Annotated in this window: 55 protein-coding genes (1 of these 55 only partly in view); 22 read left to right on the top strand and 33 right to left on the bottom strand. The window is 71.2% G+C overall.

Features of this window, described 5'->3' with window-relative positions:
• The 4 genes from IF29_RS0136580 to IF29_RS0136565 form a co-directional block, all read right to left on the bottom strand.
• Window positions 1-196, bottom strand: the 5' portion of a protein-coding gene (locus IF29_RS0136580; protein ID WP_232242763.1) for an alpha/beta hydrolase family protein. It extends 569 nt beyond the left edge of the window; only the first 196 of its 765 coding nucleotides appear in the window; its start codon is at window positions 194-196; the stop codon falls past the left edge of the window.
• Between the two features lie 72 nt (window positions 197-268).
• Window positions 269-1801, bottom strand: coding sequence for an FMN-binding glutamate synthase family protein (locus tag IF29_RS0136575; protein ID WP_030264957.1), 1533 nt, complete (start codon window positions 1799-1801; stop codon window positions 269-271).
• Between the two features lie 113 nt (window positions 1802-1914).
• A complete protein-coding gene (locus IF29_RS0136570) occupies window positions 1915-2421 on the bottom strand; it encodes a polyketide cyclase (RefSeq protein WP_030264955.1) in 507 nt (168 codons plus the stop codon).
• 80 nt (window positions 2422-2501) lie between these two features.
• Window positions 2502-3155 (bottom strand): class I SAM-dependent methyltransferase, encoded by a 654-nt coding sequence (locus tag IF29_RS0136565; protein ID WP_051726503.1) that lies wholly within the window; start codon window positions 3153-3155, stop codon window positions 2502-2504.
• A 128-nt stretch (window positions 3156-3283) separates the two neighbouring features.
• Here IF29_RS0136565 and IF29_RS0136560 point away from each other — a divergent pair, with 128 nt between their 5' ends.
• Entirely contained in the window at window positions 3284-4198 is a 915-nt protein-coding gene (locus IF29_RS0136560; protein WP_157624109.1) for a trypsin-like serine peptidase, read from the top strand.
• A gap of 19 nt (window positions 4199-4217) precedes the next feature.
• On the opposite strand, the gene IF29_RS0136555 is transcribed toward IF29_RS0136560, so the two are convergent.
• Complete coding sequence (locus tag IF29_RS0136555; RefSeq protein ID WP_198037657.1) at window positions 4218-4967, bottom strand: class I SAM-dependent methyltransferase; 750 nt, start codon at window positions 4965-4967, stop codon at window positions 4218-4220.
• A 94-nt stretch (window positions 4968-5061) separates the two neighbouring features.
• Window positions 5062-5901 carry an SDR family oxidoreductase gene (locus IF29_RS0136550; RefSeq protein ID WP_030264938.1) on the bottom strand — a complete coding sequence of 280 codons (840 nt, stop codon included), beginning with the start codon at window positions 5899-5901 and terminating at the stop codon, window positions 5062-5064.
• Window positions 5902-5992: 91 nt separating this feature from the next.
• On the opposite strand from IF29_RS0136550, the gene IF29_RS0136545 reads away from it, so the two are divergent.
• Complete coding sequence (locus IF29_RS0136545; RefSeq protein ID WP_030264934.1) at window positions 5993-6364, top strand: winged helix-turn-helix transcriptional regulator; 372 nt, start codon at window positions 5993-5995, stop codon at window positions 6362-6364.
• 132 nt (window positions 6365-6496) lie between these two features.
• On the top strand, window positions 6497-6745 hold the full coding sequence (locus IF29_RS46525) for a hypothetical protein (RefSeq protein ID WP_157624108.1): 249 nt from the start codon (window positions 6497-6499) through the stop codon (window positions 6743-6745).
• Between the two features lie 111 nt (window positions 6746-6856).
• On the opposite strand, the gene IF29_RS0136535 is transcribed toward IF29_RS46525, so the two are convergent.
• From IF29_RS0136535 to IF29_RS0136515, 5 genes are all read right to left on the bottom strand, one after another.
• On the bottom strand, window positions 6857-7705 hold the full coding sequence (locus IF29_RS0136535) for an alpha/beta fold hydrolase (protein ID WP_030264931.1): 849 nt from the start codon (window positions 7703-7705) through the stop codon (window positions 6857-6859).
• 173 nt (window positions 7706-7878) lie between these two features.
• Window positions 7879-9375 carry an MFS transporter gene (locus IF29_RS0136530; protein WP_030264928.1) on the bottom strand — a complete coding sequence of 499 codons (1497 nt, stop codon included), beginning with the start codon at window positions 9373-9375 and terminating at the stop codon, window positions 7879-7881.
• Window positions 9372-10181, bottom strand: a complete 810-nt coding sequence (locus IF29_RS0136525; RefSeq protein WP_232242762.1) for an alpha/beta fold hydrolase — start codon at window positions 10179-10181, stop codon at window positions 9372-9374. The genes IF29_RS0136530 and IF29_RS0136525 overlap by 4 nt, the downstream gene beginning before the upstream one ends.
• A gap of 47 nt (window positions 10182-10228) precedes the next feature.
• On the bottom strand, window positions 10229-10687 hold the full coding sequence (locus IF29_RS0136520) for a cupin domain-containing protein (protein ID WP_030264922.1): 459 nt from the start codon (window positions 10685-10687) through the stop codon (window positions 10229-10231).
• 129 nt (window positions 10688-10816) lie between these two features.
• Window positions 10817-13519, bottom strand: a complete 2703-nt coding sequence (locus tag IF29_RS0136515) for a helix-turn-helix transcriptional regulator (RefSeq protein ID WP_232242759.1) — start codon at window positions 13517-13519, stop codon at window positions 10817-10819.
• A 191-nt stretch (window positions 13520-13710) separates the two neighbouring features.
• Between IF29_RS0136515 and IF29_RS0136510 the strand changes: the two genes are divergently transcribed.
• Window positions 13711-14394, top strand: a complete 684-nt coding sequence (locus IF29_RS0136510) for an alpha/beta fold hydrolase (protein ID WP_030264917.1) — start codon at window positions 13711-13713, stop codon at window positions 14392-14394.
• A gap of 69 nt (window positions 14395-14463) precedes the next feature.
• Here IF29_RS0136510 and IF29_RS0136505 read toward each other — a convergent pair whose 3' ends face one another.
• The 3 genes from IF29_RS0136505 to IF29_RS0136495 form a co-directional block, all read right to left on the bottom strand.
• Complete coding sequence (locus IF29_RS0136505; RefSeq protein WP_037598018.1) at window positions 14464-15387, bottom strand: alpha/beta hydrolase; 924 nt, start codon at window positions 15385-15387, stop codon at window positions 14464-14466.
• A gap of 36 nt (window positions 15388-15423) precedes the next feature.
• A complete protein-coding gene (locus IF29_RS0136500; RefSeq protein ID WP_030264911.1) occupies window positions 15424-16458 on the bottom strand; it encodes an alcohol dehydrogenase catalytic domain-containing protein in 1035 nt (344 codons plus the stop codon).
• 98 nt (window positions 16459-16556) lie between these two features.
• Window positions 16557-16877 carry a carboxymuconolactone decarboxylase family protein gene (locus IF29_RS0136495; RefSeq protein WP_030264909.1) on the bottom strand — a complete coding sequence of 107 codons (321 nt, stop codon included), beginning with the start codon at window positions 16875-16877 and terminating at the stop codon, window positions 16557-16559.
• 218 nt (window positions 16878-17095) lie between these two features.
• Here IF29_RS0136495 and IF29_RS0136490 point away from each other — a divergent pair, with 218 nt between their 5' ends.
• Window positions 17096-18004, top strand: a complete 909-nt coding sequence (locus tag IF29_RS0136490; RefSeq protein ID WP_030264906.1) for a helix-turn-helix transcriptional regulator — start codon at window positions 17096-17098, stop codon at window positions 18002-18004.
• Between the two features lie 22 nt (window positions 18005-18026).
• Here IF29_RS0136490 and IF29_RS0136485 read toward each other — a convergent pair whose 3' ends face one another.
• The 3 genes from IF29_RS0136485 to IF29_RS0136475 form a co-directional block, all read right to left on the bottom strand.
• On the bottom strand, window positions 18027-21068 hold the full coding sequence (locus IF29_RS0136485) for an aminotransferase (protein WP_030264903.1): 3042 nt from the start codon (window positions 21066-21068) through the stop codon (window positions 18027-18029).
• Window positions 21069-21130: 62 nt separating this feature from the next.
• Window positions 21131-21571: an Lrp/AsnC family transcriptional regulator gene (locus IF29_RS0136480; RefSeq protein WP_030264901.1), complete on the bottom strand. Its 441-nt coding sequence runs from the start codon at window positions 21569-21571 to the stop codon at window positions 21131-21133.
• Between the two features lie 125 nt (window positions 21572-21696).
• Window positions 21697-22164 (bottom strand): DUF2000 domain-containing protein, encoded by a 468-nt coding sequence (locus IF29_RS0136475; RefSeq protein ID WP_030264898.1) that lies wholly within the window; start codon window positions 22162-22164, stop codon window positions 21697-21699.
• Between the two features lie 118 nt (window positions 22165-22282).
• Between IF29_RS0136475 and IF29_RS0136470 the strand changes: the two genes are divergently transcribed.
• From IF29_RS0136470 to IF29_RS0136455, 4 genes are all read left to right on the top strand, one after another.
• On the top strand, window positions 22283-22762 hold the full coding sequence (locus IF29_RS0136470; RefSeq protein ID WP_380525065.1) for an Lrp/AsnC family transcriptional regulator: 480 nt from the start codon (window positions 22283-22285) through the stop codon (window positions 22760-22762).
• Window positions 22763-22908: 146 nt separating this feature from the next.
• Window positions 22909-23757: an LLM class F420-dependent oxidoreductase gene (locus tag IF29_RS0136465; protein ID WP_030264895.1), complete on the top strand. Its 849-nt coding sequence runs from the start codon at window positions 22909-22911 to the stop codon at window positions 23755-23757.
• Window positions 23758-23825: 68 nt separating this feature from the next.
• Window positions 23826-24545: a TetR/AcrR family transcriptional regulator gene (locus tag IF29_RS0136460; protein WP_051726501.1), complete on the top strand. Its 720-nt coding sequence runs from the start codon at window positions 23826-23828 to the stop codon at window positions 24543-24545.
• The gene (locus IF29_RS0136455; RefSeq protein ID WP_084715435.1) at window positions 24529-26046 is read left to right on the top strand and encodes a glycosyltransferase family 39 protein; all 1518 of its coding nucleotides are present in this window, start codon (window positions 24529-24531) and stop codon (window positions 26044-26046) included. The genes IF29_RS0136460 and IF29_RS0136455 overlap by 17 nt, the downstream gene beginning before the upstream one ends.
• Before the next feature lie 65 nt (window positions 26047-26111).
• Here IF29_RS0136455 and IF29_RS0136450 read toward each other — a convergent pair whose 3' ends face one another.
• Window positions 26112-26864 carry a GNAT family N-acetyltransferase gene (locus tag IF29_RS0136450; protein WP_030264881.1) on the bottom strand — a complete coding sequence of 251 codons (753 nt, stop codon included), beginning with the start codon at window positions 26862-26864 and terminating at the stop codon, window positions 26112-26114.
• A gap of 356 nt (window positions 26865-27220) precedes the next feature.
• Between IF29_RS0136450 and IF29_RS0136445 the strand changes: the two genes are divergently transcribed.
• The 4 genes from IF29_RS0136445 to IF29_RS0136430 all read left to right on the top strand — a co-directional run bounded on the left by IF29_RS0136445 (window position 27221) and on the right by IF29_RS0136430 (window position 29845).
• Window positions 27221-27640, top strand: a complete 420-nt coding sequence (locus tag IF29_RS0136445; RefSeq protein WP_030264879.1) for a YciI family protein — start codon at window positions 27221-27223, stop codon at window positions 27638-27640.
• Complete coding sequence (locus IF29_RS0136440; protein ID WP_030264877.1) at window positions 27640-28959, top strand: RNA polymerase sigma factor; 1320 nt, start codon at window positions 27640-27642, stop codon at window positions 28957-28959. Before IF29_RS0136445 ends, IF29_RS0136440 begins: the two co-directional genes overlap by 1 nt.
• 84 nt (window positions 28960-29043) lie before the next feature.
• The gene (locus IF29_RS0136435) at window positions 29044-29421 is read left to right on the top strand and encodes a VOC family protein (protein WP_030264874.1); all 378 of its coding nucleotides are present in this window, start codon (window positions 29044-29046) and stop codon (window positions 29419-29421) included.
• Window positions 29422-29491: 70 nt separating this feature from the next.
• Window positions 29492-29845 carry a hypothetical protein gene (locus IF29_RS0136430; protein WP_030264871.1) on the top strand — a complete coding sequence of 118 codons (354 nt, stop codon included), beginning with the start codon at window positions 29492-29494 and terminating at the stop codon, window positions 29843-29845.
• 26 nt (window positions 29846-29871) lie between these two features.
• On the opposite strand, the gene IF29_RS0136425 is transcribed toward IF29_RS0136430, so the two are convergent.
• Complete coding sequence (locus IF29_RS0136425; protein ID WP_030264869.1) at window positions 29872-30456, bottom strand: mycothiol transferase; 585 nt, start codon at window positions 30454-30456, stop codon at window positions 29872-29874.
• 65 nt (window positions 30457-30521) lie between these two features.
• Between IF29_RS0136425 and IF29_RS0136420 the strand changes: the two genes are divergently transcribed.
• Window positions 30522-31514: a helix-turn-helix transcriptional regulator gene (locus IF29_RS0136420; RefSeq protein ID WP_030264866.1), complete on the top strand. Its 993-nt coding sequence runs from the start codon at window positions 30522-30524 to the stop codon at window positions 31512-31514.
• A 66-nt stretch (window positions 31515-31580) separates the two neighbouring features.
• Here IF29_RS0136420 and IF29_RS0136415 read toward each other — a convergent pair whose 3' ends face one another.
• Together IF29_RS0136415 and IF29_RS0136410 are read right to left on the bottom strand one after the other, a co-directional pair.
• The gene (locus IF29_RS0136415) at window positions 31581-32102 is read right to left on the bottom strand and encodes a DinB family protein (protein ID WP_030264863.1); all 522 of its coding nucleotides are present in this window, start codon (window positions 32100-32102) and stop codon (window positions 31581-31583) included.
• 44 nt (window positions 32103-32146) lie between these two features.
• Complete coding sequence (locus IF29_RS0136410) at window positions 32147-32434, bottom strand: hypothetical protein (protein ID WP_157624107.1); 288 nt, start codon at window positions 32432-32434, stop codon at window positions 32147-32149.
• Window positions 32435-32634: 200 nt separating this feature from the next.
• Here IF29_RS0136410 and IF29_RS0136405 point away from each other — a divergent pair, with 200 nt between their 5' ends.
• On the top strand, window positions 32635-33168 hold the full coding sequence (locus tag IF29_RS0136405; RefSeq protein ID WP_030264860.1) for an orotate phosphoribosyltransferase: 534 nt from the start codon (window positions 32635-32637) through the stop codon (window positions 33166-33168).
• 70 nt (window positions 33169-33238) lie between these two features.
• On the opposite strand, the gene IF29_RS0136400 is transcribed toward IF29_RS0136405, so the two are convergent.
• The 3 genes from IF29_RS0136400 to IF29_RS0136390 form a co-directional block, all read right to left on the bottom strand.
• Complete coding sequence (locus IF29_RS0136400) at window positions 33239-33844, bottom strand: dihydrofolate reductase family protein (protein ID WP_030264858.1); 606 nt, start codon at window positions 33842-33844, stop codon at window positions 33239-33241.
• A 122-nt stretch (window positions 33845-33966) separates the two neighbouring features.
• The gene (locus IF29_RS0136395) at window positions 33967-34842 is read right to left on the bottom strand and encodes an aldo/keto reductase (protein ID WP_030264856.1); all 876 of its coding nucleotides are present in this window, start codon (window positions 34840-34842) and stop codon (window positions 33967-33969) included.
• Between the two features lie 46 nt (window positions 34843-34888).
• A complete protein-coding gene (locus tag IF29_RS0136390) occupies window positions 34889-35863 on the bottom strand; it encodes an aldo/keto reductase (RefSeq protein WP_030264853.1) in 975 nt (324 codons plus the stop codon).
• A 271-nt stretch (window positions 35864-36134) separates the two neighbouring features.
• Between IF29_RS0136390 and IF29_RS0136385 the strand changes: the two genes are divergently transcribed.
• Together IF29_RS0136385 and IF29_RS0136380 are read left to right on the top strand one after the other, a co-directional pair.
• Window positions 36135-37019, top strand: coding sequence for a helix-turn-helix transcriptional regulator (locus tag IF29_RS0136385; RefSeq protein WP_030264849.1), 885 nt, complete (start codon window positions 36135-36137; stop codon window positions 37017-37019).
• 111 nt (window positions 37020-37130) lie between these two features.
• Entirely contained in the window at window positions 37131-38213 is a 1083-nt protein-coding gene (locus IF29_RS0136380; RefSeq protein WP_030264847.1) for a BUD32 family EKC/KEOPS complex subunit, read from the top strand.
• A 21-nt stretch (window positions 38214-38234) separates the two neighbouring features.
• Here IF29_RS0136380 and IF29_RS0136375 read toward each other — a convergent pair whose 3' ends face one another.
• Both IF29_RS0136375 and IF29_RS0136370 read right to left on the bottom strand, forming a co-directional pair.
• On the bottom strand, window positions 38235-38468 hold the full coding sequence (locus IF29_RS0136375; protein ID WP_030264844.1) for an arginase family protein: 234 nt from the start codon (window positions 38466-38468) through the stop codon (window positions 38235-38237).
• Window positions 38469-38519: 51 nt separating this feature from the next.
• Complete coding sequence (locus tag IF29_RS0136370) at window positions 38520-39071, bottom strand: GNAT family N-acetyltransferase (RefSeq protein ID WP_030264842.1); 552 nt, start codon at window positions 39069-39071, stop codon at window positions 38520-38522.
• Window positions 39072-39122: 51 nt separating this feature from the next.
• On the opposite strand from IF29_RS0136370, the gene IF29_RS0136365 reads away from it, so the two are divergent.
• Window positions 39123-39740, top strand: a complete 618-nt coding sequence (locus IF29_RS0136365; RefSeq protein WP_030264839.1) for a TetR/AcrR family transcriptional regulator — start codon at window positions 39123-39125, stop codon at window positions 39738-39740.
• Between the two features lie 25 nt (window positions 39741-39765).
• On the opposite strand, the gene IF29_RS0136360 is transcribed toward IF29_RS0136365, so the two are convergent.
• Window positions 39766-40170, bottom strand: coding sequence for a nuclear transport factor 2-like protein (locus IF29_RS0136360; protein WP_030264837.1), 405 nt, complete (start codon window positions 40168-40170; stop codon window positions 39766-39768).
• Window positions 40171-40223: 53 nt separating this feature from the next.
• Window positions 40224-41195, bottom strand: a complete 972-nt coding sequence (locus IF29_RS0136355; protein WP_030264834.1) for an alpha/beta hydrolase — start codon at window positions 41193-41195, stop codon at window positions 40224-40226.
• A 196-nt stretch (window positions 41196-41391) separates the two neighbouring features.
• Here IF29_RS0136355 and IF29_RS0136350 point away from each other — a divergent pair, with 196 nt between their 5' ends.
• Window positions 41392-41937 (top strand): hypothetical protein, encoded by a 546-nt coding sequence (locus IF29_RS0136350; protein ID WP_157624106.1) that lies wholly within the window; start codon window positions 41392-41394, stop codon window positions 41935-41937.
• An 86-nt stretch (window positions 41938-42023) separates the two neighbouring features.
• Here IF29_RS0136350 and IF29_RS0136345 read toward each other — a convergent pair whose 3' ends face one another.
• The gene (locus IF29_RS0136345; RefSeq protein ID WP_030264827.1) at window positions 42024-42488 is read right to left on the bottom strand and encodes a DUF1877 family protein; all 465 of its coding nucleotides are present in this window, start codon (window positions 42486-42488) and stop codon (window positions 42024-42026) included.
• A gap of 124 nt (window positions 42489-42612) precedes the next feature.
• On the opposite strand from IF29_RS0136345, the gene IF29_RS0136340 reads away from it, so the two are divergent.
• Window positions 42613-43053: a hypothetical protein gene (locus IF29_RS0136340; protein ID WP_030264824.1), complete on the top strand. Its 441-nt coding sequence runs from the start codon at window positions 42613-42615 to the stop codon at window positions 43051-43053.
• Between the two features lie 29 nt (window positions 43054-43082).
• Here the strand turns inward: IF29_RS0136340 and IF29_RS0136335 are convergent, their stop codons facing one another.
• Window positions 43083-43601 (bottom strand): pyridoxamine 5'-phosphate oxidase family protein, encoded by a 519-nt coding sequence (locus tag IF29_RS0136335; protein WP_030264821.1) that lies wholly within the window; start codon window positions 43599-43601, stop codon window positions 43083-43085.
• A 735-nt stretch (window positions 43602-44336) separates the two neighbouring features.
• Here IF29_RS0136335 and IF29_RS0136330 point away from each other — a divergent pair.
• Window positions 44337-44744, top strand: a complete 408-nt coding sequence (locus tag IF29_RS0136330; RefSeq protein ID WP_030264820.1) for an SHOCT domain-containing protein — start codon at window positions 44337-44339, stop codon at window positions 44742-44744.
• A gap of 29 nt (window positions 44745-44773) precedes the next feature.
• On the opposite strand, the gene IF29_RS0136325 is transcribed toward IF29_RS0136330, so the two are convergent.
• Window positions 44774-45736, bottom strand: a complete 963-nt coding sequence (locus IF29_RS0136325; RefSeq protein WP_051726499.1) for a helix-turn-helix domain-containing protein — start codon at window positions 45734-45736, stop codon at window positions 44774-44776.
• A gap of 219 nt (window positions 45737-45955) precedes the next feature.
• Between IF29_RS0136325 and IF29_RS44115 the strand changes: the two genes are divergently transcribed.
• Window positions 45956-49912, top strand: coding sequence for a S53 family peptidase (locus IF29_RS44115; RefSeq protein ID WP_051726498.1), 3957 nt, complete (start codon window positions 45956-45958; stop codon window positions 49910-49912).
• Between the two features lie 97 nt (window positions 49913-50009).
• On the opposite strand, the gene IF29_RS48675 is transcribed toward IF29_RS44115, so the two are convergent.
• Both IF29_RS48675 and IF29_RS48670 read right to left on the bottom strand, forming a co-directional pair.
• The gene (locus IF29_RS48675; RefSeq protein ID WP_269665094.1) at window positions 50010-50141 is read right to left on the bottom strand and encodes a hypothetical protein; all 132 of its coding nucleotides are present in this window, start codon (window positions 50139-50141) and stop codon (window positions 50010-50012) included.
• Between the two features lie 126 nt (window positions 50142-50267).
• Complete coding sequence (locus IF29_RS48670) at window positions 50268-55058, bottom strand: DUF5979 domain-containing protein (protein ID WP_037598009.1); 4791 nt, start codon at window positions 55056-55058, stop codon at window positions 50268-50270.
• Between the last annotated feature and the right edge of the window lie 295 nt (window positions 55059-55353).

The following is a 55353-nucleotide window of genomic DNA, read 5'->3' as shown; positions in this document are numbered from 1 at the left end:
AGTCGCCGATCCCGAGGTTGTCGTAGCGCAGCATGCCGATCCCCTCGCGGGCCAGCTGCTTGCTGACCCGCGAGGCGGCCGGGGAGTTCCGGCCGAGGGTGAATCCGTGCACGAAGAGGCCCCAGCCCCGGACCTCGCCCTCGGGAAGGTCGATCGAACCGGCCAGTTCGGGTCCGACGACGCTCTTGAATCTCACTTCTTCGGGCACGTTGTGATCACTCCGGCAGAACGGTGTCGGTGGGCTGGGGGCGGACGGGCCGAGGGCGGGTCACCGGCGCGGATCGGCGGCGGCGAGCAGCGCGGTGAGCTCGTCGGCCAGCTGCGGGCCGAGCTCGCCCCAGCCGTCCTTGTAACCGTAGACGCCGGCCAGGGTGCGGGCCTCGTAGTCGCCGTTGAGGATCTCGATGTCGTCGGCGGTGATGAAGCCGGGGTGGGCGACGCCGACCGCGCCGGAGACCTTCAGCAGCTCCTTGCGCAGGGTGCGCAGGTAGGCGGCGGTCCGGGTGGACTTTGAGGCCGGGTCCAGGCCGCGGGTCAGCCACGGGTTCTGGGTGGCGATGCCGGTGGGGCACTTGTCGGTGTGGCACTTCTGCGACTGGATGCAGCCGATCGACAGCATCGCCTCGCGGGCCACGTTGATCATGTCGGCGCCCAGGGCGAAGGCGACCGCGGCGTTCTCGGGCAGGCCGAGTTTGCCGGAGCCGATGAAGGTCAGCTGGTCGGTCAGCCCAAGCTCGGCGAAGGTGCCGTAGACCCGGGAGAAGCCCATCCGGAACGGCAGCGACACCGAGTCGGCGAAGATCCGCGGCGCAGCGCCGGTGCCGCCCTCGCTGCCGTCGACGGTGACGAAGTCGACGCCGCGGTCGCCGCGCTCCATCAGGGTGGCCAGCTCCTGCCAGAAGCCCATCTCCCCGACCGCGCTCTTGACCCCGACCGGCAGACCGGTCTCGGCGGCGAGCAGTTCGATGAAGTCGAGCATCGAGTCGACGTCGCCGAAGGCGCTGTGCCGCGAGGGGGAGGCGCAGTCCTTGCCGGCCGGGATGCCGCGGATCGCCGCGATCTCCGAGGTCACCTTGGCGCCCGGGAGCATCCCGCCCAGCCCCGGCTTGGCGCCCTGGGAGAGCTTGATCTCGATCGCCCTGACCGGGGCGCTCGCCACCACGTCCTTGAGCCTGTCCAGGTTGAAGCTGCCGTCCTCGTTGCGGCAGCCGAAGTAGCCGGTGCCGATCTGCAGGACGATGTCGCCGCCGTTGCGGTGGTACGGCGACAGGCCGCCCTCGCCGGTGTTGTGCATGGTGCCCGCCAGCGCCGCCCCCTTGTTCAGGGCGGTGATGGCGGCGCCGGACAGCGATCCGAAGCTCATCGCCGATATGTTCACCGCGCTGGCCGGCCGGAACGCCTTGGCGCGCCCGCGCGGACCGCCCAGCACCTTGGCCGACGGCAGCGGCGCCTGCGGGTCGTGCGCGTCCGGCAGGGCGCCGGCGGCGAAGGTGCGCTGCTTGATGTAAGCGTGACCCTGCACATGCTCGACGTCGACCTCGGTGCCGAAGCCGAAGTAGTTGTTCTCCTCCTTCGCCGACGCGTAGATCCAGCTGCGCTGGTCACGGCTGAAGGGGCGCTCCTCCTCGTTGGAGGTCACGATGTACTGCCGCAGTTCAGGGCCGATGGTCTCCAGCGCGTACCGGGCGTGCCCGATCACCGGGAAGTTCCGGAGCAGCGCGTGCCTCTTCTGAACGAGGTCGCGGGCTGCCACCACTGCCACTGCTGCCGCGGCGACCGCGCCGATCCTCCGGACGTGCATGAACGTTCCTCCTTGGGGCACGGCTGCGTCGCCATGGTGCGAGAGGAATCGTAGGAGGTCACGTGGACGGGCCCGCGCTCAGGGTGCTGTCCGCCGTGTTGCGGCGGCGGCCGCTACCGGGGGGCTTCGGGGAGATCGGCGAGCCGCTTCAGATTCAGCAGCTGGCGGCGGGCCATGACCAGGTCGCCCAGCGACAGCCCGACCGCCACCAGCGGGTTGACCTGCATGACGACCTTGAGCAGCAGCCGCGTCCGATCCGGCGACTCCGGGACCAGCACGTAGGACAGGTAGCCGCCCATGATCCGTCCCGTCAGCTGCACTCCCTGCTCGACCGCCATGATGCGGCCCCGCTTCCGGCCGGCGGCCGTCGTGAACGCCTCCCCGACCTGCGGCTCCGACAGCTCCACCAGCCTCTGCGGCGACCGCCGGAAGCCGTTGTCGATCCAGTCGTAGGCGTACGGAGCGACTCTGATCTGCGTGACCCACGGCCACACCCGCTCAGCCGGCGCCTCGATCGTCACCCCACGCCACGCACGCAGTGCCGGCCGATCCACGAACCGGTCGCACGGGTACTCCCGCGCGACCTCCTCCTCGCGGACGCCCCATCGGTCACCGATCACCTGGCCATCCTCCCCCCCCGGCTCAGCCGCACCGACAGACCCCCGGCCTCAACCCGCAGGAGGCGATCCGGACTTCGCGCTCAGCCAGGTGCGTCGGGCGAGTCCTGCGCCTGGAGTACCAGAGAACTCCACCGGACCCCGTCCCGGCCGTGGAGATCGGAACGCTCGCTGCTCAGGACCGTCCGCAGGCCGTGTGCTGCACCCAGTTCGACCGTCTCGGCAGCGGACACCTCGAACATGTGGCGACCATCGGGGACCGGGCCGTGGCGGAGGTTGACGAAGAACCGGCCGCCGGGCACCAGCAAGGCGGCGATCCTGGCCATCGCCTGCCCGCGTTCCTCCGCGTCCAGATGCATCCACACCGCAGTGGCGAAGACCGCGTCGAAGCGCCCCGGGCACTGGCGAAGCGTCAGGGCGGGAAGAACGTCGTCAACCCATTCGATCGCGGCGCCGGAATGGATGCGATGTCCGTGCACCCGCAGTTCCGCCGTCGGCTCGACCGCCACGACGTTGTGGCCCAGGGCCGCCAACGCGGCCGCATCGCGCCCCGTGCCCGCGCCGACGTCGAGGATCCGCGCGGGCCCGGTGGGCACCAGGCTCAGCACGTCGCGGTGGACCTCGCCGAAAGTGACCTCCTCGTACTGGACCGCCAGCAGGTCCGCCGCCCGGGCGTACCCGGCGGTTCCCCGGGCCCGGACGGTGCCGGCCGCGCCGGCGCTCAATCGATCACTCATGGCCGAAGACTACCGACCTGCGGATTACTGGTCCCTGATGCACGTTCGGTTGGGCCGTGCGGGTGGCGCTCGGTCGACATGTCGGTTTTGACTGGGGCGCTGACACGACGGACTGCTTGTGTTGGGCGATGTCGATGTTCCACCTGCCCGGACGGGCGAGGCTCCGACGCGGGACGCTCGCCGCGGCTGTCGTCGCGGCTGCCGCCGCCCTTCTCGCTGCTGCTCCCGTGCCGGACTGCGGTGCTGCCCAACCGGTGTCCGTCACCGCCGATGCGCAGGCGCCCGTCGGCGGGCCCTCGTCGGTGCCCCACCTGCGTCCGGCCGGGAAGCCGTTCCGAGTGGCGGGGCGGGCCCCGGCGCTGCACGACGCGGTGTCCAGCGGAGCGCAGGCGGGGCCCGACCCCAGGATCGGCCTGCTGTACTACAAGGACTCGGACGGCGACGAGTCGATCTGTACCGCGACCACCGTGCCCAGCCGCCGTCACAACCTGATCGTCACCGCGGGCCACTGCCTGATGGACCGTGGCTCGTTGCGGTACTTCACCGGCTTCGTGTTCATCCCCGCCTACCGCAAGGGCCAGAAGTTCGCCTACGGCGCCTTCAAGGGCCGCCGGGCCTGGGTCAACCACGGCTGGGGGGAGAGCGGGGACTACCGGGACGACTTCGGGTTCGTGGAGCTGGACCCCGACGCGCACGGACACCAGGTCGGCAACGTGGTGGGGGAGTACGGCATGGAGGCCAACCAGGGTTACCTCAACCCGCGAACCGTATGGGGCTACGAGGGTCTCAACGGTCCGGACGAGTGCTTCGGCGACACCCGGCTCTTCCTCCCGCCGCCCGACGACCGCATCCGCATGGACTGCCGGGGCTACATCAAGGGGTCCAGCGGCGGCCCGTGGTTCGACGAGTACAGCCGGTCCGTGCCCAAGGGCTGGGTCGACGGAGTGATCAGCACGTGGCCCAGCCCGAAGGACCACAACGGCATCCTCTCGCCCTACTTCGGCGACTCGATCGTGACCCTGTACGAGTACGTCGACCAGTGAGGGCGCGCCGTCCGCGGGCTCAGGCCAGGCGGGGGATGCGGAAGGAGTGGGTCAGGTAGGCCATCTCCACCTGGTCGCGGTCGGCCAGGTCGGGGTGGTTCGCCAGCAGGGTGCGGACCTCGGCCAGCAGAGCGGTGCGCTCCGGCTCCGGCAGGACGATCACGTAGCTGCGGGACTCGACCAGTTCGACGACCTGAGCCGGGGTCATGGCGACGGTCCACTCGTGGGTGCGGCGCTCGACCGGTCCGAACAGGTCGGGACGGGCGGCGAAGCCGTCCACGCCGACGCCGGTGGTGGGTACGCCACCGGCCGAGTCCAGCAGCCGACCCAGCTCGGCGACCCAGGGGCGGCGCTCGTCGCGGTCGTTCCACACCAGGCCGACCGTCCCGCCCGGGCGCAGCACCCGGGCGGCCTCGGGGACGGCCCGGTCGGTGTCGACCCAGTGCCACGCCTGGGCCACCAGCAGCGCGTCCGCACTCGCGTCCGGCAGCGGCAGCGACTCCGCCGAGCCGGCCAGCGCGCGGGCCTGGGGCACCGCGTGGACCAACTGCTCACGCATGCCCTCCGAGGGCTCCACCGCGGTGACCTCGAAGCCGCGCCCGACCAGTGCACGGGTGAGCTTGCCGGTGCCCGCGCCCAGGTCGACGACATGCTCGGGCGCGTCGGGCAGCAGCCAGGAAAGAGCCTCCGCCGGATACTCCGGCCGACTCCGTTCGTAGGCGGCGGCTGCGGCACCGAAGGACGCGGCGTGGGCGGTACGGTCGATCAAGGCGGACTCCGTTCACCAAGGGCTCGGCAGACGCGGCGCAGTCAGGAGCGCCAGGCCCTCGCACACCTTACCCATGGGGGCGGGCTGGCCGGTCTCAGCGGAATGCGGCGGTGTTGCGGGCGGCCCAGGCGGCGAACGGGTGCGGGGCGCGGCCGAGGATCCGTTGGACGTCCGGGCTGATGCGCAGCTCGGCGGGGTTCGGGGAGCCGAGGATGGTCAAGGTGTCCTCGGCGAGTTCGGCCGGCATGCTGCGGGCCATGGCGGCCTTGGCTTCGTCGCGGGTGAGGTCGTGGAACTGCACCGGCGAGCCCAGTGCGGCGCTGATGGCCTCTGCCTGCTGGCGCGGTGTGATCACCTGAGGGCCGGTCAGCTCGTATGTGCCGCCTGCGTGCCGGTCCTCCAGCAGGCACGCCGCCGCGGCCTCGGCGATGTCCACCGGGTCGATGATCGGCACCCCGACATCGCCGAAGGGCGCGGCGACGAGACGCTGGGTGCGGACGGACTCGGCCCACCACAGTGCGTTGGAGGCGAAGCCGCCGGGCCGCAGGATGGCCCATTCCAGGCTGGACTCCCGCAGCGCGTCCTCCACGGCGCGCACCGCGATCCGGGTTGCGCCGAACGGCCTGGTTGCCACGCCCTGCGTGGAGAGCAGGACGACCCGGCGGACCCCGGCGGCCTCGGCCTGGCCGATGATGTCGGCCGGGCGGGCCGTAGCGGCGTGCAGGTCGCCGGACAGCAGCAGGAACAGCGCCTTCGCCCCGGCCAACGCGGGCTCCAGGCCGGTCGGCACGGTCAGGTCGGCCGCCATGTGCCGGACTCCGTCGGGCAGTTGGGCCGCATGGCGTGACACCGCCGTCACCTGCTGACCCCCTTCGGCCAGCGCCAGCGTCAACGGCCGGCCGACATTCCCGGTAGCCCCGGTCACCACGATCATGAGCAGCTCCTTGTCTCAGGTCCTCTGTGGTCCTCACGCTAGGAGCCGGGCTTACTTCCAGTAAGGACGTACCCAGAGGTAAGCTCCTCACATGTCGGGAGGCGTGCAGCCCACACGGGCCGAGGTGGACAAGCGGTATGACGTGTTTCACACCGACTGCCCGGCCCGCGATGTGGTCGACCATGTCACCAGCAGATGGGGCGTCTGGGTGTTGATCTCCTTGCGGAGCAACAGTCTTCGGTTCTACGAGCTGCGCGAGAGCATCCAGGGGATCAGCGAGAAGATGCTCGCCCAGACCCTGCGCGCGCTGGTCCAGGACGGCCTGGTCTGGCGCCAGGTCGAACCGACGACCCCGCCCCAGGTCACCTACGGGCTGACCGAGTTCGGTGGGGACGTGGGCGAGCCGCTGTCGGAGCTGTTCGACCGCATCACGCGGCGCCTGGCGCCGAGCGATACGGGGTGACGGCGGCCGTGGGCATCGCCGGCGCGGTCGGGAACCTCCCCGCAGGGCGCCGAACTGTCCACGAGGAAACCACCATCGGCTTAGGCGAAAACCTGCCTTGCCCCGGGGCCGGCGCGAGCACAACCTGGGCCCATGGGGGACACCAGTGAGGCACCCTGGGACGCCCGACCCTGCGAGCGGACCTGCCAGGGCTGCCGTGCCACCGGACCGGACGTCCGACGACCCCGCTTCCCGGACGCTCCGATGCGCCTGTGCCGAGCCTGCCTGGAGCAGCTGCCGCCGCAGCCGCCACGCGAGTTCGGCGATCCCAACCGGATCGACTGGGCACAGGTGCTGCGATTGCTCCGGGCCGGCGCGGGCTACGCCCGACTGGCCGAGTAGCTCCGTCAGTCGCTGGTCGCACGCGGCTACGTGCCTCTGATCCGGAAGTCCGGTCCCGGCCGGGGGAGTGCCCCGGTCCGTGCTGCTGGACCGGGGCGCCTGTCGCTGGTGTCAGCTGACCGCCTCGGCGGCGTCCACGATGAGGCCGGCGACGGTCTTGGGGTGGCTGAGCATGGCGACGTGGGACGAGGTCGGTACTTCGACGATCTTGCGCGCGTTGGCGCGGGCGTACATCCAGCGTTCGCAGGCCGGCGGGATGGCTTTGTCGCGGCCGGCGACCAGTCCCCACACCGGGATGGTCTTCCAGGCGGCGGCGGTGGTGGGGTAGGTGAAGGAGGCGGCGTCGAAGGGGCGTTGGGTGGCCTGGAGGACCTGGAAGGCGGTGGTGGAGATGTCGGCGGCGAAGGCCGCCTGGCCGTCCTTGCTGAGGTACAGGTCGGTGCCGGTGGTGCCGTCGGCCTTGGTGTAGGGGACCGGGACGCTGACCGGCAGGACCTCGCTGCCGGGGAACTTGTTGATGAGGTCCCCTTGGGTCTCGCCGACGTCGGGCACGAACGCCGAGATGTAGACCAGTGCTTTGACGTTGGCCTTGCCGGCGGCGGCGTTGGTGGTGACCGTGCCGCCCATGGAGTGGGCGACCAGCACGACCGGTCCGCTGATGGAGTTCAGCAGGCTGGCGATGTAGGGGGCGTCGGTCGGAATGCCGCGCAGCGGGTTGGAGCCGCAGATCGTGGTGTAGCCCTTGCACTGCAGTTCCGCGATGGTGGCGTTCCAGCAGGACGAGTCGGCGTAGCCGCCGTGCACCAACACGATCGTGGGCTTCACCTTGGACTCTCCCTTGCCGCTACCGGTCGGGGCCGCGGCGGCGGCCGTTCCCCCGGAGCCGGCCACCAGTGCCGCCGACCCGGCCAGCGCCGCTCCGGCGGCCAGTACCTGACGACGGGAAACTTCTGTACTCATGGGGCTCCTCGCGCATGGTGGGTAAGAGAAGGCCGGACGGAGAGTGCGCCGATCGTGAACGGCCCGGCTCGATCCGTCTGGCGTGCCACCGATAGTAGGAGCAGCACTTTTGCAGCGGCTTCAGTAATTTGACCTAGACTCCGCGGCCCGCGGTGGGGATCCTTGACGGGCCGTCAGGCTGCCGCGGCGCCCCGTACACCGGGCGTGCTGGGGGCGCTGACCGCCGGGGGGACGGGATCGGTCGGGAAGCGGGTGGCGACCCGGGTGGCGGTGGCGGTGGCGCGGCGGGTGGTGATCGCCAGGCCCGTCGCTGCGATCAGCAGTCCGCTGGCGGCCAGGATCCACCAGCCCGGGTGGCTGGCGGCGGCGAGCCCCGCGTGGCCCGCACCCGCGGTGCGGGCGGCGACGATCGAGCCCAGGACGGCCACGCCGAGGTTGTTGCCGACCTGGCGGCCGGTGGTGGTGATCGCGGCGGACACCCCGGCCTGGGCGCGGGGCATGCCGGCCACGGCGGAGCTGGTGATCGGGGCGTTGACCAGGCCGAAGCCGATGCCCAGCAGGACGTAGGCGGTGAGCAGGACCGCCCACGGCGTGGTTGCGGTGAGCCCGGTCAGAGTGAGCGTGGCGGCGGTGATCAGCAGGCCTGCGGCCACCAGCGGCAGCCGTGGCCCGCGGGTGGCGGTCAGGCGCCCGGACAGCGGGGAGGCGAGCGCGATGCCGGCCGCCATGGGGACGGTCAGCAGGCCCGCGTGCAGGGCGCTGCAGCCTCGTACCTGCTGCAGGTACAGGGTGTTGAGGAACAGGAAGCCGGACAGCACGACGAATGCGGTGACGGCGACGAGGAAGGAGCCGGTGAACGGGACCGAGCGGAAGAACGCCGGGTCGATCAGCGGCTGTTCGCGCCGGCGTTCGTAGCCGGGCAGCGCTGTGGCGGCGACCCCGGCCAGGAGGAACAGGCCGATGATGGGGGCGCTGCCGTAGCCTTGGCGCGAGCCCTCGATGATCGCGAAGATCAGCGAACCCAGGACGGTGACGACCAGCAACTGGCCGACCGGGTCCGGACGTCGTGGCGCTGCGGCTCGGGATTCGGGGACGATCACGGCGGCGAGTGCCAGGGCGGCCAGGCCGATCGGGATGTTGATCCAGAAGATCGAGCGCCAGCCGGCTGAGGCGACCAGCAGGCCGCCGACCACCGGTCCTGCGGCCAGGGACAGGCCGACGGTGGTGCCCCAGAGTCCGATGGCTCGGGCGCGTTCGCGGGGATCGGGGAAGGCGTGGGTGATGATCGACAGGGCGACGGGGTTGAGCATGCTGGCGCCCAGGCCCTGGACGATGCGGAAGGCGATCAGCCAGCCCAGGGAGGGGGCCAGGGAGCAGGCCAGCGAGCCGGTGGTGAACAGGGCCAGTCCGGTCTGGAAGACCCGGCGCCGTCCGATCCGGTCGGCGGTGGATCCGGCGAGGAGCATGAAGGCGGCTACCGCGAGGGTGTAGCCGTCGACGGTCCACTGCAGCCCGCTGACGGGGGCGCGCAGGTCGCGGCCGACGGCTGGGAGGGCGACGTTGACGGCGGTGGTGTCCAGGGCGGTGATCAGCAGGCTCAGGCAGCACACTGCCAGGACGAACTCCGCCCGCCGACGGTCGCCGTCGTTCGGGCTCGGGTGGGTGGTCATCGGCCGGCGAGGACGGAGGCGTCGGTACCGGCGCTGTCCCGGATCGCGTGGATGACCTGGTCGGGGGTCTCCAGCTGCGGGGAGTGGCCGGTCTCGGGGAGGAGCTGGAACCGGGCCGTGGGGATCGCGGCGGCGTAGGCGTGCCCGTAGTGGGTGTCGACGATTCCGTCGCTCTCGCCCCACAGCACCAGGGTGGGGATCTCCAGGGATGCGAGGCGCCCGGCGAGGGTGGGGTCGGTCATGGCGGTGCCCGCGTAGGCGGCGATGGCGGCCCGGTTGCCCGCGGCGACGGCCTGCGCGGCGGGGGGCAGGGTGGTGGGGTCGATGCGGAACGGCGCTGGGTTGTGGAAGCTGAGCTGGAAGACCTGATCCATGGTCAGGGAGAAGAAGTCGGCGACGGGGTGGCCGGGGACCTCGATGCCGACGGCGTCGATCAGGACGATGCCGCTGACCCGCGGCGACTTCAGCAGTGCGATCTCGGCGGTGATCCAGCCGCCGATCGAGTTGCCGATGACGGTGACATCGGCCAGGTCCAGCTGGTCGAGCAGCGCGCCGTAGAGTGCGGCCAGGCCGGCGACGGAGTCCAGGGCCTCGGGCCGCTCGGTACCGCCGAAGCCGGGGTGGGTCGGGACGAGTACGCGCACGCCGTGGGCGGCGGCGAACTTCTCGGCGAAGCCGGTGACCGACTGCGGGCCGGCGCCGCCGTGCAGCAGCAGGAACGGCTGCCCGGACCCGAAGTCGGCGACGGACACCTCGACCGGGTCGGTGCCGGCGAGCGGGACGGTGTACAGCGTGGTGGTGTTCACGATGTTCTCCTCGGTCATTGCTGCGGGCGGTCTGGAGGTACGTGCGGTCAGGCGAAGTCGGTGGCCGGCTCGGTGGCGTAGCGGCTCATCGCCTCGACGGTCGACTCGGGGGTGAGCGGTCGGCCGCCGGCGATCATGTCGCCCAGGTCCCGGAAGTAGTTGACGTACAGGTCCGGGGTGAAGGTGTTGAGCAGCACCGTGACGCCGTCGGTCGGGTTGGCGAAGGTGTGCGGGGCGCCGGGCGGGATCATGACCAGCGTTCCGGCGGGGGCGTCGTAGTCGGTCTCGCCGACGGTGAACCGGGCCGCGCCGGAGACGACGTAGAAGCCCTCGTCGTGCCGTGCGTGCCGGTGCTGCGGCGGTCCGTCGGTGTGCGGGGCGAGAGTGATCTCCCCGATGCCCAGGCGGTGGTTGGTGGTGCTGCCGTCCTCCAGGATCCGCATCACGGTCGGGCCGAGCTGGATCGACTCACCGGCGTCCGGGCCGGTCACGGATACGTCTGTCATGTGAACCTCCAGAAGAGAGAGCCACCGTTGTGAGGGTTGGCTCTCATGAATATAGGCGGCCCACCACCTTCATGCAAGCCGACTCTCATAACGAGAAGACGTATTCCTTGACTGGCGCTAGGAGCAGACTCAGGCTCTCGTCGGGGGTGGCAACTCGCCGAGCGCGTCCCGGAGTGCCGCTCGCGAACTGATGCCGAGCTTGGGGAACAGGTGGTACAGGTGGGAGCTCACCGTGCGGGGGGAGAGGTACAGCCGTTCGCCGATCTGCTTGTTCGTCAGGCCGGCGGCGGCCAGCGCGGCGATCTCGCGCTCCTGCGGGGTCAGCGGGGCGGCCGGCCCGGAGGCCGGGTGGGCGGCGGGTGCCCCGCTCGCGCGGAGCTCGGCGCGCACCCGCGCCGCCCAAGGGGAGGCGCCGAGTCGCTCGAAGGTGTCGAGGGCGATCGTCAGCTGGTGCCGGGCCGCTGAGGCGGACTTGGCCCGGCGAAGTCGTTCGGCGTAGGCAAGTCGGATCCGCGCCTGTGCGAACGGCCAACGGCTCGCTCCCGGGATCGCCAGCGCGGTGTCGAACGCCTCGCGGAACGAGGCGGCGGACGCGGTCATCCCGGTCGCACCGGCCGCGATCAGGGCGAGCCGGGGTGAGAGGTCGGCGACTCCTGACCGATGGATGTCGGCGACATGCGCTCGCGCCTCCGCCATCCGCCCGGCTCTGACGGCCGCCTCGACGAGGTCGAGCAGGACCCACAGTGCCGCGGGCTTGTAGCCGGGCACTGTCACGGGCGAGCAGATCTCGACCGCGTGACGGTAGGCGGTCTCGAACTCCCCGCTGCTCAGCGCGTCGACGGCCTTCGCATGGGCGGCCAGTTGGAGCACGAAGCCGATGCGGTTCGGCGCCCCCCAGGCCACCAGGCCGTCGGCAAGACGACGGACGGTCTCGCGATCACCGCGGGCGGCAGCGACCATCGCCCGGTCGTACTGCAGGAATCCGCCGAGCAGTCGGTAGTCGTGCCGGATCGTGAAGGTGAGCCCCTCGTCGACCAGTTGGAGCACACCGTCCCAGTCGCCGCTGAGTACACCGTCGAACCCCAGGAGCGCGAACGCCTTGATCGCCGACGCGACCGCGCCGCCGCTGCGGCCGTGCTCGATCACCCGCCACAGCGCGCTGCGGCATCCGGCGATCCGGTCCACGTACATCGCCGCGATGCCCAGCCGCACGGCGTGGGCGTGATCGGCCTGCTCGCCGATGCCGGCGATGGCCTCGTCGAGCGGTCGGAGCGAGGGCCCCGCCCGTCGCGCGGGCTCCAGGAACGTGTTGCCGAGCAGGGCCAGGGCCTCCGGGAGCTCGAGATCGAGCCGATCGAGGGCGGCCCAGTAGTCGTCCACCAACTCGGTGCGGGACCCGAAGGAGCAGTTCGCCTGCAGGACGTAGACGATCTCGCTGAGCGGTGCGTCCCACGCCGCGTTCGACCGGCCGACCTTGCGCAGCGCGCCGAGCAGCAGCCGGTGGATGGTGTCGATGTCACCCCCGCTGTTCACCATGTAGGCCGCGGCGGCGACGGCGGTGGCCACCGAAGGGCCCTGCCCGCCGCTTTCGGCGACGAGCGCCCGCGGGTCGGTGAGATCCCCGGTGACATCGGCGCCGAGGTAGGTCGCGAACATGGCGCGGCGGTGATGGTCGTCGGGTTCAGGGCTCAGCTCGGCCGCGCGAAGCAGTAGGCCGATGGCACCGACCGGGTCGCCGCGCCCCTTCGTCCTCAGCGCGGCCTCCTCCAGCAGCTGCGCGATCCGCTCGTCCGGCCCAGAGGCAGCCTCCGCGAGATGCCAGGCCCGCCGCTCGGAGCCGTCCGGATGCCGTCCGGCCAGCTGCCGATGGGCCTCGCGCCGTTCCTCCTCGGTCGACAGCTCGACGACCGCGGAACGGGTGAGCGGATGCCGGAACTGGACACCGCGGGTGACCGGATGAATGCGTATCAGCCGGGCACGCTCGGCCGGTTCCAGCTCACCGGCGAAGATCGACGGGAACAGCTCGCCGGTCCCGTCGAGCGCCGCGAGCAGCAGTTGGGTACGCGTCTCGGCCGGGAGCGCGTCGATCCGCCGGGCGAAGGTCAGCTTCAGCCGTCGGCCGACCGGCGTGCGGCCCAGCGGAGGCTCGGCGGCGGGGCCGACGTGCGCCGGAAGCTCGATCAGCGCCAGCGGGTTGCCCTGGGCCTCGGTGAGCACCTGTCGGGCGGCCCGGGGCGGCAGCTCGGGGAACGCCTCGGTGAGGAGTACCGCTGCGGCGTCGTCGTCCAGCGGTCCGATGGCGATCTCGGCGAGTCCGGCGTCCTCGAACACACTGCCCTCACCGGTGCGCACGACTCCGAGCAGGCCGATGGTCGTGGCGCCGAGCCGCCGAGCGAGGATGCCGAACAGGGTGGCGCTCGCCCGGTCGAGCCACTGCAGGTCGTCGACCACCAGCAACAGCGCGGCCCGGTCGGCGGCGGCGGAGAGCAGAGAGAGCAGCGCGTTGGTCAGCGCGAGCCGGTCGGGCGCGGGCCCCTCCGCGAGGCCCACGGCGACGCCGATCGCGCGTCGGGAGTCGGGCGGGAGCACGGCCAGCTCGGCGGCCAGCGGAGCGACCAGCTGGTGGAGCCCCGCGAAGCTCACCTCGGCCTCGAACTCGACGCCGGACGCACGCAGGACCCGTATGCCGAGTTCCGCGGCGTGGGAGGTCGCGGCGTCGAGGAGCGACGTCTTGCCCATGCCCGCCTCGCCGACGACGAGCAGTGAGCCGCCGTCCGCCTCCACGGTGTCGATGAAGCCGTGCAGCACGCCCAGCTCGCGCGCACGCCCCACGAGACCTCTGTTCGACACACTCGACCCCCGACCCGGCACGCTCAGACTCTACTGGGCCGGGCGGCCGTCGACTCCGGCGCGAAGGACCTGCTTCGGACCAGCGGCCCACCGAGGACAGTCATCTGACGGATTCGCCGCGTCCAGCACGTCCGTAGGTTCGCTCTCGTCCACCAGATCTGGAAGGAGACGCCATGAGCGCAACCATCGTTCTCGTCCACGGCGGTTTTGTCGACGGTGCCGGATGGCGCGGAGTCTACGACGCGCTGACGACCGACGGCTTCGACGTGCGGATCGTGCAGAACCCGACGAAGTCGCTCGCCGACGATGTCGCCGTCACCCGTGACGTGCTCGACGGTGCCACCGGCCCGGTCGTGCTCGTCGGCCACTCGTACGGGGGCGCAGTGATCACCGAGGCCGGCAACCACGACAAGGTCGGGGCGCTCGTCTACGTCACGGCGTTCGCCCCCGACCAGGGCGAGTCGGTCAACACGCTTCTGGGCATGTTCCCGACCGACGGGCCGCAGCCGCCCATCCTGCCGCCGGTCAACGGCTACCTCTTCCTGGACCGCGCCAGGTTCTCCGACTCGTTCGCCGCCGACGTCCCCGCGCAGGAGGCGGCGTTCATGGCCGACTCGCAGGTGCCGTGGGGGTTGGACGCGCTCGGCGGCACGGTGACCAAGGCCGCCTGGCACGCGAAGCCCAGCTGGTACCTGCACGTCACCGACGACCGGATGATCCCGCCCGCCGCGCAGGAGTCGATGGCGCAGCGCATCGGCGCCACCGTCGCCGAGACACCCGGTAGCCATGCGATCTACGTGTCGCAGCCGGGAGTCGTCGCCGACCTGATCAAGAAGGCTGCGGCCACGCTCGCATGACCGCGGGTGCCGCCCGGACACCCCGGGCGGCACTCCACCGCACGCCGCCACCGTCTGCCGCCGGGTGGTTCAGAGGTGCTTGGCGAAGAACTCGGTGAGCTTGGCGGCGACCTGCGGGACGTACTCCGGGTTCCAGTACAGGTCGATGTGGGAGGCGCCGTCGAGGACGTGGAGTTCCTTGGGCTCCTTCGCCTTCGCGACCGCGTCCTGGCTGTAGTACAGGGTGTCGGCCTCGGAGCCGGCGATCAGCAGCAGCGGGCGCGGGGAGATCAGCTCGATCCCCTCGAAGGGGAAGAACGCCATCTGCTGGCTGAGGCTGGACAGGGCGAACGTGCCCATGAAGCGGGGGTTCGGGTCGATCTCCGAGTAGTACCTGTAGCCCTCCTGGTACATCATCGGGATCGTCGACAGGTCGTTCATGTCGAACCGGGGGTTGTCGGCGATCAGGGAGAACATCTCGACCTCGCCGCCGGCCGCTTCCCGGGTGCGGGCCGCGCCCGAGCGCTCCAGCAGGCTGGTGCGGTACTCCGCGGTCTGCGCCCCCAGCGGGCCGACGCCGTCACGGCGCGCGGCACCGATGTTGAAGGTGCTCACGCCCGCCACGGCCTTGATCCGCAGTTCGGTCTGCGACACATTGACCGTGTAGCCGCCGCCCGCGCAGATGCCCAGGGCGCCGATGCGCTCGGGGTCCACGTCCGGGTGGTTGCTCAGGAAGTCCACCGCGCGGCGGATGTCCTCCGTGCGCGCCGAGGGGAACTCGGAGAAGTGCGGCTCGCCGCCGCTCTCACCCTGGTACGAGGCGTCGAACACCAGGGTGACGAAGCCCTGCGCGGACAGCAGCTTCGCGTAGGTGGTGGAGACCTGCTCCTTGACCGCACCGAACGGGTGCGTGATCACGATCGCCGGGTACCGGGTGCCCTGCTCGAAGCCGTCCGGCTGGAACAGGTCGCCGACAACCGTGTTGCCCTTGTTCTGGAAGGTGATGCGTTCCATTGTCTTTCCTTGCCGTGCGGAGTGTGAAGTGCGGGGTCAGGGGCGGATGAGGACCTTGAGGGCCTCGCGGTCGTTCATCAGCCGGTAGCCCTCGGCGGCGTCGTCCAGGGCCACGGTGCGGTCGAAGACCCGGCCGGGGTGGATCTCGCCGTTCAGGATGTGCGGCAGCAGTTCGTCGATGTAGGCGCGGGCGGGCGCTACGCCGCCGGTGAGGGTGATGTTGCGCATGAACTCGGGGAAACCGAACGGCACCTCGGGGTACTGCGGGGCGCCGACCCGGCTGATGGTGCCGCCGTCGCGGACCACGCCGGCCGACTGGACCAGGGCCTCCTTGAGGCCGACGCACTCCAGCACCCGCTCGGTGCCGGTGCCCCCGGTCAGCTCGCGCACGGCGGCGACGCCGTCCTGGCCGCGTGCGGCGACCACGTCGGTGGCGCCGAACTCCCGCCCGAGGTCGGTGCGCTGGGTGTGACGGCCCATCAGGATGATGCGTTCGGCGCCGAGCAGCTTGGAGGCGATGACCGCGGACAGGCCCACCGCGCCGTCGCCGATGACGGTGACGCTGTCGCCGGCCGTCACCCCGGCGGTGCGGGCGGCGTGGTAGCCGGTGCACAGCACGTCGGAGAGGGTGAGCAGGTCGGGCAGCAGTTCGGAGTCCTCGCCGACGGGGAGCTTGACCAGGGTGCCGTCGGCCCACGGGATGCGGGCGGCTTCGCCCTGGCCGCCGTCGACTCCGCCGACGCCCCACTGGCCCGCGTGGACGCAGGAGGTGGTCAGGCCGCGGCGGCAGTTCTCGCAGGTGCCGTCCGAGTAGGTGAACGGGACCACGACCAGGTCGCCCGCCTTGACGGTCCGCACCTCGGCGCCGGTGTCCTCGACCACGCCGATGAACTCGTGGCCCATGTGGCGGGGGTTGTCGGTCAGCGGCGCGGACTTGTAGGGCCACAGGTCGCTGCCGCAGACGCAGCCGGCGACGATGCGGATGACCGCGTCGGTGGGCTGCTGGATCTTGGGGTCTGCGACGTCCTCGACGCGGACGTCGCCGGCCTGGTAGAGCAGTGTTGCGCGCATGGTGCCTGTCCTCGGGTGGGTTCTGGGTGGTCGGCGGGTGGGGGCTCGGGGTGCCGGTGGCGTGTCGCCGACGGATCTGCTCGGCGGCGGTGGCCGCCTCACTCCTCGGTGATGGCCTTCAGCTGGGTCATCGCGGACATCGCGTTGGGCCATCCGGCGTAGAAGGCCAGCTGTGTGATCGCGGCCACCAGCTCGTCCTTGCCCAGGCCGTTGGACAGGGCCAGGCGCAGGTGGGAGTTGAGCTGTTCGGGGCGGTGCAGCGCGGTCAGGGCGGCGACCGTGACCAGGCTGCGGTCCCGCGGTGACAGGCCGGGGTCGGCCCAGACCTGGCCGAAGAGCACCTCGTCGGTCAGCCGCACCAGCTCGGGCGCGGTGTCGCCGAGCAGTTGCCGGGCGCGGGTCGGGGCTTGGTCGCTCATGGGTCGGTGCCTTCGTCTCGGGGTGGTGACCGTCGAAGGGCACGGGCCTTCGCGCGGTGCCGGACGGTGGAGCGGATCGGTGATCTGCTCCTTGTCTAAACCGTGCCCGCCGCGGCGGCCACGCGGCAGGGCGGGCTTTTCCCGGGAGCGCCAAGGGGGGTCTGCTACGGCCCCCCTGGCCTGCGGCGCGGAGCTCGCGCGCGGGCGACACTGGTGGCATGGCACCCGAACGGCAGCAGCACGAGAGCAGCGGCACGGAACTGGGCCGGTTCCTGCGCGCCCGGCGCACCCAGGTCACCCCGGCCGAGGTCGGCTTCACTCCCGGAGCGGGGGTGCGACGCACCCCGGGGCTGCGCCGCGAGGAGGTGGCGGCGCTGGCCGGGGTGAGCATCGACTACTACACCCGGCTGGAACGCGGCCGGGAGACCCGCCCCAGCCTGGCCGTCGTCGAGGCCCTGGGCCGCGCTCTCAAGCTGGACGAGGACGAGCAGAGCCATCTGCGTACCCTGGCGATCCGTGCCGCCCACCACCCGCCGGTGCCCCCGGCCGCCCCCAGCCGCACCGTGAGCCCCAAGGTCAAGCTGCTGCTGGAGAGCCTTCGCCCCAGCCCGGCCTACGTCACCAGCCGCACCCTGGACCTGCTCGCCGCCAACCCGGGCGCGCTCGCGCTGTACACCGGCATCGAGAAGTGGCCGGTCCGCCAGCGCAACCTGGCCCGCTACCTGTTCCTGCACCCCCAGGCCCGCGACCTGTACGCCGACTGGTCCACCCAGATCCGCGGCTGCGTCGCGCGGCTCCGGGCGCTGGCCGGCACCGATCCCGACGCCCCCGACCTGGCCGGACTCATCGGCGAACTGCTGCTCAAGAGCCCTGACTTCGCCAAGCTCTGGGACCGCTACGACGTGGCCCGCGCGAGCCACGCGCAGAAGCCGAAGACCTTCCACCACCCGCAGGTCGGTGAGATCACCCTCGCCTTCCAGGGCATGCAACTCGAAGGCACCCCCGGCCAGCGCCTGGGCGTCTACGTCGCCCAGCCCGGCACCCCGGACCACGACGCCATGATCCTGCTCGACCTGACCGCCCCCCACCCCAGCCCGGACCACACCACCGGCCGGGCCCGCGCCTAGGCCCAGCGCAGGAGCGCTCTCCTCAGTGACCCAGTTCGGTCAGGGCGCGGTCCAGGGTGGCGGTGAAGAAGGTGACGGCGGCCGCGTCGATGCACAGGGGTGGCTTGATCTTGAGGATGTTGAGGTGGTCGCCGGTGGGCTGCACCACGACTCCGAGTTCGAGCATCCGGTCGCACAGTTCGGCCGTCTCCTCGGTGGCCGGTTCCAGCGACTGCCGGTCGCGGACCAGTTCCAGTCCCAGGTAGAGGCCGGACCCGTGGACCGTGCCGACGACGGGGTGCCGTTCGCCGAGGGCCTGCAGGCCGGATTTGAGCAGGGCTCCGCTGCGCAGGGCGTTTCCCTGCAGGTCCTCGTCGCGGAGGATGTCGAGGACGGTGAGGCCGACGGTGCTGGAGACCGGGCTGCCGCCGGTGGAGGAGAAGAAGTAGCCCTGGTCGCGGTAGCGCTCGGCGATCGCCCTGGAGGTGACCACCGCGCCGAGCGGGTGGCCGTTGCCGATGGCCTTGGCCACGCAGACGATGTCGGGCACCACCTGCTGCTGCTCGAACCCCCAGAACCAGTTGCCGAGCCGGCCGTAGCCGACCTGGATCTCGTCCGCGACGGCCAGACCGCCGTGGCGTCGTACCTCGGCGTAGACCTCGGCGAGATAGCCGGTGGGCAGTGGGACCCCGCCCGCGTTGCCGTAGTAGGACTCGGCGAGGAAGGCGCCCGGCGGTCGACCGGATGCGGCCAGCTCCGCGATGGCGTGCACCGCTTCGGGCGCGTAGCGGGAGGCATGCGGGCCGCGGTGGCGGCCCCGGTAGGAGTTGGGGGAGTCCAGGGTGTGGACCCAGTCCGGTCGGCTGGTGAGCGCGTTGGGGTTGTCCGCGATGGAGGTCGAGACGGCGTCGGAGGCGTAGGTCCAGCCGTGGTAGGCCTCGCGCAGAGCGACGACGTCGTGCTGCCCGGTCGCGCCGATGGCCAGCCGCAGTGCCAGATCGACCGCCTCGGAGCCGGAGTTGACCAGGAACACGGTGTCCAGCGGGTCGGGCAGCAGTCCGGCCAGGCGCTCGGAGAACTCCACCACTGAGGAGTAGTGGAAGCGGGAGTTGGTGTTCAGCCTCCGCAGCTGCCGGGTGACCGCCTCCTCGATGCGGGGGTGGGCGTGGCCGACGGCGGCGACGTTGTTGACGATGTCCAGGTACGACCTGCCCTCGGTGGAGGCCAGGTGGTGGCGCCAGCCCCGTTCGATCCTGGGCGGGGCGGAGTAGTAGTGCCCCTGGACCGTGGCGAACGAGCTTTCCCGTCGTTCCAACAGGCGTTGTTCCGACTGGCGTTGTTCGGGCAGTGCTTCCGGTGCGGCCGTGGGTCGGAGCCCGAGCAGGGGAGTGGGGTCCGTGGTGAGCGCCAGCCAGCCGGCCGCGTATTCGGGGCGTACCCGGGCGGGGACGGGCGGTGCGTCGGCCTGGCGGAGCGTCAGGTGGATGCGGGTGCCGGCCGGAAGGGTCGTCAGCTCGTCGCCGGCACGCAGCGGCGTTCCGGGGCGGGGGAACGGGAGCGGGAGTTGGGGTTCGGGCAGATCGGCGGACCAGGAGAGGTCCAGCAGGTGGGATCGGAATCTGAGGGTGGCCTGGCCCGGGGCCGCGAGCAGCAGGGTTCCGTCGCAGGGGGCGTGCAGGGTGACGGGTGGTCCTGCCGGCGCAGTCCTGAGGTCGATGCCGGTGGGGACGGTGGCCGGTGAGGTGTCGGCCAGGACGGGTGTGCCGGCCAGCCGGGGCTGGGCGTAGCGGGTGGCGAGGGCCGTGGCGCCGCGGGCGAACAGGGCTGCCGCGAGGCGCTCTTCGGCGTCCGGGGCGAGCCAGGCGCCGCGGTCCATGGCGTCGGCCTCGCAGGAGAGGTCGAGGGGGTCGATGTCCCCCGGGTCCACCTGCGGCACCAGGGGGTGTGCCGGGGTGAAGGCGGGGAGCGTTGCCCGGCGGTCCAGGTCCAGGTCCGGGTCCCGGTCCAGGTGTGGGTCCAGTGCGTCGGCGATCAGGCCGGTCATGACGACCGAAGGAACGCTGGTGGCCTGCTCGAAGATCTTCCACTCGCGGTCGAGCGCTCCCTGGGCATAGGCGTTGTCCCCGTCCACGGCGGCCTGCTGGCGTCCGCTCGCCACCAGGGTGGCGGCGCGGAGCACGACCAGCGGCCACAGCGCCGATACCTCCTCCGGCGTCAGCGGGCGAAGCCGGTGGAAGGCGCGGACGGCGGGCAGCAGGTGGTGCGGCTCCATGCCGTCGTGGTGCAGCAGCGAGGAGAGACAGATGGCGAGTTCGCTGACGGCCCAGCTGTCGGTCAGATCACCGAAGTCGATGACGCCGTCCGGCATGGGGAGGCGGCTGTCCACCGCCTGGACCAGGTTGTCGTCGGTCAGGTCCAGATGCACGGCCTGGCGGGGGAGCCGGTCGGACACCGCGGTGACCTGTGACCAGGCCTCAGCGGTCGCGGCGAGCACTGCGCTGTTGCGAGTCGGCTCAAGGATGTAGGGGCTCAGCAGGGCGACTACGCGGTCGGCGTGGCGCAGGTCCCACTGCAGCACGCGGTCGATGCCCGGGTGCCGGAAGTCGCGCAGTGCGACGCTGACGCTGCCTGCGATCCGGCCCATCGCCGCTACTGCCGGGGGCGAGAGATGGCGGGGGCCGGAGAGGGTTCCGCCGGACAGGTAGCGGAGCAGTCGGGCGACTGCCTCGCCCTCCTCGGTGGCGACCGTCGCCGTCCGCCGAGCGCCGTCGGGGCCGCGCAGCACGGTGGCTGCCCGCAGTCCCGGCTCGGCCGCCCGGGCGGCGACCCGGTCGGCGGCCTCGTCCTGCGCCTCCGTCTCGGTCCTGCTGAACGCCGGATTGGCGATCTTCAGCACCGCGGCAGGGGTTCCGTCCTCGTGGCGGAGCAGGAAGTTGGCGTCCTGCTGGCTGCCCAGCGACTCGGCGCTGACGGTCAGTCCGAAGGAGGAGGCGGCGATCAGTCGGGCCTGATCCTCGGTCACCCGGGGTACGGGGAGCGCCTGGCGGGCGAAGAAGTCGACGTTGGTGGGGGCGTCGGGGGACATGCCGTGGTCCTTGGTGTGCGTGGGGGAGCGGGGCGGAGGGATCGGTGTGCCTGAGGTGGTGCTCAGTTCACTTCCCAGAGGAATCGGTGGGTGTGGATCCCGAAGTACGGGAAGCTCTCCACCGCCGTGACCCCCTCCACGGGCCGGACCACGTCGTTGATGAAGGCCAGCAGCTCCTGCGGCCGTGCGCAGACCACCTCGGTGAACAGGTCGAAGGAGCCGGCGGTCAGTACGGAGTAGACGACTTCCCGGTGCCGCGCCAGCTCGTCCGCCACCGCCCGGGGGTCGCCGTCGACGCGCAGGCCGAGCAGGGCCATCGACTGGCCGCCCATGGCCATCGGGTCGGTGACGCCGATGACCTGGACGGCCTTGGTGTCGATCAGCCGCTGCAGCCGCTGACGCGCGGCCGACGGCGACAGGCCCACCTTGGGTCCGAGCTCCGCGTAGGGGATGCGGCCGTCCGTCTGCAGTTCCCGCAGGATGGCGCGGTCGATGTCGTCCATGGTCATGGCGCTTGCTTCCTCCGATGACGAGAGGAACGACTCTACCGTCGATTATGCGGCGGATCCAGATGTCCAAGCTCGAATCGAGCGTCTCGGCACGTGAAACAGTCGTCGGAAGGTGTGGGTCAGCGGAGCAGGGGGAGTCTGCGGACCAGCTTGTCGATCTTGTTCCGGGGGCCGACGAGGCTGATCGCGCAGTAGGTCAGGTCCTCGGTCTTGCTCCCGGCGAGCTGGTCGAGGTACTCGTCGTAGACGCGTGAGGTCTGCGCCAGATCGGGCATGTCGACGATCAGCACCTCGTCCCCCTTGGCCACGGCTTCGGTCCGCAGGGTGCCGAGGGTGTCCGCGTCGGCGGCCAGGATCGAGCAGCCCGCCCAAGGCAGGCCGGGGTGGGGCACGCCGGAGGCGTCGTCGCCGTCGCGCCCGACAAGGTCGGGCAGGGCCTTGCCGACGGCCGCGGCCATGCAGGCGGCGGCATTCACCAGCCGTCCGGCGGCCAGCGACTGGTCGACGACGATGACCCACTTGAGCTTCGCCTTCCGGGTCGACAGGTCGGTACGGATGTCCTCGCTGGACAACTGCGGAGTGGACATGGAAGGGGCTCCGTTCTTCTGCGCATCCATGACCCGATACGCTAGACAGACATCCGGGCTGGTTCATCAATCACCGAACTTTGTGCGGATGATCGGAGGAATGATGGAACTTGATTCAGTGGACCGCGCCATTCTGCGGGAACTGCAGCACGATGCACGGCAGACCAACCGCGATCTGGCCGCCAAGGCAGGGGTCTCTCCCTCCACCTCGCTGGAGCGGGTCAGGCTGCTGCGCGAGCACGGCATCATCACCGGCTATCACGCGGCCCTGGACCTCGAAGCCGCCGGGCGCCCCGTCCAGGCGCTGATCTCGGTCCGGATCCGGCCGCCGGCCCGTCCGATCATCGAGGGCTTCCGCGAATGGGCAGCCCAACTGCCGGAAACCATCGGCCTGTTCGTCACCTCCGGGGCTCATGACTTCCTGATCCACATCGCCGTCCCGGACGTCAACGGGGTGTACGCCTTCGTCATCGACCGGCTCACCGACCGCCGCGAGGTCGCGGACGTGCAGACCACACTGGCCTTCGAACACGTCCAGTCCCACCGGATCGAACCCGCCGGCGCCGACCGCCCCCGCCCGCTGCGCACCCCCCGCTGAACCCGGCGGGGCCGGACGGCCACCGTCCCGGATCGCGGCATCCATAACCATCGGTTGTCACAACTGCTCTTGGACAGCCGGGAGGATCCCGCCGAACATTGGCCCCACTGAGGCCGCTGGGCAGGGAACGACGGAAGCAGGGGATCGTGGAACTGGGTGTGTACGGCCTGAGTGCCAAGGCGACGCTGGGGCCCACCGACACGGTCCGGCTGGCGCGCCGGGCGGAGGAGTTGGGCTACCGCTCCTGGTGGGTGGGGGACCATGTGGTGCTGCCCAGCCCGCGGGTGCCCGACTCGCCGATGGCACCCACCGACCCGATCCTCGACCCGCTGGTGCACCTGTCCTACGTCGCGGCGGTGACCGAGCGGATGGAGCTGGGCACCGGGATCCTCATCCTGCCGCAACGCAATCCGGTGGTGCTGGCCAAGCAGGCCGCAACCCTGGACGTGCTGTCAGGGGGCCGGCTGCTCCTCGGCGTCGCGCCCGGCTATCTGGAGCCGGAGATGGCGGCGGTGGGCGTGCGGCTCTCCGAGCGCGGCGGCCGCACCGACGAGTACCTGGACGCGATGCGGCAGCTGTGGAATGAGCCGGAACCGGCCTTCCACGGACGGTATGCGGACTTCCAGCGGGTGGACGCGCATCCGCGCCCGGTGCAGCCGGGCGGTCCGCGGATCGTCATCGGCGGGCACAGTCCGGCCGCGTACCGGCGGGCCGTCGCCAAGGGGCACGGCTGGATCGGCAACGGCAGTTCCCCGCAGGACCTGGTCACCCACCTCGACGGGCTGCGCAAGGCCGCGGCGGAGGTGTCCCGGCCGGCGTGGCTGGGCCGGCTGGAGATCAACTTCATGCAGATCAACCCGGTCGAGGTGGATGTGGACAATGCACGACGCTACGCGGAACTCGGCGTGGACCGGCTGCTGGTCTACCCGCTGCCGCTGGAGGACCCGGCCGAGGTCGACATGTTCCTGGAGAGCCACGCCGCTCTGCCGCACTGACCGGCCCCGGGCCCCTGCCCGGCCCCGCGACCATTGATTGACTGACTGAGTCAGTCTATCATCGGCCCATGCGCGGACGAGTGCCGATACGGCCGTTGGAGGAGATCGCCGACGCGGCGGTGGGGGTGTTCCTGGAACGGGGGTTCCGCCCTGCGGGCATCTCCGATGTCGCGGCCGCGCTCGGGCTCAGCCACGGCGCGGTCTACACCTATGTGAAGAGCAAGCAGGCCCTGCTGCACCTGGCACTGGTGCGGTCGCTGCGGCCGGACGCGGTGGCCGGGATGGCGGTGCCGGTGCCGACCCCGACTGCCGAAGAAGTCGTCGCGCTGGTCGAGTCCTGGGCGGGCGAACAGGCCGCACTGCCGCTGCTGGCCAGGGCTTCGTCCGGGCCGTCCGGGCTGTCGCCCGCGGCGGAGCTGGGCGCCGTGGTCGACGAGCTGTACGCCTTCGTCGAGCAGAACCGGACCGCACTGCAACTGGTCGAGGGCTGCGCCGAGCAGCTGCCCGAACTGGCCCAGTGGTACTTCGTGCAGCGCCGGCGCGCCATGGTCGAACAGATCGGCACCTACCTGACCGACCGGATCTCGGCCGGCCTGCTGCGCCCGGTGCCCGATGTGCAGGTCGCCGCCCGGTTCATCGTCGAGACCGTCGCCTGGTTCGCCATGCACCGGCACGGCGACCCGGACTCGCGGATGCTGACCGACGACGACTGCCGCCGAACCGTGCACCACCTGCTGGTCGCCGCCTTCCCCCCGCCCACCGAGGAAAGCCATGACAGAGATCGCTGAATCCGCGTTACCCGCGATACCCGCGCCCTCGACACCTGGCCGCGAGCCGACGGCGTGGCGCCCGGTGCTGCTGGTCGCCGCAGCCATGGCGGCGGTGCACCTGGCGGTCGCCACCCGGTACGGCTGGCACCGCGACGAGTTCTACTACGTGATCAGCGGCCGCCACCTGGCCTGGGGCTACGCCGACCAGCCGCCGCTGACCCCGCTGCTCGCCCGCCTCGCCGCAGCCCTTCCCGGCGGCGTGCTGCCACTGCGGCTGCTGGCGGTGGCCATGCAGGTCGGCTGCGTCCTGCTCGCGCCGATGCTGGCGGCCGAGTTCGGCGGCCGGCGCCGCGCGCAGATCATCACCGCGGCTGCGATCGGGGCCTGCCCGGTGTTCGTGGCCGCCTCGCTGCTGTTCGGCACGACGGTGGTGGACCAGGTGGCCTGGGTGGCCGTGCTGGTCCTGGTCGCCCGGGCCCTGCGGCTGCGCACCACCTGGTCCTGGCTGGCCGCCGGAGCGGTCGCAGGCGTCGGCCTGGAGAACAAGGACACGCTGGGGGTGCTGCTGCTCGGCATCCTGGTCGGCCTGGCGCTGCTGCGGCGCGAGGCGCTGCGCACCGCGGGGCCGTGGCTCGCCGGGCTCCTCGCCGTGGCGCTGGCCGCCCCGAACCTGGTCTGGGACGCCGCGCACGGCTGGCCGAACCTGCGGATGGCCCGGTCGCTCGCCGCCGAACAGGGCGGCCAACTCGGCTCCCTGGCCCAACTGCCGCTGCTGGTCGTGCTGGCCGGCCCGCCCATCGTGACGCTGGCGGTCCTCGGTGTGCGCCGGCTGGCGTCGGCGGCCGGCCGCGAGCACCGCTGGGTGCTGGTGGCCGCGGTGGTCACGGTGGTGGTGTCCACCGCTGGCGGAGGGAAGGTGTACTACCCGGCACCCGCGCTGGCCGCGCTCTTCGCGGCGGGCGCGGTGCGGGTCGAGTCGACGCAGTGGCGGCAGGACCCGTCCCGGGGATGGGGGAGGGCGGCCAGGCCGCTGGTGGCCTCCGCAGTGATCGCGGTGCTGATCGGGCTGCCGGTCCTGCCCGTGGGCGCGGCCGACGCCATCCGGGCGGTCAACCCGACGGCGCTGGAGACGTACGGCTGGCCCGGCTTGGTCGACCAGGTGCGGCAGGCCGCCGCAGCGCTGCCGCCCGGAACCCCGATCTTCACCGGCAACTACGGCGAGGCGGGCGCCCTGACGATCCTCGGCCCGGCGCAGGGCCTGCGCCGGCCGGTCGTCAGCGCGCAGAACGGCTACGCGATCTGGGGCCCGCCACCGGGGCGCCCGGACGTCGCACTGTGCGTGGGCGAGTTCACCCCCGACCAGCTGCACCAGGCCTGGGCCGAGGTCACCGAGGTCGCCCCGATCCGGATGAACGGGGTGCACAACCAGGAGGCCACCCACCACGCGGCGATCTACGTCTGCCGCCGGCCGCGCGGCACCTGGGCGCAACTGTGGCCCGCCCTCGTCCACTTCGACTGAGGCCGCTGCAGGGGTTGACGCAGCCTCAGGGCGGGCCGAGGTGTCCTCCGACCCGCCCCGCCGGCCTACCGCAGGGAGATGTTGAGCTTCTCGCCGACGGTTCGATAGCCGATCCGGCCGTAGATCCGCTCGATGCCCGGCTCACCCGGCTCCAGCCACACCGTTCGGCAGCCGCGCTCCAGGATCGCGGCGGTCAGGTGCGCGGAGAGCACCGCGGCGACACCGCGCCGCCGGAAACCCGCAGCGACCGCCAGGCCGGCCAACTCGCTCAAGCCCTCCAGCGGCGGCGAGCAGGCACCCACTCCGACCGCGGTGCCGTCGCCGACGCGGGCCAGGGCGACCACACCGCCGCCCTCCATGGTGTCGCGCAGCCAGGCGGTCTCGCCGGTGGTCGGCTCACCCGGCTGACCGTATCCGGTGTGCTGAACTCTCGCGGCGGCAAGGAGCCCGGCGTCATCGGTCGGTTCGGTGACGGTGACGCCGGGTGTCGCTGCGGGGGTGCTCAGCGACTCGGCAGAACAGGCCATGATCGCGGCGCGGTTCTCAGCCGTGAACCCTGCCGCGAGCAGGGCCGGCTCGACCCGCGGTGCGCAGGTGGGCAGGTACTCCAGCCGCGGCACCCGATCGAGCGCGCGGAACGTGCTGACCAGGTCGCCGACCTGGCCGGCGGTCGGTGCGGCCCCGTCGTCCGGGATCGCGTAGTTGGCGAACGGACTGGGCCAGTCCCGGGCGTAGCGGACCAGGAACGGGCCGCTCCGCACATGGCCGTCGGAACGCAGGGCACGCAGGCGCGCATGGTTCTGGACGTCGAAGTCCACAAGAAGATCCCTCTGAAGGCATGGAGAAAATCGGACATGCCGCCGATATCACCCGGGCCTGCGAAAACGGGGCACTCCGGGTGGTGCGTTCGGTGCATCGGCGGCTCAGGTAGCGAACTCGCCCGCATCCAATTGGCTTCAGCTCCAGCTCTGTCAGTGCCTGCAGTCAGCGGTGATCCTGGCATGCGCGCGGTGCGCCGGACAAGCGGCCGGTTCCCGTGTCGCGATCGGGTACACGGTGCCGCGCGCGGGGCCGGCGCTAAATTCTTTCGGGGTGACGTGTCGATCCCCGGCAGCCCCGTTCGACCTGGGAGTGAGAGGGCCAAGAGGCCACCGCGGTAGCAAGGAGAGCGAAGATGTCGAAGTACATGCTGATCATGCGCGGCACGGACGAGTCCATGGCGAAGATGATGGAGACGCCGTTCGAGCAGATGCTCGAGACGGTGGGCCGCTTCAACGAGGAACTCATCCGCGCGGGCGTGCTCGTCGCCGCCGAAGGGCTGGACGACCCGGGCCAGGGCGTGGTGGTCGACTTCGGCGGCGAGACGCCGGTGGTCACCGACGGTCCGTACGGCGAGACCAAGGAGCTGTTCGGCGGCTTCTACCTGATCGACGTCGCCTCCAAGGAGGAGGCGGTCGAGTGGGCCAAGCGGCTGCCCGCGATCGCCGGCTCCAAGTGCGAGGTGCGCCGGGTGCCGGGGATCGACGAGTTCCCGCAGGACAACGAATGGATCGTCAAGGAGCGCGCCTGGCGCGAGCGGACCGGCCAGCTCTGATGCCCTCGGCCACCGACGGCCCGCCCACCGACGGCCCGCCCACCTCCGAGGCGGCACGGCGGGCCGTCGAGGCCGTCTGGCGGATCGAGTCCGCGCGCATCGTCGGAGCGCTGGCCCGCTACACCGGGGACTTCGGGCTCGCCGAGGACGTCGCGCAGCAGGCCGTCGCGGAGGCGCTGGTCACCTGGTCGCGCGACGGCGTTCCGGCGAGCCCGGTGGGCTGGCTGCTCGCGACCGCGCGCCGGCGCGCCATCGACACCTTCCGCCGCCGGTCGGCACTGGACGAGCGCTATGCGGTGCTCGCCGGTCCGCTCGCCGAGGGTGAGGCGAGTTCGGGCGCGGCGCTCCCGCCGGACCGGTCGCAGGATCTGCCCTGGGATCCCGACCGGATCGACGACGACGTCCTCGCGCTGATGTTCATCGCCTGCCACCCGGTACTCTCGCCCGAAGCCCGGGTGGCGCTGACCCTGCGCGCCGTCGCCGGTCTGGCCAGTGAGGAGATCGCACGCGCGTTCCTGGTGCCCGTGCCCACGGTGCAGGCGCGGATCACCCGGGCCAAGAAGACGATCGCCGCAGCCCGGGTGCCGTTCGAGCTGCCGCCGTCCGAGCAGCGGCGCGAGCGGCTCGGCGGTGTGCTGAGCGTGCTGTACGTGATCTTCACCGAGGGTTCGACCGCGACCAGCGGCGACCAGCTGCTACGGGTCGACCTCGCCTACGAGGCGATCCGGCTCGCCCGGACGCTGACCGCGCTGCTGCCCGAGGAGCCGGAGGTGCACGGACTGCTCGCCCTGTTCGAGCTCACCGCCGCGCGCTTCCCCGCCCGCACCGGACCCGACGGGGAGGCGGTGCTCCTGGAGGACCAGGACCGGCGCCGGTGGGACCGCTCGGCGATCCGCCGCGGACTGGCCGCACTGACCCGGACCTCAGCGCTCGGACGCGGCCTCGGGCCCTACGGGCTGCAGGCCGCGATCGCCGCCTGCCACGCGTCGGCCGCCTCGCTGCAGGAGACCGACTGGGAGAGCATCGTGCTGCTGTACGAGGCGCTGGGGCGAGTGGCCCCTTCCCCCGTCGTCGAACTCAACCGGGCCGTCGCCGTCGCCATGGCCCATGGACCGCAGCAGGCGCTGGCCATGGTCGACGAACTGGTCGCCGCCGACCGGCTGCCGGGCTCGCACCTGCTGCCCAGCGTGCGCGGCGAACTGCTCACCCGGCTCGGCCGCACCGCCGAGGCCCGGGCCGAACTGGAACTGGCCGCACGGCTGTGCCGCAACGCCCGCGAGCGCTCGGTGCTGCTGCGCAAGGCGGCTGAACTGGCGTGAGATTGTTCCGGTGCGGCCCTGCCGATGAGTTCACCGCCCTTGAGCGGTCCACCCCACGACTCGACCGTCCGCGACAGGAGCGCCATGTCCACCATCCAGCCCGTGATCCTGACTGCCCACCACGACGTTCTGCTCGGCTTCTACACGAAGTTGTTCGGCGCCGAGGAGATCTTCCGGGTGCCGGCGGAGGGCCCGGCCTTCTATCTCGGCCTGCGCATCGGCGACACCGACCTCGGACTGGTGGCCAAGGAGGAGACCCCGGAGGCCGCGGCGGCACCGCGGATCCTGCTCAGCATCGCCGTCGACGACGTCGACGAGACGCTCGGCCGGGTGGAGGCCCTGGGCGGCTCGGTCAACGGCGGCCCCAACGACATGCCGTGGGGACAGCGCGTCGCCCACATCCTGGACCCGGACGGCAACCCGGTGAACCTCACCCAGGACGTCGCCGGACGAGACCGGTGACAGCTGTCATGGGAAAGGCGTGTGCGCCGGGCACTGGGAGGAGGGGCGGCTGGAGCCTTAGCTTCTTCCCATGACTGATACAGGCAAGGCCGGTCCACAGAAGACCGATGTCAAGGTGAGTCTGATCGGTGGTCACCGGCTCACGGGCGAGACCCTGCACGAGCGCACGCTGACCGCCTCGCTCATCGGGGGAGCCGATGTCGACCTGACCGACATCGACATCCCCGACGGTGCTGAACTGCGCATCACCAAGCTGAGCCTGATCGGCGGCGTCAGCCTCAAGGTCCGAGCGGACGTGCGGGTGGAGGTGCACGGCATCCGCCTGGGCGGGGTGAAGGACGACGGCCCGAGCCGGCCCGGCGGCCCGACCGTCCGGATCGACGCCTGGGGCCTGCTCGGGGGAGTGAGCGTCACCCGCGACTGAGGCCGAGCGGCCGCGGCCGGCCGGCCCTAGCTTGCGGGGCTCTGCGGCGGGTCCTCGCCGACGAGTCCGTCGACGGCCTCGCGGAGCAGATCGGCGTGGCCGACGTGCCGGGCGTACTCGTCGTGCAGGTCGACGACCAGGCGTCGGAGGTTGGGTGCGGTGCCGTCGTCGTAGGTCCGGTGCTTCGCCGGCTGGTCCAGCCCGCCGTCGGCGAGTGCCTTGGCCATCGCGGACTGCGAGTGCTCGGTGGCGTGGCGCCACAGGCTGTACAGGTACTCGGGGGTGTCGTCGGCCGCGGAGCGCCACACCCAGTCCGGGTCGGTCCTGGCTTCGGGGGCGTCCAGCGGCGGCCCGGGCGCCTCTCCGGTGAAATCGATGGTGAACAGCTCCTCGACCAGGGCCATGTGCTTGAGCAGGCCGGCGAGGGTCAGCGTGGACGGCGGATGCGGCCGGTGCAGGTCGGCCGCGTCCAGGCCGCCGCACTTCCAGGCGAACTGGGCGCGCGAGCGGTCGAGTGCGAACATCAGCATCTCGGCCTCGCCGGCCGTCGCTGACGGCTCGTGGACGGTGGTGTTCAGGACAGTGGTGTTCCGGACGGTGTCGTCGGTCATGGGCATCACGTTAGGCTCGGTTCCGGACAATCCGCGTCCGGAATCGGCGGGAAGGGGGACGCCCTGTGGAGTCTGACGCCAGCCCCACCGCGCGGGCGCTGATGACGCTCGAGCTCGTCCAGGCCAGCCCGGGTATCACCGCCGACCGGCTCGCCGAGAAGCTGGGTGTCTCGGAGCGAGCCGCCCGGCGGTACGTCGGCATCCTGCGCGAGGCGGGCATACCGATGGAGTCGGTCCGCGGACCGTACGGCGGCTACCGCGTCGGCCGCGGGCTGCGGCTGCCCCCGCTGACGTTCACTGCGACCGAGGCGCTGTGCCTGGTCATGGCCGTCCTCGACGGCCACCACGACGCGAACGACACGACGAGCCCGGTCGGCAGCGCGCTGGGCAAGATCGTGCGGGCGCTGCCGCAGCCGGTCGCCGCCCAGGCGGAGGCCGTCCGCCGGGCCATCGCCCCGGTTCCCGATCGGGGTGCGGCCCGCCCCGACCCGCAGACCACGACCGAGCTGGTGCAGGCCTGTTCGGAGTGCAGACGGGTGCGCCTCGGGTACCGCACCGAGGCCGGGTCGGAGCGGGACTTCGAGGTCGATCCGTGGGCTGTCGTCGTGCGCCACGGCCGGTGGTACCTGCTGTGCTGGTCGCACAGCTCGAACGGCCGCCGGGCCTACCGGATCGACCGGGTGCGCGGCGTCGAGGTGCTGGCCGAGCGGTTCGAGGCGCCCGCCGGGCTCGATCCGGTCGCCGTGCTCGAAGAGCATCTCGCCAGCGGCTGGGAGTACTCCGCCGAGGTGGTCATCGAAGCGGCGGCCGATGCGGTGGCGACGTGCGTCCCGCGGACCCTGGGGCGCATCGAGCCGGTGGACGCCGCGACCTGCCGACTGATCGGGACGACCAGCAACCCCTGGTGGTACGCGGAGCAGCTCGCCGCAGTGCCCGTGCCGTTCCGGATCGTCGGCGGTGCCGAACTGCGCCACACCGCGGGCATGCTGGGCCGGCGCCTGCTCGATGCGGCCGAGGCCGCGGCCGAGGACCCGCGCTCCCAGGGCTCCGGAGCCTAGCGCCTCGGAGCCTCGGGCTTCGGGGTCCTGGGCTTCGGAGCCGCGGTGGGGGAGACCGCGGCCGGGCTACTCGCCGGTGCTGCCGTCGATGGCCTCGCGGAGCAGATCGGCGTGGCCGTTGTGGCGGGCGTACTCCTCGATCATGTGCAGGTAGACCCAGCGCAGCGTGTACTCCTTGTCGCGGCCGGTGAACGTGTCGTCCAGGGAACGGCCCGCCGCGACGGCGTCGGCCAGCTCGACCTCGCGGCGGTAGGTTGCGAAGTCCGCCTCGGCGTTCTCGGGCACCGCGAGGTCGAAGTCACCGTCCCGGTACTCCTCGGTGCAGTACAGGTCGCCGAGTTCCTTGTCCTGGCCGAAGCAGCGGCGGAACCACCAGCGCTCGACCTCGGCCAGGTGGCGGACCAGCCCGAGCAGGGTGAGCTGCGACGTCGGCACCGACTTGACCAGCAGCTGCGCGCCGGTCAGTCCGGCGCACTTGAACAGCAGCGTGTCGCGGTGGAATTGGAGGAATTCCTGCAGCGCCTGGTGTTCTGCGCTGTTGCTGGGACCCTCGTGCCGTTCGATGTCAGGTGCCGTCCATGAAGTCATCGCGCGAGCATGCGGCATGCCCTGTCCGGGGGTCAACGGATTTGTCAGGACGCTGGCGCCGGGCGGCCGTGGACGATCAGCCTGCTGCCGCTGCGGAGCTCGCACGCGAATCCGGCCTGGGAGAGCAGTCTGACCAGAGCCAGTGCGACCACCTCCCCGCGCGTCAACGGGGGCGGTTGCACACGATCGGGTCCGGATGTCGCTTCGTCCTGCGTGTGCCAGGTGACGACGACGGCGCCGTGTTCGTCGCTCAGCTCCAGCCCTTCGGGTGCCGCCGGTACGGCCGTCCGGAATCCGGCCCGCGAGAGGACCGTGCCGACTTCGTCGACCAACGACGGATGGTCCACTGTGCACCTCTGGGAGTCGTTCGTTGAGATCGCCCCTGGACGACTGTCCAGCGGTGATCGCCTGTACTGTATGTCTACATCAATGTAGACGCCGTACGTCGACGGCCGCCGCTGGGCCCCGGTGCGCGAGGGCCGTCGGTGTCGGGTGTGCCGGCTGAGCCAGCCGTCTGCCAGAGTGGATGCCTGTGACCAGTCTCGATCTCGCTCGCCGTATCCACACCGCCTCCCATCTGACCGGGCAGTTCACGCTCCGGTCCGGACGCACTGCCACCGAGTACTTCGACAAGTACCGGTTCGAGGGCGATCCCGTGCTGCTGGACGAGATCGCCCGGCAGATGGCCCCGCTCGTGCCGTCCGGGACCGAGGTGCTGGCCGGCCTGGAGATGGGCGGCATCCCGGTGGTGACCGCGCTCGGCCGACACACCGGTCTGCCGTGCGCGTTCGTGCGCAAGCAGGCGAAGCCGTACGGCACGTGCCGGCTGGCCGAGGGCGCCGACGTGGCCGGCCGCCGGGTGCTGGTGGTCGAGGACGTGGTGACCAGCGGCGGACAGATCGTGCTGTCGACCGCCGATCTGCGCGGCCTCGGAGCCGTCGTGACCGAGGCCCTGTGCGTGATCGACCGCGAGCAGGGCGGTGCTGATGCTCTCGCGGCGGAGGGCATCGGCCTGCTGTCGCTACTGACCGCAGCGGACCTGCGAACCGCCGCCGCAGCCGGCTGACCGTCGGCCGCCCGGCAGCGGGTCCACCCCGCTGCCTGACCGGCCGTCAGCCCTGCCCGTCCGAGGTCTGTCAGTAGCTGTCGTAGCTGGGCTCACCGGTCGTCCGGTAGACGCCGCAGACGGTGCCGTTCTTCGTCACGGAGACGCTGACCGGCTCCAGCGAGGTGGGGATCGTGCCGTCGGCGAACAGGCGCTTGCCGCTGCCGATGATCACCGGGTGGATGGTCAGCCGGTACTCGTCGACGAGTCCGTGCCGCATCAGGGTCTGGGCGAGGTCGCCGCTGCCGACGACGTTGATGTCGCCGCCGTCGGACGACTTCAGCCGGCGTACCGCATCGGCGACGTCGCCCTCCAGCAGTGTGGAGTTCTGCCACTCCACCGAGGTCAGGGTCCGGGACGCCACGTACTTGTGCATGCTGTTCATCTTTTCGGTGAACGGGTTGCCGGGATCGGCGGTCGGCCAGTACGACGCGAAGATGTCGTAGGTCTTGCGGCCCAGCAGCATCGCGTCGGAGTGCTCGTACCAGCCGGCGATGGCCGCGCCCACCTCGTCGTCGGACACCGGCCTCTGCCAGCCGCCGTGGGTGAAGCCGCTCCCGGAGTCCTCGTCCGGACCGCCCGGTGCCTGCATGACGCCGTCGAGCGTCAGGAACGTGCAAACGATGATCTTGCGCATGATGCGCTCCCTTCTTCGAGAGATGGACGATCCAACGGCCGGAAACTCATCGGCGGAACTCGCGCCGCGTCCGTCCCGTCGCCATGGTCCCCTTCCTCGAACCAGTGGCTCCGGTGGATGGGTCAGGCCTCGGGGATGTCGCGGCCGAAGGTCTCCAGGGTGATGGCCTCGGGTTCGGGGCCGCCGCGTACGCCGGTGTCGAGGTTGTCGAGGGCTTCGAGTTCGGCAGGGGTGAGCTGGAAGCCGAAGACGTCGATGTTCTCGGCGATGCGCTGGGGGCGGACGGACTTGGGAATGGCGTTGCGGCCCTGCTGGAGGTGCCAGCGGAGCATGACCTGGGCGGGGGTCCTGCCGTGGGCGGTGGCGATGGCGGTGATGACGGGGTCCTCGAAGGTGCTCGTGCCGGTGCCGCGGTAGCTGGTGATGCCGCCGATGGGGGACCACGCCTGGGTGAGGATGCCGTGGGAGGCGTCGGCGGCCTGGACGGCGGGCTGGGTGAAGTAGGGGTGGACCTCGACCTGGTTGACGGCCGGGACCACCGAAACCTGCTTGAGCAGGGCGTCGAGGTGGTCGGGCATGAAGTTGCTCACCCCGATGGCGCGCACCTTGCCGTCGGCGAGCAGTTGCTCCAGGGCCCGGTATGCCTCGGTGGTCAGGTCGAAGCGGCTGGGCAGGGCCTGGTGCAGGATGAACAGGTCGATGGTCTCGACGCCGAGCTTTCCGGCGCTCTTGTCGAAGGCGTGCAGGGTCTGGTCGTAGCCGTAGTCGCTGATCCAGACCTTGGTCTCGATGAAGACCTCCTCGCGGGGCAGGCCGGAGTTGCGGATGGCGTTCCCGACTTCGCGTTCGTTGGCGTAGGCGGCGGCGGTGTCGATGAGCCGGTAGCCCGTCTCCAGGGCGGAGGTGACGGCCTGTTCGGTGACGTCCGGGGGCGTCTGGAAGACACCGAAGCCCAGGGCGGGCATGGTCACGCCGTTGTTCAGGGTCAGGTGCTGCACGGGGGGTTCTCCTCAGCAGGGCTGGTCGGTGGTGCCGCTCATCAGCTCAGCGTTCCATCATCTTCATCTGGGCCGGGTTGTGCGTGTCTCCCGCGGCCGGCGGCAGCGCGCTGAGCCGGGCGAGCTGGTCGTCGGTCAGGTGGAGGGTGTCGGCGGCGGTGTTCTCCTCGACGCGCTCGACGCGGCGGGTGCCGGGGATGGGGGCGATGTCCTCGCCCCGGGAGAGCAGCCAGGCGAGGGCGACCTGTCCGGGGGTGGCGTCGATCTCGGCGGCGATGGCGGCGACCTGGTCGGCGAGGTCCAGGTTGTGCTGGAAGTTCTCCTCGGTGAAGCGGGGGTTGTCGGCGCGGAAGTCGGTGGCGTCGAAGTCCTGGCGGGAGCGGATGGCGCCGGTCAGGAAGCCGCGGCCGAGGGGGGAGAACGGGACGAAGCCGATGCCCAGCTCGCGCAGGACGGGCAGGACGCGGGCTTCGGGGTCGCGGGTGAACAGGGAGTACTCGGACTGCACGGCGGTGACCGGATGGACGGCGTGGGCGCGGCGGATGGTGTCGGGTCCGGCCTCGGACAGGCCGATGTGCCGGATCTTGCCCGCGGTCACCAGCTCGGCCAGTGTCCCGACGGTCTCCTCGATCGGGGTGCCGGGGTCCACCCGGTGCTGGTAGTACAGGTCGATGTAGTCGGTGCCCAGGCGCGTGAGCGAGCCCTCGACGGCGGTACGGATGCTGGCCGGGCTGCTGTCGGCGCCGCCGTCGCGGCCGGTGTGGGAGATCAGTCCGAACTTGGTGGCCAGTACCACCTGGTCCCGGCGGCCCTTCAGCGCGCGGCCGACCAGCTCCTCGTTGGTGTAGGGGCCGTAGACCTCGGCGGTGTCGATGAGGGTGACGCCCAGGTCGAGAGCGCGGTGGATGGTGCGGATCGACTGGTCGTCGTCGGTGCCGGCGCCGGTGTAGCCGTGGGACATGCCCATGGCTCCCAGTCCGATGCGGGCGACGTCCAGGTCACGCAGGCGGATGTGCTTCAAGAGGATTCCCGTCCTTCAGTCAGTGGGAGGTGGATGGGGGCGCCCGGATCAGGGCGGACGATGACCGTGAGGGCTTCGCGGAGCAGGGCTGAACGCATGGATTCCACTCTCCCCGACGGTCTCGGACCCGGCACCCGGGCCGCACGACGACCCTCGCAGCCGCCTGCTATCCAGACAACACCGCCCACGGTCCGACCGGAGCCGCCAGAGGGACCCTGACAAGGTCCCCCATACGTGTGTCCCACGAGGTGCCCGGACGTAGTGTCGGGGCATGGACCGACGCAGCGAGATCCGCGACTTCCTCACCTCCCGCCGCGCCCGGATCACCCCCGAGCAGGCCGGCCTGACCCCCTCCCCACTGGCTGGAGCACGACGCGTCCCGGGCCTGCGCCGCGAGGAGGTCGCCCAGCTCGCCGGCGTCAGCGTGCCCTACTACACCCGTCTGGAGCGCGGCGACGCCCGAGGCGCCACCGACGCCGTCCTGGACGCCATCGCCGGTGCGCTGCAGCTGGACGACGCCGAACGCGCCCACCTGTTCGACCTGGTCCGCGCCGCCAACGCCACCACCGCCCGGGCCCGCACCCAGAGCCACCCTGCCCGGCGCACCCTGCGCCCGGAACTGTGGACCATGCTGGAGGCCATGACCGGCGTCCCCGCCTACATCCGCAACGGCCGGCTGGACCTGCTGGCCGGCAACGCCCTGGCCCGCGCCCTGTTCGCGCCGGTCTTCGACAGCCCGGCCCGCCCGGTCAACTCCGCCCGCTTCACCTTCCTGGACCCTGCCGCGCCCGAGTTCTACCCCGACTGGGACGCCGTCGCGGACCAGAACGTCGCCACCCTGCGCGCCGAGGTCGGCCGCAACCCCCACGACAAGGCCCTGTCCGACCTCATCGGCGAGCTCTCCACCCGCGGCGACACCTTCGACCGCCGCTGGGCCCGCCACGAAGTGCGCCGTCACCGTGCCGGCGCCAAACGCATCACCCATCCCCTGGTCGGCGATATGACCTTCAACTACGAGACCATGCAGCTCACGGCCGACGAGGGCCTGTACCTCATCGTCTGCGGCGTTGCCCCCGGCAGCCGTGACGCCGACGCCCTGAACCTGCTCGCCAGCTGGAACAGCACCCCGACGACGGCATCCCCGTCCAGCATCTGACGCGACGCCGGCTCAGCACGGACCTCTCCGGACAAGGGCGTCGCTGCGGGGGATAGGGTCGAGCCCGTCCAGAGATCACCGACGCCCCGGATCGGGGCAGGGGAGCCGTCGATGCACCAGCCAGACCCCTGGCACGCCGCGCGGCTCACGGCCTGCTCGACCGTGTCCACCCGCCTGTCCCTCCTGAGTGATCGTCGGCTCGGTGAGGTCGTGGCGGCGGCCTGCCCGCTCGGGTTCGGCATCGGCGGCAGGTCCGCGGAAGCGGACATCGACGGCGTGCGGGTCTTCATCAAGCGGATTCCGCTGACGGACATCGAGACCAGGCCGGAGAACGCGCGGTCCACGGCGAACCTCTTCGGGCTGCCGATGTTCTACCAGTACGGAGTGGGCTCGGCCGGCTTCGGGGCCTGGCGCGAGCTGGCCGTGCACACCATGACCACCGACTGGGTCGTCGGGAACCAGTACGAGGGCTTTCCGCTGATGTACCACTGGCGGGTTCTGCCCGACTCCCCACCCGAGGGGTTCGCCGACGCCTTCGGGGGCATCGACGGTGCCGTGGCGCACTGGGAGGGCTCAGCGGCGGTACGGGAGCGGCTGGAGGCCATCGGCCGGTCCTCGTCCAGCCTGGTGCTCTTCCTGGAACACGTTCCGCACACGCTCGCCGCATGGCTCAGCGACCACCGGGACGCTGGTCCGCAGGGCGGGGCCGGATCGCCGTATCCCTGGGTCGAGGAGGCCCTGGCCCGCGGCGCCGCGTTCATGAGCTCACGCGGGCTCGTCCACTTCGACGCCCACTTCCACAACATCCTGACCGACGGTCGGCTGATCTACTTCGCGGACTTCGGGCTCGCCCTGAGCTCCGACTTCGAACTGTCAGCGGCCGAGGCGGAGTTCCTCGCGGACCATCTCTCCTACGATCACCACTACACCGCGAACCATCTGCTGAACTACCACCTTCCCGAGGCCGTGCGCGGCGGGACGGCACACGAGGCGTTCCTCCATGAGTGGATCGCCGGGCGGCGGCCTGACGGCGTCCCGCCCGAGATCGCGGCGATCATCGACCGACATGCCCGGACTGCCGTGGTCCTGGAAGACTTCCACCGCCGCCTGCTGACCGAGAGCAAGCGGACGCCGTTCCCAGCGACCGAGATCACGCGGGCCGGCACCGCCGCCGCGGCGCCCCGCGCGGGCTGACCCTGCTCCGCGAACGGGTCGTCAGCGCGCTCGGCCGAGTTCGCCCAGGCCGTCGACAAGGACCTCCACCAGCGTCCGGGCATGGCGCCCGTCCGGGTCGAGGTCGGGGTCGAAGACGGTGACCTGCGCGCCGACGGCCCGTGGGGCGAGCGTCGCGAGCAGCTCGGTGAGGTGCGCGGCCCCGATGCCGCCCGGGTCCGGGCTGTCGACCGCGGGCATCACCTGCGGATCGAGGATGTCCCAGAGGTCGGCCACGTGGCGAGCCGTCCCGGCGGCGGCCGGCTTCCACGGCAGGCAACTGGGGCGTCAGGGGCCGCCCGGTGTCCACTCCGTGGCCAGGAGCGCCCACACCTGCTTGTCGTGCCGGGTTCCCCCGTAGGGCCATGCCTCGCGCCGCACTCCCTCCAGGGTCATGCCCAGGCGTTTGGCGACAGCGGCGCTGCGCTGGTTGTCGGCGCGGCAGTGCCATTCGGCTCGGTGGAGGCCGCGCCGGGCGAACGCCCAGTCCACCAGCGCGCTGCAGGCGGGGGTGATCAGGCCCTGCCCCTCGGCCCCTGGCTCCAGCCAGCAGCCGATCTCGCACCAGCCGGCGCCGGCCTGGAAGTCGGTGAACATCACGCCGCCCACCAGCACATCGTCGCGCCAGATGCCGTAGAGCCGGGCGCCGTCGCGGGCCTGGCGCTCGGCGTACCTGGCGAGGGTGGCCCGTGCCCCATCGACATCGGTGGTGACGAACGCGGCACCCACCCAGGGGCGGATGTGCTCACGGGCCCGGTCCATGTGGTCGGCGAACTCCTCGGCGTGCCAGACCTCCAGCGGGGCCAGACGGGCATCGTCGCGCAGCGCCAGCGAAAACAAGACGGCCTCCCCATTCACATAACAGACGTTGTGTGAATGTAGCCTACGTGCATGCCACGTACCAAGGGAGATCACGAGAGCCGCCGCCGCGACGTCTCCGAAGCGGTGTGGCACGTCATGGCCGCCCGCGGCTTCACCGGCCTGACCCTGCGCGCCGTGGCCGCCGAACTCGGCGCCAGCACTGGCCTGCTCACCCACTACTTCCCCAACAAGAACGCCCTGGTGGAGTACGCCCTGGACCTGCTTGAGCAGCGCACCGCGGCGCGCCCGCGCCGTGAGGCCGGACCGGGGCTCGCGAGTCTGCGCGCGGCGCTGCTGGACATCCTCCCGCTGACCCGGGCGGCCACCGACAGCAACCGCATCTGGGTCTCCTCCTGGGGCGCGGCGCTCGCCGACCCCGACCTGACCGACGACTACGCCGGCAAGTACGCCCGCAGCCGCGCCAACCTGAGCCAACGAGTCGCCGTAGCACAGGAACTGGGCGAACTACCGCAGGGCGACCCGGACCGGATCGCCGCCGGGGCGCACGCGTTCATCCTCGGCCTGGTGGTCCAGGCACTCCTGGACCCGGCCGCTTTCCCACCGGACCACCAGACCGCACTCCTCGACGACTACCTCACCGCGCTGACGACACCCGCCGACAGCCGGGGAGACACACGCCGTCCTTGATGCGTCCACAGCTGACGGATCGACATCAGGCCCTGGCGATCTCCCGGCCCGGCATCGGCTCCGCGAGTGCCATCCGCCACTCAGGCGCACCGAAGGCTCCCGCGAAGTACTGCGTCTCGTGCACGACCTGCCCGTCCGCAAGCTCCATGATGCTCACCGAGTAGCTGGGCACCCCGTCGTACGTGATGACGCACTCGCTCACCCACAGACCACCGCCGCCGACGATCCGCTGGACGGTGAAGTGCCGACTGGCCGGATGCCCGCCCCGCTGCGCCGCGATCGTCGCGCGGCCCAGGAACCTCTCACCTGACTGGGGATAGTCGAGAATCGCGTCCACGGCGTAGATGGCGTGCTCGGCCTCGGTCTCCCCACGTTCCGACGCGCGCCAGTGCTCCTCGATCGCGGCCCTGGTCCGGATATCGGATTCCATCGTTCTGTCCCTTCCTGGTGCGGAGTTCGCCGCTGCGAGTCTGCGGCGTCTCCTCAGTTGCCCAGCGCGGTCCTGAGCGCGTCGATGGCCAGGCGGCGGCCGACCTTGGCGGCGTTGGTGTCACGAAGGCTGTCCAGCATGAGGAAATCGTGGACCATTCCGAGGACCCGGACCGCGGTGACGTCCACCCCGGCTTCGCGCAGCCTGGCGGCGTAGGCCTCGCCCTCATCGCGCAGTACGTCCGCCTCGTCGGTGAGCACGAGGGTGGTCGGCAGGCCGCGCAACTGGTCCAGGCCGGCGCGCAGCGGGGAGGCGTACGGTTCGGCCAGCTGCGCGGGGTCGCTCGTGTACTGGTCCCAGAACCACTTCATCCCCTCACGGGTGCTGTAGTAGTGGTCCGCGAACTGCTGGTAGGAGGGGGTCTCGAAGTTCGCGTCCAGGGTCGGGTAGAGCAGGACCTGGGCCCTGAGGCGGACGTCGCCGCGTTCCTTGGCCATCAGGGCGAGCACGGTGGACATGCCGCCGCCGGAGGAGTCCCCGCACACCGCCAGCCGGGAGGCGTCCAGCGCGTGCCGTGCGCCCTCGCGGGTGATCCACTGCGCGACGGCGTAATTCTGCTCGATCTGGGTCGGGTACTTCGCCTCGGGTGCCAAGTCGTAGACGGGGAACACCGCCGCGGCACCGGAGCCGACAGCGAGCTCGCGGACCAGGCGGTCGTGGGTGTCGGCGCTGCCGAACACCCAGCCGCCGCCGTGGATGTACATGAACACCGGCAGCGTCCCGGTTGCGCCCTTCGGTCGTACGATGCGCGCACGCACCGTTCCCCAGGCGCCGGCGTCGACGTCGACCCACTCCTCGTCGACCTCGGGCTTGGGCACACCATCGCCGGCCTGCAGCTGTGCGAGCAGGACCCGGCCCTGGTCCGGAGGCAACTCGTAGATCCGCGGGCGCGGGTCGGCCGCCTCGACCAGTTGCTTCGCGGCCGCCTCCAGGACGGGAACGGGCGGGGCGGACACAGCAGCCATGTCAAGTCTCCTGACGCGTGCTGGGTCAGTCAGAACCAGCGACTCGCGGTTCCTTCCGGTTCCGGATGGTGGCATGAGCGTACGCATGTGAGCATGCCTACGAGGTGACGTCGCGTTGTCCGCTCCGGCGGTGTCGCGCGGACCGGCCCCGGATCGCCAGGAACCAGCGGGCAAGAACCAGCGGGAGCGATGCAGCATGCGCACTCCGAACCAGTTGACTCCGCTCGGCGCGATCGCGTCGGGATTGGCCGCCGGCCTGGTTGGCACTGTGTGCATGGACACGGTCCGGTTCCTGCGGCAGCGCCGGTCCGGCGGTGAGCGCAATCCTCTGCGGTGGGAATTCGCCTCCGTCCCCACCTGGCAGGAGGCTCCGGATCCCGGACAGGTCGGCAAGCGCCTGATCGAGGGCTTCACCCAGCGCGAACTCCCCGACGCCGCCGCGTGGCCGGTCAGCACGCTCATGCACTGGGGCTACGGCGCCGCCAACGGGGCACTCTACGGCGTCATCGCCGGCTCGTTGCGCAAGCCTCCCAGCGCGGTATACGGCATTCCGTTCGGTGCACTCGTGTGGATCAGCGACTACATCACGCTGCCGATCGCCGGCCTGTACGAGCCCATCTGGAAGTACGACGCCAAGACCCTCGCAGACGACCTCGTCCCCCACCTCGCCTACGGCGCCGCGACCGGGACCGTCTTCCGGATCATGGCCCGCACCGGCACCCGGACTCGTCCGAACGGGTGAGGGCAGGGCGGTGCAGAGGCCCGCTCCATCCCGCGATCTTCACCCGCGAGCAGGAAACGGGCAAGACCGCCCTGCGCACACCTGCGTCAGGTCAGCGTGGTGAGCACCCACTGCTCGGCGGCTGCCGCCGTCGCGTAGAACCGCTGAAGATCGGCGTAGTGGCTGCGCAGCTCTTCGGCCCGCTGCCTGTCGTAGCCCGACGGGTGGACGTCGTCCGCGTCCATCGCCTCCTCGTCGGCGAAGGCTGCCAAGGCGTCGAAGTCCAGGGCTGAGAGGAAGTCAGCGGCTTGGACCACCTCCTCGGCGGTCAGCAGCCCCGGCGGGGCGTCGTCGAAGGGCTGGTCTTCCGGGAACGGCGTGCCCATCACCGGATCGACCGGGCAGCCCGAGGCGGTGAGCAGCCATTGAAGAGCGTTCCACGGCTTGTCCAGCAGCAGGACGGCCCTGAACTTCTCGCCTTCGCGCATCTGCGGACGCGGCCAGGCCTGACCGGCGACGGCTGCCCGTGCGGCCTCCGGTTCCACGCGCATCAATTCGATGGAGATCCCCATGGGCGCCCAGCATGCCGCAACGGGGGCGACCATGGCTCGGATCGCGGGCCGGTTCCGACGTGTTTGAGGTGTGCCGGGGTCCCTGGTGTGTGGGGGTGGCGGCGGAGCAGGCTACTTTGTCCGGGTGAGTCTCCTTGATGATGTGGCCAAGCGTGATGGCTGGCGGTGCTGGGTGTGCGACGAACCGGTCGACCCTGACATGTCGGTGAACGACCCACGGGGGCCGAGCGTTGACAGCCGGACCGCCGACCGGAAGGCCAAGGTCGCCGAGCGGCTCGCGCACCGCGGGTGCAATACCCGCAAGGGCGCGGTCAAGGTGGTCATCGCCTGGCCGGAGCGCCTGTACGTGGTGGAACCCGCGCCGCTGATCACCGTCGCCGGACGGCTCGAGCGCAAGGGCGGCCGCGAGATGGTGGGCCGTTGTCCGACCAGGAAGGACGCCCAGGAGGCGGCGGACTGGCTGGTGGACCGGTTCTCCCGACTGGTTCCGGGGCTGCCGGTGAGCGCCGACATCGAGCCGGGCGGCGGCCAGTTCCTCGTCATCCTGTCCACCGGCCGCCGCTGACCCGGCGCGGCGGCCGACCGGCTGCCGCGCTACCGCTCGGACCTGGTCCAGAACTGCCGCGGTGCGAACCCCTCGCGCCGCAGCCAGTGTTCGGTGTAGACGATCCGCTCGGCCTCGACCACCACGAGCGGGCCGGACGGCGGTTCGGCGAGCGGGCGTGACCGCTCGACGTGGTCGGACTGCCAGCGCACGGCCGGCCAGCAGTGCTCGAAGTCGCCGTCGCCCTCGAACAGCACCCGGGCACGTCCGAAGACCTGTGCACCTCGGCTGCTCGCCTGGCCGACCAGGGGTGCGAAGACACCCACCGACACGCGGGAGTCCGCAGCGAGGTTCCGCATCTTCGGCGATCTCGGATCCGCGGTGAACATCAGCGTGAAGTCGAGGTGGAAGTAGCGCACCGGGGTGGCCAGCGGACCGTCCGGGCCCGAAGTGGCCAGGACGCACATGTTCTGCGACGACAGCAGGTTGAGTATGCGCTCTTCCAGCCGGTCTCGATCGAGCCGCTGCTCGGGGGCCGGTCCAGCCAGCCAGGGGTTGGTCACAGGCATGAGCGACTATCCCATACCCGGCTCTCGGATCCCGGGCGGGCCCAGAGCACTGACGGTCGGTCAAGCTGCCTTGGCCCCAACGATGTCGGCTTCAGGGAAAGGGCCTCACAAGAAGACGTAGAAGGCGTCACCGTCCAGGATTCGCTCGTCCGCATCGCCGATCGGACGATTGGATCGAGCCCGCCTCTGATGTGGGCATACCCGCAACTGGCGATGCTCGCTTAGCAGTTGGTGTTGCCACCGCTGCGGAGGATGGTGATCCCTGGCGGGCGCCGCGTGCGCTCATGAGTTCGCTCGATCGCGACGGTTCCTTCATCGTGGACACTGCCTGAAGGTCGCCACAGCGAGTGGTGGTGTTCGGGTACTGGAACCAGGCGGAAACGGACACGGAAGCGGCAAGGACGAGGCGGGTTCGCCGCAGACGCCGAGGGGACACGGACGATCTCCCGTCTGTACAGGTCACGGCGTCAGCTCAGCACAGCCGCCGCCCGAGCAGCGGGACCGCCATGCGCCCGGCACCCGAACAGGTGAACCCCTGACCTGACCTGGCGCGGCGGCTGACCGACGGTCCGGAGGCAGACGGGTGAGGCCGAGCGCGGGCGGCTCTGTCCGGATGCTGGGTCCGAGCGGTGGTGCTATCCGTTGTAGACAGCGTCTTCCGCGCTGGCGTGCACACGGATGGCACCTGGGGACGGGTATGACGGCCCGTTCGTGCCGGAATCGGGAGTGATACCCATGAGCGGCTACCCCTTGCTGGACCTGTTCTGGACCATGCTGTGGTTCTTCCTGTGGATCATGTGGCTCTTCCTGCTGTTCCGGATCTTCGCTGACATCTTCCGGAGTGACGACCTCGGCGGCTGGGGCAAGGCAGGCTGGTTGATCTTCGTGATCATCCTGCCGTTCGTGGGTGTGCTGGTGTACCTGATCGTTCGCGGGAGCACGATGAATCGGCGTGACCTGGAGCAGGCGCAGCAGCGGGAGGCCGCATTCCAGGAGTACGTGCGACAGGCCGCGGGTTCGGACGGCGGCTCCTCCGGCAGCGGCAGCCACGTCGACCAGCTGGCCACCCTTGCCGAGCTCAAGCGCAACGGCGCCCTGAGCCCGGACGAGTACGACCGGGCCAAGGCCAAGCTGCTCGCCTGAGCGCCGTGCCGCACCGATGGGGGAGCCGGCTACAGCCACTCCCGGCGCATGGCCTGGGTTCCGGCCTGGAAGCGGCTGGTCGCACCGAGCCTGCGGGTGAGCTCGGCGATCCTGCGCCGTAGGGTCCGCTCGCTCAGGCCCAACTGGCGGGCGATCGCCTCGTCCTTCAGGCCGGCGTTCAGCAGGTGGAGGAGGTCCCGGTCCTCGGCGGACACGTCGTCGGTCGGCGATGTCTCGGTGAAGACCGGGGTGGCCACCGACCAGTTGGCCTCGAACAGTTCCACGAGCGCGTCGCAGAGGGTCGAGCGTCGCACGAAGACGGCGGTGGTGCGCACTCCCTCCTCGCTCGCGGTGAGCGGCAACATCGCGTCGCTGCGGTCGACCAGCACCATCTTCATGGGGACCCGCGACACCACTCGAGCCTGCTCGCCCAGGGCCACCATCGCCCGCAGCCGGTCCGCGAGCACGGGGACGGCCAGGACCTCCGTGGCGTAGATCGCGCGGACCGCGACGCCGCGCGCCAGTACCGGGTGCTCGATCTCGGAGGCACTGCCGTGCGGGGTCACGTAGGGGGGTGCGTCGAAGGCCATGATCTCCTTCTCCGCGCCGGCGATCAGCTCCTGCACGCGGTGCGTGATCTCGGCGGGCCCTTCGATGACCTCGACCAGCCGGTGCGGGTCGGTGCGCAGGGTGCGCTCGTGGTATTCGGCGGCGTAGGCGTCCACCGAGGAGGCCACCCGCTCCAACTCGGCCTGGCGGGAGCGGACCAGGGCCGACAGGCCGGCCCGCGGGTCGATCGGGGTGTAGCGCAGGGCCCGGCCGGGGAGGCGGGTGGCCAGGCCGCCGGCGGCAAGGGTGTCCAGGGCCCGGCGCGCCCGTTGCTGCGGCACGCCCAGTTCCTCGGCCATGGAGGCGGCGCTGGCCGACTCCTGCCGCAGCAGCAGTTCGTAGGCACGCTCCGCGACGGCGTCCAGGCCGATCGAATCCAGCACCAGCTGTCACTCCAGCAATTTGTCATTCAGTGAAACAAAAGGTCGAGGTGGGGGAGCCTACCTGATTGGCCGTGAGCGGTCAGCGTCCGGGGGTGGCCACCTCCGGACCTTCCGCTGCCCGCTTCCGGGCTGCGACGGTACGTCCACCCCCCGCTGTGGTGACAAGGAGTGGACGTGTCGTCAACAAGACGTCGAAGGACAGGCATACGCTCGGCGGCTGTGGCCGCCGTGCTGGCCGCGACCGCGGCAGTGACCGTCGCGCCTGCGGCCCGTGCCCAGGCCCCCAACAGTTCCGGCACGGTGCGGCTGACCGCCGCCAAGCTGGCCGAGCTGAGCGCCAAGTACACGCCCCGTGCCGATGGCACACCCGGCCTGGTCGCGGACGCGGCCGAGGCCGGGGGAAGCAGCACCTCGAAGAGCACGTCGAGCACCGGCACCGGTACTGGTACCGGCAGCAGCAGCTCCGTCAGCAGTTCCAGCGGCGCCGCTGCGACCGGTGGCATCACCCAGAAGAGCAGTTGGGAGACGGCGCGCGGTGCGGCGTCCACGCTGGCGCTGGGCGGTACCGCCGACTGGGTCTCGGTGTTCTCCGGCGGCGGCCTGACCCGCTACGACGCGGCCGGCAAGCCGTTGTGGACCACCACCGGTGAGCAGCTGTACAGCGATTGGCAGGTCAAGCCCACGACCACGTACCAGGCCGAGCCGTACACGGCCGTCATGTACGAGGGCTACGACCCCTACCAGCCCAATGCCACCGGTACCCACCCCTACGCCCAGGCCGACTTCAACCACGACGGCGTGGCCGACGTGGCGGTGGCCTACTCGGTGGGCGACAGCCCGGCCCGGGCCTTCACCTCGCCCGGCTCCGACCTGTCCACCGGCACCTTCATCTCGGTCCTGGACGGCCGCACCGGCAGGATGATCTGGCACACCCTGGTGCCGGGCTACGTCGGCTCGCTGCTGGTCGAGGACGGCAAGCTGATCGCCGCCGAGCAGACCGGCCCGGCCTGGTCCGAGGACCCGGTCGCGACGCAGGGAAGCAGCCGCTCCGCTCTGCTGGCCTACTCCCTGACCCCGGCCAAGGGCGGCACGCTGAACGGCAGCACCGCCTGGACCTACTCCACCAAGGCCCCCTGGGCGTCCTGGGCCGACCTCACCGCCATCAGCGGCGGCCGGCTGGTCACCAGCTGGACCGACACCCCGATGGGCCTGGGCAACCCCCGTCCCGCTGACGGCCACGTGCTGGTGGTGGACGTCACCACCGGCAAGGCCACGGTCGACGTGAAGACCCCCGGCTACCCGCGGCTGATGGCCCAGCAGCCGGGCTCGCAGAACATCCTGGTCGCCGAGCAGAACGACCCGCTGGACGCCGTCCGCTGGGACCTGACCGCGATCGACTCGGTCACCGGCAAGCGCGCCGTGGTCACCTCGCGCAACGGCACCATCCCCGAGGCGTTCGTGGTCAACCCGAACGCGCACGGCCACCAGGCCGCCATCGCGGTGGCGGAGCTGGGCATCAACGCCGACCTGAGCGACGGCCAGTCCACCATTTCCGGCCTGGACAGCAGCGGTAAGACGCTGTGGAGCTACCGGACCGCGAGCACCGTGGGCGGCGCCAACGCTCCGACCCTGTCGCTCACCTACGACCCGAAGGGCAGCGGCGAGGTCTACGCCGCGGTCAGCGACGCCACCGCGATGACCCTCGACAACCCCGAGGGCATCTACCACAACCAGCTGTTGGCCTTCGACGGCAGCAGCGGCAAGGTGCTGTGGCGCCGCGACGGCGACTACGTCGGCGACCAGGTCACCCCGTACCTGGGCGGCATCCTGACGGTCGGTTACGACCTCACCGCCTACCAGTCCGACGGCCGCACCGGCGCCTCCGTCACCGACCCGCTGCTCGGCGACAACTACTCCGCGGTCTCCGTGGACGTCAACGGCGACGGAGTGAAGGACCTGGTCGTCGCCGGCCAGAGCCACGGCGTGTTCGCCCTGGACGGCCGCACCCTGAAGGACTCCACGCCGCGCATCCTGTGGACCACCCCGGTCAGCGCCGCGGTGCACCAGCTGAAGCTGGCCGCCGTCCTCGACAAGCACGGCCGCAGCGCGCAGCGCATCGTCGCCGCCACCTCGCACGGCTTCGCGGTCCTGGAGACCGGCGGCCGGCTGGACAGTGACGTGAACACCGGCGCCTTCCAGTACGGCACCGCCGTCACCAAGGGCGAGATCGTCGCCAACGGCACCGCGGGCGTCTCCGCCTACACCGCCGACGGCAGCACCACCTGGACCTACCGGCCCAGCGGCGTCAGCGGCAAGAGCGTGGTGTACTCCACCGCCGCCGTGGACGTCGACGGCCGGCTGATCCTGGAGTACGGCGGCGTCGCCGCCGACATCAACCAGGGCGCCACCGACCCGGCCCCGACCGCCGTCTCGCTGGACGCCGCCACCGGCAGGCAGCTCTGGTCCGAGCAGCCCGGCGTCGACAACGCGGCCTGGATCGAGGCCCAGTCCGGCGTCTTCACCAGCGCGGACATCCCCGGCACCGGCGGCCACGGCGTGGCCCTGGGCTGGGGCGCGGGTCAGGTCGGCGAGGACCACCTGATGCAGATCCTGGACAGCCGCACCGGCAAGGTCGTCACCACGCACCTCTCCGACGGTGCGCAGACCTTCAACGGCTTCGCCGCCTCGCCCAAGTACGGCCTCATCGAACTGCACTGGTACGAGATGACGGTCTTCCCGGCGGACGGCTCCGCGCCGTACGACCAGCGCACCATCCCCAACAACCAGCAGGGCGTGTACGCCACCACCAGCGACGGCCACGAGGTCTTCGTGGGCGGCGTGGGCGGTCTGGAGGAGTACAGCCTCCCGCTGGCCTACAAGACCGGTGAGGACCACATGTCCTCCGACAGCGAGACCTTCTCCGAGTTCGCCGGCACGGTGACCCCGATCGGCACGGGCAAGGACGGCGCGACCCAGCTGCTCGGCCTGCCCTTCGACTGGACGGCCTACGCACTCAACGAGTCCACCGGCTACTTCGGCGTGGACGCCTTCGCCCTCGACAGCTACTACCACGGCGTCACCGTGAACGAGGTCGTCGGCAGCGGCACCACTGCCGACGCCAGCGCCGCGACCACCACGACCACCGACGCCACGGCAGCCCCGGTCACCGAGCCGACCGTGGGCACCGGGACCGCCACCACCTCACTGGAGATCAAGTCCAAGAAGTTGGCGGGCAGCACCAAGACCAGTGTCGGCAGCACCGACGCCGCCGCCGCGATCCGCGGCTACACCCCGCAGCAGATCCAGGGCCGCCTGGGCCTGACCGGTGACGGCACCGGCCAGACCATCGCCATCGTCGACGCCTACGACTACCCGTCGGCGCAGTCGGACCTGAACGCCTTCTCCGCCCAGTTCGACCTGCCACAGACCTGCGGAAGCGCGAACGCCTCCAGCGACTGCTTCGACTTCTCGACGGTCTACGCCTCCGGCAGCCAGCCGGAGGGCAACAGCAGCTGGAACGAGGAGGCCGCGCTGGACATCGAGTGGGCCCACTCCATCGCCCCGCACGCCAAGATCGTGCTGGTCGAGGCCGCCGACGCCTCCGCACAGGGCCTGTACCAGGGCATCGACAAGGCATCCACGCTGGACCCGGCCGTCATCAGCAACAGCTGGGGCATGTCCGAGTTCTCCGAGGAGTCCTTCTACGACGACCACTGCAAGCTCGCCGACTCCGTCTGCACCGGCGGCCTCAGCTACTTCGAGAAGGAGCCCGCCTACCAGAAGGGCGTCCAGTCCTCCGGCTACCGGGCCACCCCCGACGTCAGCTTCGTCGCCGACCCGAACACCGGCGTTGCCGTCTACGTCACCATCTCCGGTAGGCAGTACTGGCTGCAGGTGGGCGGCACCAGCCTGTCCGCCCCGTCCTGGGCCGGCATCCTCGCCGACGCCGACCAGCTCCGGGGCGCCGCCGGCAAGGCGCACCTGGCCGTCGCCGGAGCGTCCGGCGACACCGCGCACGGCGACGTGTACGCGCTCGGTAGCAAGCTCAACGACGTCACCACCGGCTCCAACGGTGCGTGCGGCAGCGAGTGCACCGCCGGACCCGGCTACGACACCGTGACCGGGATGGGCTCGCCGCTGGCGGGGGTGGACGCGGCGCTGGCCGCGCTGCGCTGACCGCCCGACGCTGTCCCCGACGGCCGCCCGCCCACCCCTCGCGACGCAGGGGTGGGCGGGCGGCCGTCGCACCGTCCGGAGCGGGGGCCGCCCGCGGTCAGGCCGGTTCGGCGGCCTCCTGGTGCGGGTGACGGCGTACCAGTCGCACGACGAGACCCATCAGAGCCATGATCAGCGCGGCCCAGGGCAGGGTGCCGAGGCCGTGGATCGCCAGATCGGACGAGAGCACAGCGGTCCATCGCGGCGAAGATCCCCGAGGGCCACACCGACTTCACGGTCGTGGACGCCCAGCACATCGGAGCGGCCAGGACCGGCTTCCGGCTGCTCCAGATCCTCGGCAACTGGCTCGCCGTCCTCAGCCGTGTCGCCTGCGTCGTGCCGTCAGTTGGAGCACTGCGCCGGCGATCAGCACCGCCGTGGCGAGGAATCCTCCGAAGATCAGGTAGTCCGGGCCGCCGGTGGCTGCCAGGTCGCCGCCGCGCGGGGGCTTCGGGCCGCCGGTGGGGGTGGGGGTCGGGGTGGGCGTGGGCTTGCGGTTGAAGGTGTTGGTGACGGTGATGGTCACCGGCGTCTGCGATCCGGCGGTGACCACCACCGGGTCCTGGGCCGAGCCGTGGTCCACGGTGACCGTGGCGGCGCCGTGGTTGTCGGTCTCCTCGGCCCAGCAGCGGGTGTTGACCGGCAGCGGCGTGACGGTGACCGGCTGGCCCGCGGTGACCTGGTAGGTCCGGTGCAGGACCAGGTCGCTGGAGGTCCCGTCGCCGCCCGGCAGCGCGCAGGAGAGTTCGATCGGGAAGGCGGTGTGCGCGAAGTCCGCTGCGCCGTCGCCGTCGACTTTCTTGACCAGCTGGATCGCGCCGAACCGGAAGGTGTTGGCGATCTCCACGGTCTGCACCGAGGGGGTGCCCAGGCCGGGGGTGATGGTGAGCTGCACGGGGTCGCCCGCGGTGTGGTCGGTGCTGCCGCCGCGGGCCGAGGTCTCCCACACCGAGCACTGGGCCCCGGCCGGGATGCCGTCCACGGTCCTCGGCCTGGCCGCGGTGACCTGGTAGTCCTGGTCCAGCACGGTCCGGTCCGGTCGGCCCTGCGGGTGGATCACGCAGGTGACGTGGAAGGGGAAGGGCACATGCGACAGGGCGGTGGTCAGCTGGGGCGAGGGCGAGTCCACCTGCTTCACCAGCCTGAGCGAGCCGTAGGCCAGTGCCACCCCGACCTGGATCGGCTCGTTCATCTGCAGGACCCGGGGCGTGCCGGCCCGGTCGGTGACCTCGTTGTGGGCGAAGGAGTTCCAGGCGATGGTGGGGTCGCCGTTGTGGGCGACGTCCAGCGGGGTGTCCATGGCGTAGGTGATGTTGACGATGCCGCCGGGCGCCAGCTCGGGTGAGAAGGTCAGCTCCAGCCGCATCCCGCTGTCCCTGGCGCCGAAGGCGTCGTTCCAGGTGCTGCTGGGGCAGGCGGCGGCGCTGGCGTCGGCCCCCGCGCCGGCCATGCTCAGGTCGTCGGTGCACAGCGTGGCGTCGGTCTCGTAGGAGGCGGTCATCGTGCCCGGGCCGTCCAGCTGCGGGCGGGTGGCCAGGGTGGGCCGCTTGTCCCAGGCGGTGTTGCGGGCCTGGTCGATGATCACGCCCTGGTCGCCCTGGACCGGGAAGCGGTCCACGATGCGCATCGCGGTTGCCGACTCCGTACCCGCGTTCTGAAGACGCATCAGGTAGTGGTAGCGGTCGCCGGGGTTCACCAGCGCGACGCAGGGGCTGGTGGTGTAGAGCAGCCCGTCGGGCCCGGTCAGGGACAGGCAGGAGGAGTCGCCGGCCGGGACGGTGGCCTTGCTGAGCGCGTTGTACCAGCCCAGGCTGTCGCGTCCGGTGACCCACTTGCGGGCGTTGAAGGTGGCCCCGGCCTTGGCTGTCAGCGTGGCCGAGGCGGTGCAGTACAGGCCCTGGCCGAAGGTGGCCCCGTCGCGCTCGGAGGTTCCCTCACAGGCCAGGTCGGTGTCGGAGGAGGTGGCGCCCATGGTGTTGGTGACGGTCTGTCCGGCGGCGATGCCCGCCTCCAGCTTCACGTGGATCTCGATGGTGAACGTGGCCCCGGGGGCCAGCACCCACGACTTCCCCTGGGCGTCCTTGGAGAAGTCCCAGCTGAGGGCGGAGATCCGGGAGCCGCTCGCGGTCTCCTTGAAGACCGGTTCCGGGACGGCCGGGGTGCCGCTGGGCACCTGCTGTGCCTCGATCTTGTAGGGCATCCCGTTGTCGCCCTGGAAGCTGTCGTTGAAGGCGATGCCCGCCGGAAGGGAGTCCCTGACCACCAGGTCGGGGACGTTGGCGGTGCCGGTGTTCACGACCTTCAGGTAGAAGGGGGCGTCCTCGCCGGGCGACAGGACGGTGTCCGGGGTCTTGCTGACGTCCAGTCGCGGGGTGCCCTTGACCAGGTTCAGGGTGGCCGTCACCGGGTCGATGGGGCGGGGCTTGTCGGGGTCCTCCAGCTTGGTCAGGAAGGAGCCCGAGACGGTGTCCTCCAGGTGGTCGGGGACCGGGCCACCGGTGCTGCGCAGGGTGGGGCGGGGGCTGACGTCCAGGTGCAGGATGCCCTGGCAGCTGCTCGCGGCGCAGGGGGTGAGGGCGTAGCCGTCGTTGGCGGCGCTGGTGGAGGTGTAGGTGGCGCGGATGCCGGTGACGCTCCCGGCGCTCACCCCGGAGGGCAGCGCGGCCGTGGAGGAGGGGGTGCCGTTGACCCACTTTCCGTTGACGTAGGCGTCGATCTGGACCCGGTCGGCCCCGCCCGGCATCTGGTTGGACTTGATGGACACCAGGTCCACGGCGTCGAAGAAGTCGCTGTCCTGGTCGGTCATCCGCAGGTACTTCGCGGACATGTTGCCGGTGTTGACCACGGTCAGTGCCACATCCGCGTGCTGGCGGTCCAGCCCGGGAACGTACTGCGGCAGGGTGCCGGGGCTGATGGACTTGTTCAGCGAGGCGGAGTCCGAGGCCGGGTCGGTGTCCATGGACGCGGAGCAGGCCGGGGTGGCGGAGGTGTAGCCGCCGTCGGCGGTGATCGCGAAGCAGTTGTTGAAGGTGGTGCCGTCCGGGGTGCCGGGTCGGCGTTCGGCGACCACGTTCACGGTGAAGGTGCCCTCGGGCGGCAAGTCGCCGGTGTAGGCGACGCGGATGCCGGTGGCGCGGCGCAGCAGCGCGGTGTTCGAGGCGTCGTAGGCCACCCAGGCGCCCGCGCCGCCGTTGGCGGCCGGGTCCCACAGTTGGATGGTGGCCGGGGTGTCGGCCGGGTCCAGGGTGACCGAGTCGATCCGCAGGATCGAGAACGGGTTGCTCTGGCTGAAGTCGGGGGTGCCGTCGGCCTTGGCCGGCGGGTCGGTGAGCACGGGGTTGACCAGCGGGGTGTTGCCGTTGTTGGTGATCTTCAGGTGCATCGGGATGGGCTGGCCCACCGGCACCGAGGTCTGGTCGGTGGTCTTGTCGCCGCCCGCGTCGGTGTTCGGGGTCTCGACGTCGGTGTCCTTGCAGACGCTGCCGCTGGCGGTGCCGGAGCCGTCGGTGCGGCCCGCGTCGCCGGTGAACGCGGCGCAGTTGGTCAGCGTTCCCGCCGCCACGCCGTCCTTGAGGGTGCCGTGCAGGTCCAGTCCGGCGTCGGCGCCCGGCGTGATGGTGGGGTTGCCGTCGGCGTCGGTGCCGGTGTAGGTGACCTCGACCTTGGTGACGCTGGTGCCGGCCTTGGCCACGTCCACGGTGGTGTCGGAGGTGTAGTCGGTGGTGCTGGTGGTGCCGTCGGCGTAGGTGACGGTCAGGGTGGCCTTGGTGGCGCCGTCGGGGAAGCGCAGCCGCACCTGGGTGACGTCGATGGAGTCCAGGCTGCTGGGCTTGGAGGGGTCGGGCTCGGTGACGGTGATGGTCTTGACCGGGAACGGCGACTTGTTGGTGACGTCGACCAGGGCGCTGACCGGCGAGTTCTCGCCGATCACGGCGTGTTCGCTGCTCTGGTGGGTGAAGTCGCCGTTGGTGTCGGGGAAGAAGTCCTTGGTGGAGTCCAGGACCAGGATGTCCGGCAGGATGTCGTAGGGGGCGCAGGCCTGGGTGCCGTCCACGTCCCCGTCGGTCTTCTCGTTCGCGGACGGGGTGGCGCAGTTGTTCACCGTGATCTTGTCGGTGGGCCGAAGCGGCTGTCCGTCGGAGCGGGTGGTGTCGCGCAGCTTCAGCTTGACGGTGACGCTGCCGCCGTCGGTGTCGTAGGGCAGCGGGTCGCCGTTGCTGTTGGTGAACACCACCTCGAAGCCGGTGACGTCGCCCGGGGCGACCCCGGTGGGCAGCGGCAGCGTACCGGGGGCGGTGATGGTGGCGCCGGTGTGGGTGGTCCCGTCGGCGGTGGTGACCACCAGGTGTGCCTGGTCGGCCCCGGCCGGGAACTTCGTCACCGTTGCGGACTCGAAGTCGAAGTCCTCGAAGACCGCTGGATCGTTGTCGGCGATGGTCAGCGAGGTGACGTCGGCCGAGGAGGAGGAGTTGTTGCGGATCCCCAGGGTGAGCGTGCTCTCCTCGCCGCTGCCGGCCACCGCCGATCCGTCGGTCCAGCTCTTGGTGGCCACCGGCTTGACCACGCGCGGGACGGTGACCGTCACGTCGCTCTCGGCGGACTTGCTGTCGGCGTTGTCCGCGTCCACGGTGGCGGTGTTGGGCAGCACCGTGCCGTCGGGGATCTGGGCGTCGGCGGGGACCCGCACGCCGATCTCCACCGAGCCGCTCTGCCCGGCCCGCAGCCCGGTCTCCCCGGCCGGGTTGGTCAGCGGCAGGTGGTAGACGATGGTCAGCTTGCGGGTGGCCTCGTCGTAGGTGACGTCCCGGGTGGAGTCGGACTGCGGCAGGCTGGTCACCTCCAGTCCGGGCGGCAGCACGTCGGTGACGGTGAAGTGCACGCAGTCCACGGTCAGCCCCGAGCACTGGGCCTGGATGGTGTACGTGAACGCGTCCCCGGGCTCCAGCGGACTGGCGGCGTCGTTGGTCTTGGTGATGCTCATCGAGCTCTGCGGATCGGCGCGCTTGGCCTTGGCCTCGGCGGCGACCGCGCCGGGGGCGGCGGCCAGGAGTCCGAGGGTCACGGCGGCCACCGCCAGACGGTGGAGGCCGCTTGCAGGCAGGCGCATTCGACGGTCCTTCGGCAGGGGGAGGCTGTCCACCCGGACGCTAATCACATGATCCGCGAGGATGAACCAGCCACACTGACGTGACGTCAGATGAACCCGGACGGCGCAGCGAACCGGGGCGTCCCGGTTCAGTGGCCGTTCGGGGTCAGCCGTCGCTGCGCACCGCGTCGTCCGACTTCCGGGCAGGGCTTCGCCCCACACCGTTGGCGGCCCCCGCACGCGGGACTGCGCGGTCGCGGACATGCTGGTCGTACATGGCTTCGGGGTGTCAGCGGATGTGCACAGGAGGTTTCGC

Source organism: Streptacidiphilus jeojiense (assembly GCF_000719095.1).
Classification (GTDB): Bacteria; Actinomycetota; Actinomycetes; order Streptomycetales; family Streptomycetaceae; genus Streptacidiphilus; species Streptacidiphilus jeojiensis.
Note: the sequence above shows the minus strand (reverse complement) of the source record. Positions and strands in the feature narration are given on the sequence as shown.

Coding starts and splice junctions, on each gene's coding strand:
- IF29_RS0136575 (WP_030264957.1), bottom strand. CDS start 1,801: ATGCACGTCCGGAGGATCGGCGCGGTCGCCGCGGCAGCAGTGGCAGTG.
- IF29_RS0136565 (WP_051726503.1), bottom strand. CDS start 3,155: ATGAGTGATCGATTGAGCGCCGGCGCGGCCGGCACCGTCCGGGCCCGG.
- IF29_RS0136560 (WP_157624109.1), top strand. CDS start 3,284: ATGTCGATGTTCCACCTGCCCGGACGGGCGAGGCTCCGACGCGGGACG.
- IF29_RS0136550 (WP_030264938.1), bottom strand. CDS start 5,901: ATGATCGTGGTGACCGGGGCTACCGGGAATGTCGGCCGGCCGTTGACG.
- IF29_RS0136545 (WP_030264934.1), top strand. CDS start 5,993: ATGTCGGGAGGCGTGCAGCCCACACGGGCCGAGGTGGACAAGCGGTAT.
- IF29_RS46525 (WP_157624108.1), top strand. CDS start 6,497: ATGGGGGACACCAGTGAGGCACCCTGGGACGCCCGACCCTGCGAGCGG.
- IF29_RS0136535 (WP_030264931.1), bottom strand. CDS start 7,705: ATGAGTACAGAAGTTTCCCGTCGTCAGGTACTGGCCGCCGGAGCGGCG.
- IF29_RS0136530 (WP_030264928.1), bottom strand. CDS start 9,375: ATGACCACCCACCCGAGCCCGAACGACGGCGACCGTCGGCGGGCGGAG.
- IF29_RS0136520 (WP_030264922.1), bottom strand. CDS start 10,687: ATGACAGACGTATCCGTGACCGGCCCGGACGCCGGTGAGTCGATCCAG.
- IF29_RS0136510 (WP_030264917.1), top strand. CDS start 13,711: ATGAGCGCAACCATCGTTCTCGTCCACGGCGGTTTTGTCGACGGTGCC.
- IF29_RS0136505 (WP_037598018.1), bottom strand. CDS start 15,387: ATGGAACGCATCACCTTCCAGAACAAGGGCAACACGGTTGTCGGCGAC.
- IF29_RS0136500 (WP_030264911.1), bottom strand. CDS start 16,458: ATGCGCGCAACACTGCTCTACCAGGCCGGCGACGTCCGCGTCGAGGAC.
- IF29_RS0136495 (WP_030264909.1), bottom strand. CDS start 16,877: ATGAGCGACCAAGCCCCGACCCGCGCCCGGCAACTGCTCGGCGACACC.
- IF29_RS0136490 (WP_030264906.1), top strand. CDS start 17,096: ATGGCACCCGAACGGCAGCAGCACGAGAGCAGCGGCACGGAACTGGGC.
- IF29_RS0136485 (WP_030264903.1), bottom strand. CDS start 21,068: ATGTCCCCCGACGCCCCCACCAACGTCGACTTCTTCGCCCGCCAGGCG.
- IF29_RS0136480 (WP_030264901.1), bottom strand. CDS start 21,571: ATGGACGACATCGACCGCGCCATCCTGCGGGAACTGCAGACGGACGGC.
- IF29_RS0136475 (WP_030264898.1), bottom strand. CDS start 22,164: ATGTCCACTCCGCAGTTGTCCAGCGAGGACATCCGTACCGACCTGTCG.
- IF29_RS0136460 (WP_051726501.1), top strand. CDS start 23,826: ATGCGCGGACGAGTGCCGATACGGCCGTTGGAGGAGATCGCCGACGCG.
- IF29_RS0136455 (WP_084715435.1), top strand. CDS start 24,529: ATGACAGAGATCGCTGAATCCGCGTTACCCGCGATACCCGCGCCCTCG.
- IF29_RS0136445 (WP_030264879.1), top strand. CDS start 27,221: ATGTCGAAGTACATGCTGATCATGCGCGGCACGGACGAGTCCATGGCG.
- IF29_RS0136440 (WP_030264877.1), top strand. CDS start 27,640: ATGCCCTCGGCCACCGACGGCCCGCCCACCGACGGCCCGCCCACCTCC.
- IF29_RS0136435 (WP_030264874.1), top strand. CDS start 29,044: ATGTCCACCATCCAGCCCGTGATCCTGACTGCCCACCACGACGTTCTG.
- IF29_RS0136430 (WP_030264871.1), top strand. CDS start 29,492: ATGACTGATACAGGCAAGGCCGGTCCACAGAAGACCGATGTCAAGGTG.
- IF29_RS0136425 (WP_030264869.1), bottom strand. CDS start 30,456: ATGACCGACGACACCGTCCGGAACACCACTGTCCTGAACACCACCGTC.
- IF29_RS0136415 (WP_030264863.1), bottom strand. CDS start 32,102: ATGACTTCATGGACGGCACCTGACATCGAACGGCACGAGGGTCCCAGC.
- IF29_RS0136400 (WP_030264858.1), bottom strand. CDS start 33,844: ATGCGCAAGATCATCGTTTGCACGTTCCTGACGCTCGACGGCGTCATG.
- IF29_RS0136385 (WP_030264849.1), top strand. CDS start 36,135: ATGGACCGACGCAGCGAGATCCGCGACTTCCTCACCTCCCGCCGCGCC.
- IF29_RS0136380 (WP_030264847.1), top strand. CDS start 37,131: ATGCACCAGCCAGACCCCTGGCACGCCGCGCGGCTCACGGCCTGCTCG.
- IF29_RS0136365 (WP_030264839.1), top strand. CDS start 39,123: ATGCCACGTACCAAGGGAGATCACGAGAGCCGCCGCCGCGACGTCTCC.
- IF29_RS0136360 (WP_030264837.1), bottom strand. CDS start 40,170: ATGGAATCCGATATCCGGACCAGGGCCGCGATCGAGGAGCACTGGCGC.
- IF29_RS0136355 (WP_030264834.1), bottom strand. CDS start 41,195: ATGGCTGCTGTGTCCGCCCCGCCCGTTCCCGTCCTGGAGGCGGCCGCG.
- IF29_RS0136350 (WP_157624106.1), top strand. CDS start 41,392: ATGCGCACTCCGAACCAGTTGACTCCGCTCGGCGCGATCGCGTCGGGA.
- IF29_RS0136345 (WP_030264827.1), bottom strand. CDS start 42,488: ATGGGGATCTCCATCGAATTGATGCGCGTGGAACCGGAGGCCGCACGG.
- IF29_RS0136335 (WP_030264821.1), bottom strand. CDS start 43,601: ATGCCTGTGACCAACCCCTGGCTGGCTGGACCGGCCCCCGAGCAGCGG.
- IF29_RS0136330 (WP_030264820.1), top strand. CDS start 44,337: ATGAGCGGCTACCCCTTGCTGGACCTGTTCTGGACCATGCTGTGGTTC.
- IF29_RS48670 (WP_037598009.1), bottom strand. CDS start 55,058: ATGCGCCTGCCTGCAAGCGGCCTCCACCGTCTGGCGGTGGCCGCCGTG.